The 57,304-nt window shown below is 70.0% G+C and carries 54 protein-coding genes and 2 riboswitches (2 of these 56 only partly in view); of the genes, 31 read left to right on the top strand and 23 right to left on the bottom strand.

What is annotated here, in order from left to right; genetic code table 11:
* Nucleotides 1-614, bottom strand: partial view of a thiamine phosphate synthase gene (gene thiE / locus SSMG_RS35080; RefSeq protein ID WP_009084042.1) — the 5' portion only. It extends 52 nt beyond the left edge of the window; only the first 614 of its 666 coding nucleotides appear in the window; the start codon lies at nt 612-614; its stop codon lies beyond the left edge, outside the window.
* Nucleotides 615-644: 30 nt separating this feature from the next.
* A riboswitch (TPP riboswitch) is annotated at nt 645-752 on the top strand.
* Here thiE and thiO point away from each other — a divergent pair.
* The 3 genes from thiO to SSMG_RS35065 all read left to right on the top strand — a co-directional run bounded on the left by thiO (nt 749) and on the right by SSMG_RS35065 (nt 2,789).
* Nucleotides 749-1,834 (top strand): glycine oxidase ThiO, encoded by a 1,086-nt coding sequence (gene thiO / locus SSMG_RS35075; RefSeq protein ID WP_009084040.1) that lies wholly within the window; start codon nt 749-751, stop codon nt 1,832-1,834. (Overlaps the previous riboswitch by 4 nt.)
* Nucleotides 1,834-2,034, top strand: coding sequence for a sulfur carrier protein ThiS (gene thiS / locus SSMG_RS35070; protein ID WP_009084038.1), 201 nt, complete (start codon nt 1,834-1,836; stop codon nt 2,032-2,034). The genes thiO and thiS overlap by 1 nt, the downstream gene beginning before the upstream one ends.
* Nucleotides 2,031-2,789, top strand: a complete 759-nt coding sequence (locus SSMG_RS35065; RefSeq protein WP_086024923.1) for a thiazole synthase — start codon at nt 2,031-2,033, stop codon at nt 2,787-2,789. The genes thiS and SSMG_RS35065 overlap by 4 nt, the downstream gene beginning before the upstream one ends.
* A 4-nt stretch (nt 2,790-2,793) precedes the next feature.
* Here SSMG_RS35065 and SSMG_RS35060 read toward each other — a convergent pair whose 3' ends face one another.
* On the bottom strand, nt 2,794-3,735 hold the full coding sequence (locus SSMG_RS35060) for an NAD(P)-dependent alcohol dehydrogenase (protein WP_009084034.1): 942 nt from the start codon (nt 3,733-3,735) through the stop codon (nt 2,794-2,796).
* A 57-nt stretch (nt 3,736-3,792) separates the two neighbouring features.
* Between SSMG_RS35060 and SSMG_RS35055 the strand changes: the two genes are divergently transcribed.
* A complete protein-coding gene (locus SSMG_RS35055; protein ID WP_009084032.1) occupies nt 3,793-4,416 on the top strand; it encodes a TetR/AcrR family transcriptional regulator in 624 nt (207 codons plus the stop codon).
* A 143-nt stretch (nt 4,417-4,559) separates the two neighbouring features.
* Nucleotides 4,560-4,991: a MarR family winged helix-turn-helix transcriptional regulator gene (locus SSMG_RS35050; protein WP_037718524.1), complete on the top strand. Its 432-nt coding sequence runs from the start codon at nt 4,560-4,562 to the stop codon at nt 4,989-4,991.
* Here the strand turns inward: SSMG_RS35050 and thiD (SSMG_RS35045) are convergent.
* Entirely contained in the window at nt 4,988-5,821 is an 834-nt protein-coding gene (thiD, locus tag SSMG_RS35045) for a bifunctional hydroxymethylpyrimidine kinase/phosphomethylpyrimidine kinase (RefSeq protein WP_037715873.1), read from the bottom strand. The two genes, SSMG_RS35050 and thiD (SSMG_RS35045), sit on opposite strands and share 4 nt — an antisense overlap.
* Nucleotides 5,822-5,932: 111 nt before the next feature.
* On the opposite strand from thiD (SSMG_RS35045), the gene SSMG_RS35040 reads away from it, so the two are divergent.
* Entirely contained in the window at nt 5,933-6,940 is a 1,008-nt protein-coding gene (locus SSMG_RS35040; RefSeq protein WP_037715870.1) for a phosphatidylinositol-specific phospholipase C domain-containing protein, read from the top strand.
* Here the strand turns inward: SSMG_RS35040 and SSMG_RS35035 are convergent.
* From SSMG_RS35035 to SSMG_RS35020, 4 genes are all read right to left on the bottom strand, one after another.
* A complete protein-coding gene (locus SSMG_RS35035) occupies nt 6,937-7,140 on the bottom strand; it encodes a hypothetical protein (protein ID WP_009084024.1) in 204 nt (67 codons plus the stop codon). The genes SSMG_RS35040 and SSMG_RS35035 overlap by 4 nt on opposite strands.
* A 16-nt stretch (nt 7,141-7,156) precedes the next feature.
* Nucleotides 7,157-7,981 carry a bifunctional hydroxymethylpyrimidine kinase/phosphomethylpyrimidine kinase gene (gene thiD, locus SSMG_RS35030; RefSeq protein ID WP_009084022.1) on the bottom strand — a complete coding sequence of 275 codons (825 nt, stop codon included), beginning with the start codon at nt 7,979-7,981 and terminating at the stop codon, nt 7,157-7,159.
* Complete coding sequence (thiC, locus tag SSMG_RS35025; protein ID WP_286157090.1) at nt 7,978-9,567, bottom strand: phosphomethylpyrimidine synthase ThiC; 1,590 nt, start codon at nt 9,565-9,567, stop codon at nt 7,978-7,980. The genes thiD (SSMG_RS35030) and thiC overlap by 4 nt, the downstream gene beginning before the upstream one ends.
* A gap of 47 nt (nt 9,568-9,614) precedes the next feature.
* A riboswitch (TPP riboswitch) is annotated at nt 9,615-9,747 on the bottom strand.
* Between the two features lie 127 nt (nt 9,748-9,874).
* Nucleotides 9,875-10,441 (bottom strand): peptide deformylase, encoded by a 567-nt coding sequence (locus SSMG_RS35020; protein ID WP_009084018.1) that lies wholly within the window; start codon nt 10,439-10,441, stop codon nt 9,875-9,877.
* 139 nt (nt 10,442-10,580) lie between these two features.
* On the opposite strand from SSMG_RS35020, the gene SSMG_RS35015 reads away from it, so the two are divergent.
* Nucleotides 10,581-10,889: a DUF3263 domain-containing protein gene (locus tag SSMG_RS35015; RefSeq protein ID WP_009084016.1), complete on the top strand. Its 309-nt coding sequence runs from the start codon at nt 10,581-10,583 to the stop codon at nt 10,887-10,889.
* Complete coding sequence (locus SSMG_RS35010; protein WP_009084014.1) at nt 10,886-11,548, top strand: LytR C-terminal domain-containing protein; 663 nt, start codon at nt 10,886-10,888, stop codon at nt 11,546-11,548. Before SSMG_RS35015 ends, SSMG_RS35010 begins: the two co-directional genes overlap by 4 nt.
* Before the next feature lie 235 nt (nt 11,549-11,783).
* Here SSMG_RS35010 and SSMG_RS35005 read toward each other — a convergent pair whose 3' ends face one another.
* Nucleotides 11,784-14,072 carry an AAA family ATPase gene (locus SSMG_RS35005; RefSeq protein WP_037718518.1) on the bottom strand — a complete coding sequence of 763 codons (2,289 nt, stop codon included), beginning with the start codon at nt 14,070-14,072 and terminating at the stop codon, nt 11,784-11,786.
* A gap of 13 nt (nt 14,073-14,085) precedes the next feature.
* Here SSMG_RS35005 and SSMG_RS35000 point away from each other — a divergent pair, with 13 nt between their 5' ends.
* Complete coding sequence (locus SSMG_RS35000; protein WP_078560999.1) at nt 14,086-14,517, top strand: TetR/AcrR family transcriptional regulator C-terminal domain-containing protein; 432 nt, start codon at nt 14,086-14,088, stop codon at nt 14,515-14,517.
* Here SSMG_RS35000 and pssA read toward each other — a convergent pair.
* Nucleotides 14,514-15,473: a CDP-diacylglycerol--serine O-phosphatidyltransferase gene (gene pssA / locus SSMG_RS34995; protein ID WP_286156996.1), complete on the bottom strand. Its 960-nt coding sequence runs from the start codon at nt 15,471-15,473 to the stop codon at nt 14,514-14,516. The two genes, SSMG_RS35000 and pssA, sit on opposite strands and share 4 nt — an antisense overlap.
* Nucleotides 15,474-15,484: 11 nt before the next feature.
* Entirely contained in the window at nt 15,485-16,198 is a 714-nt protein-coding gene (locus tag SSMG_RS34990; protein ID WP_009084007.1) for a phosphatidylserine decarboxylase, read from the bottom strand.
* A 225-nt stretch (nt 16,199-16,423) separates the two neighbouring features.
* Here SSMG_RS34990 and SSMG_RS46475 point away from each other — a divergent pair, with 225 nt between their 5' ends.
* Nucleotides 16,424-16,600, top strand: coding sequence for a hypothetical protein (locus SSMG_RS46475; protein ID WP_199786076.1), 177 nt, complete (start codon nt 16,424-16,426; stop codon nt 16,598-16,600).
* Nucleotides 16,601-16,639: 39 nt separating this feature from the next.
* Here SSMG_RS46475 and SSMG_RS34980 read toward each other — a convergent pair whose 3' ends face one another.
* Nucleotides 16,640-16,930, bottom strand: a complete 291-nt coding sequence (locus tag SSMG_RS34980; RefSeq protein WP_037718514.1) for a GlsB/YeaQ/YmgE family stress response membrane protein — start codon at nt 16,928-16,930, stop codon at nt 16,640-16,642.
* 60 nt (nt 16,931-16,990) lie between these two features.
* On the opposite strand from SSMG_RS34980, the gene SSMG_RS34975 reads away from it, so the two are divergent.
* Both SSMG_RS34975 and SSMG_RS34970 read left to right on the top strand, forming a co-directional pair.
* Nucleotides 16,991-17,536: a helix-turn-helix transcriptional regulator gene (locus SSMG_RS34975; RefSeq protein WP_037715868.1), complete on the top strand. Its 546-nt coding sequence runs from the start codon at nt 16,991-16,993 to the stop codon at nt 17,534-17,536.
* The gene (locus SSMG_RS34970) at nt 17,533-18,792 is read left to right on the top strand and encodes an MFS transporter (RefSeq protein WP_050788352.1); all 1,260 of its coding nucleotides are present in this window, start codon (nt 17,533-17,535) and stop codon (nt 18,790-18,792) included. The genes SSMG_RS34975 and SSMG_RS34970 overlap by 4 nt, the downstream gene beginning before the upstream one ends.
* Nucleotides 18,793-19,046: 254 nt before the next feature.
* On the opposite strand, the gene glp is transcribed toward SSMG_RS34970, so the two are convergent.
* The gene (glp, locus tag SSMG_RS34965) at nt 19,047-20,249 is read right to left on the bottom strand and encodes a gephyrin-like molybdotransferase Glp (RefSeq protein ID WP_009083997.1); all 1,203 of its coding nucleotides are present in this window, start codon (nt 20,247-20,249) and stop codon (nt 19,047-19,049) included.
* A 125-nt stretch (nt 20,250-20,374) separates the two neighbouring features.
* On the opposite strand from glp, the gene SSMG_RS34960 reads away from it, so the two are divergent.
* From SSMG_RS34960 to groL, 4 genes are all read left to right on the top strand, one after another.
* Nucleotides 20,375-20,986 carry an AIM24 family protein gene (locus tag SSMG_RS34960; RefSeq protein ID WP_009083995.1) on the top strand — a complete coding sequence of 204 codons (612 nt, stop codon included), beginning with the start codon at nt 20,375-20,377 and terminating at the stop codon, nt 20,984-20,986.
* A 105-nt stretch (nt 20,987-21,091) separates the two neighbouring features.
* A complete protein-coding gene (locus tag SSMG_RS34955; protein ID WP_009083993.1) occupies nt 21,092-21,295 on the top strand; it encodes a cold-shock protein in 204 nt (67 codons plus the stop codon).
* A gap of 71 nt (nt 21,296-21,366) precedes the next feature.
* Nucleotides 21,367-23,079 carry a serine/threonine-protein kinase gene (locus SSMG_RS34950; protein ID WP_063631987.1) on the top strand — a complete coding sequence of 571 codons (1,713 nt, stop codon included), beginning with the start codon at nt 21,367-21,369 and terminating at the stop codon, nt 23,077-23,079.
* Between the two features lie 266 nt (nt 23,080-23,345).
* Nucleotides 23,346-24,974: a chaperonin GroEL gene (groL, locus tag SSMG_RS34945; RefSeq protein WP_009083991.1), complete on the top strand. Its 1,629-nt coding sequence runs from the start codon at nt 23,346-23,348 to the stop codon at nt 24,972-24,974.
* An 82-nt stretch (nt 24,975-25,056) separates the two neighbouring features.
* Here the strand turns inward: groL and SSMG_RS34940 are convergent, their stop codons facing one another.
* Complete coding sequence (locus SSMG_RS34940) at nt 25,057-25,266, bottom strand: PspC domain-containing protein (RefSeq protein WP_037715865.1); 210 nt, start codon at nt 25,264-25,266, stop codon at nt 25,057-25,059.
* A gap of 72 nt (nt 25,267-25,338) precedes the next feature.
* Nucleotides 25,339-26,277: an o-succinylbenzoate synthase gene (locus tag SSMG_RS34935; RefSeq protein WP_009083989.1), complete on the bottom strand. Its 939-nt coding sequence runs from the start codon at nt 26,275-26,277 to the stop codon at nt 25,339-25,341.
* A 77-nt stretch (nt 26,278-26,354) separates the two neighbouring features.
* On the opposite strand from SSMG_RS34935, the gene SSMG_RS34930 reads away from it, so the two are divergent.
* Nucleotides 26,355-29,132 carry a BTAD domain-containing putative transcriptional regulator gene (locus tag SSMG_RS34930; RefSeq protein WP_199786074.1) on the top strand — a complete coding sequence of 926 codons (2,778 nt, stop codon included), beginning with the start codon at nt 26,355-26,357 and terminating at the stop codon, nt 29,130-29,132.
* A 928-nt stretch (nt 29,133-30,060) separates the two neighbouring features.
* Here the strand turns inward: SSMG_RS34930 and SSMG_RS34925 are convergent.
* Nucleotides 30,061-30,912 (bottom strand): DUF72 domain-containing protein, encoded by an 852-nt coding sequence (locus tag SSMG_RS34925; RefSeq protein ID WP_037715861.1) that lies wholly within the window; start codon nt 30,910-30,912, stop codon nt 30,061-30,063.
* Nucleotides 30,913-31,521: 609 nt separating this feature from the next.
* Nucleotides 31,522-32,283, bottom strand: coding sequence for a DUF4253 domain-containing protein (locus tag SSMG_RS34920; RefSeq protein ID WP_037715859.1), 762 nt, complete (start codon nt 32,281-32,283; stop codon nt 31,522-31,524).
* 508 nt (nt 32,284-32,791) lie between these two features.
* Between SSMG_RS34920 and SSMG_RS34915 the strand changes: the two genes are divergently transcribed.
* Complete coding sequence (locus SSMG_RS34915) at nt 32,792-33,016, top strand: hypothetical protein (RefSeq protein WP_050788351.1); 225 nt, start codon at nt 32,792-32,794, stop codon at nt 33,014-33,016.
* Between the two features lies 1 nt (nt 33,017).
* Here SSMG_RS34915 and SSMG_RS34910 read toward each other — a convergent pair whose 3' ends face one another.
* Nucleotides 33,018-34,664, bottom strand: a complete 1,647-nt coding sequence (locus SSMG_RS34910) for a DNA repair helicase XPB (RefSeq protein WP_009083984.1) — start codon at nt 34,662-34,664, stop codon at nt 33,018-33,020.
* A gap of 78 nt (nt 34,665-34,742) precedes the next feature.
* Here SSMG_RS34910 and SSMG_RS34905 point away from each other — a divergent pair, with 78 nt between their 5' ends.
* Nucleotides 34,743-35,369 carry a hypothetical protein gene (locus tag SSMG_RS34905; protein WP_009083983.1) on the top strand — a complete coding sequence of 209 codons (627 nt, stop codon included), beginning with the start codon at nt 34,743-34,745 and terminating at the stop codon, nt 35,367-35,369.
* 3 nt (nt 35,370-35,372) lie between these two features.
* On the opposite strand, the gene SSMG_RS34900 is transcribed toward SSMG_RS34905, so the two are convergent.
* The gene (locus SSMG_RS34900) at nt 35,373-36,302 is read right to left on the bottom strand and encodes an ABC transporter substrate-binding protein (protein ID WP_199786073.1); all 930 of its coding nucleotides are present in this window, start codon (nt 36,300-36,302) and stop codon (nt 35,373-35,375) included.
* 227 nt (nt 36,303-36,529) lie between these two features.
* Between SSMG_RS34900 and SSMG_RS34895 the strand changes: the two genes are divergently transcribed.
* The 5 genes from SSMG_RS34895 (at nt 36,530) to SSMG_RS34875 (ending at nt 43,715) form a co-directional block, all read left to right on the top strand.
* Nucleotides 36,530-39,214, top strand: coding sequence for a nitrate- and nitrite sensing domain-containing protein (locus SSMG_RS34895; protein WP_050788508.1), 2,685 nt, complete (start codon nt 36,530-36,532; stop codon nt 39,212-39,214).
* Between the two features lie 3 nt (nt 39,215-39,217).
* Complete coding sequence (locus tag SSMG_RS34890; protein ID WP_009083977.1) at nt 39,218-39,895, top strand: copper homeostasis protein CutC; 678 nt, start codon at nt 39,218-39,220, stop codon at nt 39,893-39,895.
* Between the two features lie 326 nt (nt 39,896-40,221).
* Nucleotides 40,222-41,862 carry a protease pro-enzyme activation domain-containing protein gene (locus SSMG_RS34885; protein ID WP_009083975.1) on the top strand — a complete coding sequence of 547 codons (1,641 nt, stop codon included), beginning with the start codon at nt 40,222-40,224 and terminating at the stop codon, nt 41,860-41,862.
* A 124-nt stretch (nt 41,863-41,986) separates the two neighbouring features.
* Nucleotides 41,987-43,204 (top strand): acyl-CoA dehydrogenase family protein, encoded by a 1,218-nt coding sequence (locus tag SSMG_RS34880; protein ID WP_037715853.1) that lies wholly within the window; start codon nt 41,987-41,989, stop codon nt 43,202-43,204.
* Nucleotides 43,205-43,217: 13 nt separating this feature from the next.
* Nucleotides 43,218-43,715 carry a hypothetical protein gene (locus tag SSMG_RS34875; RefSeq protein ID WP_009083971.1) on the top strand — a complete coding sequence of 166 codons (498 nt, stop codon included), beginning with the start codon at nt 43,218-43,220 and terminating at the stop codon, nt 43,713-43,715.
* Nucleotides 43,716-43,770: 55 nt separating this feature from the next.
* Here SSMG_RS34875 and SSMG_RS34870 read toward each other — a convergent pair whose 3' ends face one another.
* From SSMG_RS34870 to SSMG_RS34855, 4 genes are read right to left on the bottom strand one after another with little or no spacing between them, the layout of a single operon-like run.
* Nucleotides 43,771-44,619, bottom strand: a complete 849-nt coding sequence (locus SSMG_RS34870; RefSeq protein WP_009083969.1) for an ABC transporter ATP-binding protein — start codon at nt 44,617-44,619, stop codon at nt 43,771-43,773.
* Between the two features lie 23 nt (nt 44,620-44,642).
* Nucleotides 44,643-45,467: an ABC transporter permease gene (locus SSMG_RS34865; protein WP_037715849.1), complete on the bottom strand. Its 825-nt coding sequence runs from the start codon at nt 45,465-45,467 to the stop codon at nt 44,643-44,645.
* A complete protein-coding gene (locus SSMG_RS34860) occupies nt 45,464-46,231 on the bottom strand; it encodes an ABC transporter permease (protein WP_037715847.1) in 768 nt (255 codons plus the stop codon). Before SSMG_RS34860 ends, SSMG_RS34865 begins: the two co-directional genes overlap by 4 nt.
* A 1-nt stretch (nt 46,232) precedes the next feature.
* Nucleotides 46,233-47,243 (bottom strand): ABC transporter substrate-binding protein, encoded by a 1,011-nt coding sequence (locus tag SSMG_RS34855; protein ID WP_199786072.1) that lies wholly within the window; start codon nt 47,241-47,243, stop codon nt 46,233-46,235.
* A 652-nt stretch (nt 47,244-47,895) separates the two neighbouring features.
* Here SSMG_RS34855 and SSMG_RS34850 point away from each other — a divergent pair.
* From SSMG_RS34850 to SSMG_RS34825, 6 genes are all read left to right on the top strand, one after another.
* Nucleotides 47,896-50,955 (top strand): nitrate- and nitrite sensing domain-containing protein, encoded by a 3,060-nt coding sequence (locus SSMG_RS34850; protein WP_037715844.1) that lies wholly within the window; start codon nt 47,896-47,898, stop codon nt 50,953-50,955.
* 32 nt (nt 50,956-50,987) lie between these two features.
* Nucleotides 50,988-51,428 (top strand): roadblock/LC7 domain-containing protein, encoded by a 441-nt coding sequence (locus tag SSMG_RS34845; RefSeq protein WP_009083960.1) that lies wholly within the window; start codon nt 50,988-50,990, stop codon nt 51,426-51,428.
* Between the two features lie 27 nt (nt 51,429-51,455).
* Nucleotides 51,456-52,232 (top strand): DUF742 domain-containing protein, encoded by a 777-nt coding sequence (locus SSMG_RS34840; protein WP_009083959.1) that lies wholly within the window; start codon nt 51,456-51,458, stop codon nt 52,230-52,232.
* Nucleotides 52,213-52,818 (top strand): ATP/GTP-binding protein, encoded by a 606-nt coding sequence (locus SSMG_RS34835; protein WP_009083957.1) that lies wholly within the window; start codon nt 52,213-52,215, stop codon nt 52,816-52,818. Before SSMG_RS34840 ends, SSMG_RS34835 begins: the two co-directional genes overlap by 20 nt.
* A gap of 441 nt (nt 52,819-53,259) precedes the next feature.
* Nucleotides 53,260-53,691, top strand: coding sequence for a roadblock/LC7 domain-containing protein (locus SSMG_RS34830; protein ID WP_009083953.1), 432 nt, complete (start codon nt 53,260-53,262; stop codon nt 53,689-53,691).
* A gap of 3 nt (nt 53,692-53,694) precedes the next feature.
* Entirely contained in the window at nt 53,695-54,693 is a 999-nt protein-coding gene (locus tag SSMG_RS34825; protein ID WP_009083951.1) for a DUF742 domain-containing protein, read from the top strand.
* A gap of 162 nt (nt 54,694-54,855) precedes the next feature.
* On the opposite strand, the gene SSMG_RS34820 is transcribed toward SSMG_RS34825, so the two are convergent.
* Nucleotides 54,856-57,096: a helicase-associated domain-containing protein gene (locus SSMG_RS34820; protein ID WP_009083949.1), complete on the bottom strand. Its 2,241-nt coding sequence runs from the start codon at nt 57,094-57,096 to the stop codon at nt 54,856-54,858.
* Between the two features lie 92 nt (nt 57,097-57,188).
* Here SSMG_RS34820 and SSMG_RS44500 point away from each other — a divergent pair, with 92 nt between their 5' ends.
* Nucleotides 57,189-57,304: the 5' portion of a hypothetical protein gene (locus tag SSMG_RS44500; protein ID WP_086024922.1), read on the top strand. 61 nt of this gene lie beyond the right edge of the window; the window shows 116 of its 177 coding nt (coding positions 1-116); its start codon is at nt 57,189-57,191; the stop codon falls past the right edge of the window.

Here is a 57,304-nt window from a genome sequence, read left to right as displayed (position 1 = left end):
TCGGTGATTGCCCGGACTACGACGATGCGGGTGGCGCCTGCGGCCAGTACTTCGGGCAGGCGGGTTTCGTCGATGCCGCCGATGGCGAACCAGGGGCGGTCGGTTCCGCTTGCGGCGGTGGCGCGGACCAGGTCCAGGCCGGGGGCGTAGCGGCCCGGTTTGGTGGGGGTGGGCCAGCACGGGCCGGTGCAGAAGTAGTTCACTCCCGTCTCGGTGGCGGCTGCGGTGGCTTGCTGCTCCGAATGGGTGGATCGGCCGATCACTACGTCGTCGCCAAGGACTCGGCGGGCCAGGGAGACCGGGATGTCGTCTTGGCCCAGGTGCAGGACGTCGGCGCCGACAGCCAGGGCTACGTCTGCTCGGTCGTTTACCGAGAGCAGCGCTCCGTGACGGGCGCAGGCCTCTGCCAGGACCTCTAGTGCCGCGATTTCCTGCTTGGCCTCCAGCGGGGCGCCGCCGGTCTTGTCCCGCAGCTGCACGATGTCGACGCCGCCCGCCAAGGCCGCGTCGGCGAACTCGGCTAGGTCGCCTCGCGAGGTGCGGGCGTCGGTGCACAGGTACAGGCGCGCGTCGGCTAGCCGGGTGCGAATTTGGTCTCCGGTCAAGGCAGGCATGGCGGTGACGTTACCCGCGCGCTACGGTGTGGGAGTCCGCACGGGAGCCCGAGGCAAACGGGCTGAGAGGGAGCTGCCGCTCCGACCGTGGAACCTGATCCGGGTCATGCCGGCGCAGGGAGCGTGATTCCACTGTGAACACCAGCACCACAACCGTCACTGTCGTCGGCGGCGGCGTCATCGGGCTGTCCGCGGCCTGGCGCGCGGCCGCCCGCGGATGGCGCGTCACGGTCGTCGACCCTGAACCCGTGCGCGGCGGGGCCTCCTGGCTCGCCGGCGGGATGCTCGCGCCGGTCACCGAGGCGTGGCCGGGCGAGGAAGCCGTGCTCAGCCTGGGGGAAGCGTCGCTGCGACGCTGGCCGGGCTTCGCGCGCGACCTCGCCGACGAGGGCACCGATCCCGGGCTCGCCGAGCACGGCACGATCGTCGTCGGGTTCGACAGCGCCGACGCCGGGCACCTCGACATCCTCGCCGGGTACCTGCGTTCGCTCGGCCGTGACGTCGAGACCCTCACCGGGCGCGAGGTGAAGCGGCTCGCGCCGGGCGTCGGCTCGGTGCGCAGCGGCCTGCACGTGCCGGGTGATTTAGCCGTGGACAACCGGAAACTGCTTACTGCGCTGAGCGAAGCGGCTACGAAGCGTGGGGTCGAGTTCCGGCGCGAGCGGCTGCGGAGTCTCTCCGAAGTGTCCGGTCCGGTGATCCTCGCTGCGGGCGCGTGGACCGGTCAGTTGCATCCGTTGCTGGAGCACGCCGTACGCCCGCTGAAGGGCGAGATTCTGCGACTGCGTCCGCGTCGTGGCTGCCTGCCGCCTCCGCCGTACACGGTGCGCGCGATGGTCGAAGGGCGGCCGATCTATCTGGTACCGCGAGAAGACGGCGAACTGGTCCTTGGCGCGACGCAGTACGAAGCCGGTTTCGACCAGGCCGTCACCGCGCGCGGCGTACGCGAGTTGCTGGAAGGCGCGGAACGAATTCTGCCTGGCATCACGGAGTACGAGCTGGTGGAAGTCGCAGCCGGACTGCGTGCCGCGAGTCGGGACGCTTTGCCGTACATCGGCGAAGTGCGCGAAGGCGTGTACGCGGCGACAGGACATCACCGCAACGGTTTGCTGATGGCGCCCGCGACTGCGGACGCTGTGGTCGCGTGGCTGGCTGGCGAAGCCCCGCCGCCGGAGGTCGCCGCGGCGACGCCCGCCCGTCTCGAGAAGGAGCGAGTCTGATGGAGATCAAGGTCAACGGCGAATGGCGGGAATTTCCCGACGACAGCACCGTTTCCGCGGTCCTCGACGCGCTGGGAGCGGAACGCCGGGGCGTGGCCGTCGCGGTCAACGGCGTGGTGGTGCGGCGGGGCGAATGGGAAGAAGCGGTCGTGCCGAAGGGTGCCCAGCTCGAAGTGCTGACCGCGGTTCAAGGAGGTTGAGCATGGACGACCTGATCATCGGCGAACACAAGCTGTCGTCGCGATTGATCATCGGCACCGGTGGCGCGGCGAATCTCGAAGTGCTGGAACGAGCGCTGGTCGCGTCGGGCACCCAGCTCACCACCGTCGCGATGCGCCGCGCCGACGCCGAGGGCGGTTCCGGCGTGCTGGAGTTGTTGCGGCGCCTGGACATCGAGCTGCTGCCCAACACCGCGGGCTGCCGGACGGCGGCCGAGGCCGTGCTCACCGCCCAGCTGGCCCGCGAGGCGCTGGAAACGAACCTGGTCAAACTCGAGGTGCACGCCGACGACCGGACCCTGCTGCCCGATCCGCTGGAGACCCTCGAAGCCGCCGAACGCCTGGTGGCGGACGGATTCACGGTGTTCGTGTACACCAACGACGACCCGGTGCTCGCCCTCCGCCTGGAGGAGGCGGGGTGCGCCGCGGTGATGCCGCTCGGCGCCCCGATCGGCACCGGGCTGGGCATCCGGAACCCGCACAACATCGAGCTGATCGTCTCGCGCGCGTCGGTGCCGATCGTGCTGGACGCGGGGATCGGCACGGCGTCGGACGCCACGCTGGCGATGGAACTCGGCTGCTCGGCGGTGCTGCTGTCGACCGCGGTGACCCGCGCGGCGGATCCGGAACGAATGGCGCTGGCGATGCGGAGCGCGGTGGAGGCCGGGTACCTGGCGCGGGGTGCGGGAAGGGTTCCGCAGCGGTTTTGGGCGCAGGCGTCCAGCCCGCCTCGCTGAGCTGTTACCCCTCGACGACGATTTTGCCGCGCACGCCGCCGTTTTCGAGCGCGCGGTGTGCGTCGGCGATGTCGGCCAACGGAAACACCCGGTCCACCAACGGGCGCACCAACCCGGCGTCGACCCACCGGCTCAGGTCGGCGAGCAGGTCTGCCTTGGGGTTTCCGCTGAAGGCCCGCACCCAGCGGGTAGGGCGCAGGGAATTCGCTGCCAGATAACCGAGCGTGCGGACCGGATGGTCGAGGTCGAACGCGATCGCCACCATCCGTCCGCGCGGGGTCAGCAGGCGCCGGAAGGTGTCTAGGTCGCGGCCAACGGTGTCGAGGATGACGTCGAACTTCCCGAGGTCGCCTGGAACGCGGTAGTCGAGGGCGACCTCCGCGCCGAGTTCCCTTGCCAGTTCGAGGTTCTTGGCGCTGGTCAGCCCGGTCACGTGGGCGCCCATGGCTTTGCCGAGCTGCGTGGCCACAAATCCGACGCCACCCGTCGCGCCGCGGATCAGCAGGCGTTCGCCTGGCTTGAGGTGGGCTTTGTCGCGCAGCGCGGTGATCGCGGTGGTGCCCGCCAGCAACGATGCCGCCTCCGTGGGTTTCAGTCCGGCTGGCACGTGCGCCAGCCGACCGGCGGCCAGCACGGCGTACTCGGCGGCGGTGCCCACCCGTCGCCCGACGCCCCAGACGAGGTCGCCGACGGCGAATCTGCTCGTGCCGGGTTCCACGACCTCGCCGACCAGGTCCAGGCCGATCCGCTTGGGAAACCGCTTGCCGCTGAACGGAAGCAGCTTCCCGGACCGCAGCGCGAGTTCGCCGCCGTTGACCGTCAGCGCGCGCACTCGGACGAGGACTTCGCCGGGGCCGGGCACCGGGACCGGAACAGTGGTCTCGCGCAGGACTTCCGGTGGTCCGTAGCGGTCGTAGGCGATGGCTCGCATCGAAGTGGAAAGCATGTTCCACTTCTAGCACGGAAAGTGGAAAGGGTCTTCCGGTTCACGTAAAGTGAGAGGGTGCCGGAAAAATCGACTCGGTTGCGCACCGACGCCGCTCACAATCGCGCGCATATCCTCGAGGTCGCCGGGCGCACGTTCGAGACCGAGGGGCTGGACGTGTCGATGAGCGAGCTGGCACGGCGTGCCGGGCTCGGCGTCGCCACGGTGTACCGCCATTTCCCGACCAAGGCCGACCTGGTCGCCGCGGCCTTCGCGGAGCCGATGGCCGAATGCGCGGGCATGCTCGACGAGGCGCTCGCCGACCCCGATCCGTGGCGCGGCTTCAGCCGGGTGATCGAGGAGGTGTGCTCGATGCAGGCGCGCAACCACGGTTTCTCCGCCGCCATCGTGGCCGCGCTGCCGGAGCAGGCCGCCTTCGGGCAGTTGCGCGACCGGGCGATGCGGGCGTTCACCGAGTTGATCCGCCGGGCGCAGGAAGCCGGTGCGCTGCGGGCCGACTTCGCGGTTTCCGACCTGTCGTTGATCTTGCTGGCGAACGGCGGCTTGCGGTCGGGCGCGGGAGCCGCGGCACCGGCGGCGTCGCGGCGGCTCGCGGCCTACCTGCTGCAGTCGTTCCGGGCGGAGACGGCCGCGCCGCTGCCGCCGCCTGCGGAGCTTCCGCTCGACGGGTCGGTGCTCTGAATGGGCGGCCAAGCTGCACAAATTGGCGGGTAATGGTGATTTCGCCCGCGCTTGACACGGATTGAGCACGGGTACGCCGTATGGTTGACGGCACCCTTTCCGGCGCACCCAGCGGCGGGCACCAGCGTCAGAAGGAGCCGATCGTGACTCTTTCCTCGGTCCAGGACGTAACGGGCCGGTTGTATCTAGCGGTGGGGCGGCTTTCCCGCTCGCTGCGCCAGGCGGGCGCGCCCGGACCGGGGCACGGCTCGATCTCCGCGCTGGCCACGCTCGTCCACTTCGGCGAGCTGCGCCTCGGCGACCTCGCCGCGAAGGAGGGCGTCGCGGCGGCCACGATGTCGCGAATCGTGGCCACGCTGGTGGAGGCCGGTTACGTCACCCGCGAATCCGACCCGGTCGACCGGCGCGCCTGGCTGGCCCGCGCCACCGAGGAAGGCGAACGCCTGGTCTCCGGCGTGCGGTCCACTCGCGTGCAGGAACTCAACCGCCGCCTCGACCGGCTCACCCCCGAGGCCCGCGAGTCGATCATCGCCGCGCTCCCCGCGCTGGAAGCCCTGATCTCCGACGAGGGCTAGCGCTCTTCCGGGGCCAGCCGCCAGAACGCCGACACCGGGCCGACTTTCGCGCCCATCGGGTACGAGTGTTCGACGGCCTGCGAGACAAACCATTTGCCGTAGCGGGCCGCTTCGACGACCGACATGCCCTTGGCCAGCCCTGCGGTGAGCGCCGAGGCCATCGTGTCGCCGGCCCCGTGTGTGTGCGGGGTCTGCCAGCGCGGACCGGGCAGCTCCACGAACGTCGAACCGTCGAAGAGCAGGTCGACGCACTCCGGGTCGGACTGCAGGTGGCCGCTCTTCACCAGCACATACTTCGGGCCGAGCTGGTGCAGCACGACGGCCGCGGTGTGCATGCCCTCGCGATCGGTCACCGTCATGCCGGTCAGCAGCCGCACCTCGTCCAGGTTCGGCGTGAGCACGGTGGCGCGCGGCAGGAGTTCGTCGCGCAGCGCGGCGAGGCCGTTGTCGTCGAACAGCGACTGACCGGTCATCGCCGCGGCCACCGGATCGACCACGAACGGGATCGCGCCGTCGCGCCCGATCCCGGCCTTGTCGCAGGCCGCCGCGACCGCGTGGATGATCTCCGCGGACGCGAGCATGCCGGTCTTCGCCGCGCCGACGCCCATGTCCGCCGCGACCGCCTCGATCTGGCCGGCCACGATGTGCGGCGGCAGATCGGCGCGGTCGTGCACGCCGAGCGTGTTCTGGACGGTGACCGCGGTGACCGCGACCAGGCCGTGCACCCCGCAGGTGAGGAAGGTCCGCAGGTCCGCCTGCAGTCCGGCGGCCCCGCCGGAATCCGATCCGGCGATGGTGAGCGCGGAGGGCGGGCTCGGGTTCTCAGTCATGTGCGCGTTCCGACTTCTGGTCTGGTCCATTGAGGCAACAGTGCTTCATGCACAGTCCACCACGATGGCACAGTAAACGTCGCTGCTGGTCCAGTGACGAAGGAGACACCTGTGAAGCTCGCCGCGGCCGGTCTTCTGCTCCTGTCCGCGCTGGCCGTGCCCGGGGTGGCGCACGCGGACAGCCCGAAGCTCTCGCACGTGACCACGGTCGGCGTGCACAACACCTACGACCCCGCCGCGTACCCGTACCTCGCGCAGGCGCTGGACAACGGCTCGTCCCTGCTCGAACTGGACGTCTGGCCGGACTTCTTCACCCACGAGTGGAAGGTCAGCCATTCCACTCCGCTGGGCAACGGCAACAACTGCGTCGACGCGCATTCGGCGGCCGACCTTTACTCCGGCGGGACCAACAAGGATCTCGAATCGTGTCTGGACGACATCCGGATCTGGCTCGGCGCGCATCCCGGCCGGGGGCCGCTCACGCTGAAGATCGAAATGAAGACCGGCTTTTCGGCGAATACCGGCCTCGGCCCGGCCCAGTTGGACGCGGCGTTCCGCGACCACCTCGGGGACGCCGTGTTCAAGCCCGCCGATCTGCTCGGCAGTCACGCCACGCTGGATGAAGCGTCCAAAGCGGACAACTGGCCGACGCTGGACGCGTTGCGGGGCAAGGTGCTCACGGAGATCATCCCCGGCACCGTCGAGGAAGGGAACCCGACGGACACCCTCCACACCGACGTCGAGTACGCCGGGTATTTGCTGGCTCAGAAGGCCGCCGGGAAGCTGAATTCGGTACAGATCTTCCCCACCGTGCACGGTGCCGCGGGCGGCGACCCGCGCGACAAATACTCCGCGGAGCAGAAACCGTGGTTTGTCGTATTCGACGGAGACGCGAGCGAATGGCTCGCCAAGGCCGGAATGTCCTGGTACGACGACAACCACTACTACGTCGTGATGACCGACGCCCAGAACGTCGCGCCGGCCATCGACGACCACAACCCGACCGTCGACCAGGCGACTCAGCGCGTGGCCGAACTGGCCAAGCAGCACGCGTCCGTGGTGACGTCCGACTGGACCGGCCTCACGACCGTGCTGCCGACGGTGGACGCGCGCGGCTAGAACCGCGGCGGCGGCTTCAGCACCGACATCCGGTATTGGTACACGGCTTGCGCTTCGGCGATCCCCGGCCGGGGCGTGACGCCCGACTTGCGGATCGCTTTGACCGCCGAAGCGGTGCGGTGCTCGGTGACCAGGCCGTCGACCTCGTGCTGCGCCTCAAGCGGCAGCCTCGCCCACAACGCTTCCGGTGTCTCGCTCATCCGGCCAGTGTCGCATTCACTGCGGGTTCGCGAGCCGCCAGAACGGGGAAACCGGGCCGACGCCGGCCCCGAGCGGATACGCCTCCAGGACGCAGCGCTCGATGAACCGCTTCGCCTCCGCGACCGCGGTGGGCACGTCCGCGCCCTTCGCGAGCGACGAGGTGATCGCCGACGCCATCGTGTCGCCGCCGCCGTGGGTGTTTTCCGTGTCGATGCGCGGACCGCTCAGCTCGATCACCGCCGAACCGTCGGTGAGCAGGTCGACGCAATCCGCGGCGTCGTAGAGGTGCCCGCCCTTCACCAGCACCCACTGGGAACCGAACTCCAGCAACGCTTCCGCGGCCGTGCGCTGGCTCGCCGCGTCGGTGACCGTGACGCCGGTCAGCAGCCGGACCTCGTCGAGGTTCGGCGTGATGAGCGTGGCGCGCGGGAACAGTTCGGTCCGGATCGCTTCCAGCGCTTCTTCGCGCAGCAACGCGTGGCCGGTCATCGACGCGGCTACCGGGTCGACCACGAACGGCGTGTCCGTCGTGCGTCCAATGTGGACTTCATCCAGCGTTTTCGCCACTGCCTGAATGATTTCCGCAGTGGCGAGCATGCCGGTCTTCGCCGCGTTGACGCCCATGTCCTCGGCGACCGCTTTGATCTGCGCGGTGACGACGTCGGCCGGGATTTCGGAGAAGCCTTGCACGCCCAGCGAATTCTGCACGGTGACCGCGGTGAGCGCGACCAGTCCGTGCACGCCGTTGGCGAAGAACGTGCGCAGGTCGGCCTGCACGCCCGCACCACCGCCGGAATCGGATCCGGCGATGGTGAGGGCGGTGCGAGGGGTGAGGCTCACTGGTTGACCACGGGCAGGTAGACCTTGTTGCCCTGCTCGGAAAACTCCGCGGACTTCTCGGCCATGCCCGCCTCGATCGCCTCCACGGACGACAGACCGTGCTCCTCGGCGTACTTGCGCACGTCCTGGGTGATCCGCATCGAGCAGAACTTCGGCCCGCACATCGAGCAGAAGTGCGCGGTCTTCGCCGGTTCCGCGGGAAGCGTCTCGTCGTGGAAGGACCGCGCGGTGTCCGGGTCGAGCGACAGGTTGAACTGGTCGTTCCACCGGAATTCGAAGCGGGCCTTGGACAATTCGTCGTCCCAGTCCTGCGCGTACTGGTGGCCCTTGGCGAGGTCGGCGGCGTGCGCGGCGATCTTGTAGGTGATCACGCCGGTCTTCACGTCGTCGCGGTTGGGCAGGCCCAGGTGCTCCTTCGGCGTGACGTAGCACAGCATCGCCGTGCCGTACCAGCCGATCTGCGCCGCGCCGATCGCCGAGGTGATGTGGTCGTACGCCGGGGCGATGTCCGTGGCGAGCGGGCCGAGCGTGTAGAACGGGGCCTCGCCGGTGAGCTTCTCTTCCAGCTCGACGTTTTCCTTGATCTTGTGCATCGGCACGTGGCCGGGGCCCTCAATCATCACCTGCACGTCGTGCTCGCGGGCGATGTGCGTCAGCTCGCCGAGGGTTTCCAATTCGGCGAACTGGGCACGGTCGTTGGCGTCCGCGATCGAGCCGGGGCGGAGGCCGTCGCCGAGCGAGAACGTCACGTCGTACTCGCGCAGGATCTCGCACAGCTCGGAGAAATGCGTGTACAGGAAGGATTCCTGGTGGTGCGCGAGACACCAGGCCGCCATGATCGACCCGCCGCGGCTGACGATGCCAGTGACCCGGCGCGCGGTGAGCGGGATGTAGCGCAGCAGCACGCCGGCGTGCACCGTCATATAGTCGACGCCCTGCTCGCACTGCTCGATCACGGTGTCGCGGTAGATCTCCCAGGTGAGCTTTTCCGGCTCCCCGTTGACCTTTTCCAGCGCCTGGTAGATCGGCACGGTGCCGACCGGGACCGGCGAATTGCGCACGATCCACTCGCGCGTCTCGTGGATCCGCTTGCCGGTGGAGAGGTCCATGATCGTGTCGGCGCCCCAGCGGGTGGCCCACACCATCTTGTCGACCTCTTCCTCCACAGAGGACCAGACGGCCGAGTTTCCCATGTTGGCGTTGATCTTCACCAGGAAGTTCTTGCCGATGATCATCGGCTCGGTCTCCGGATGCTTGCGGTTGACCGGGATCACCGCGCGCCCGCGGGCGACCTCGTCCCGCACGAACTCCGGAGTGCAGCGCTCGCGCGCGGCGATGAACTCCATTTCCCGGGTGATCACCCCGGCTTTCGCCCAGCCGAGCTGGGTGTTGTGCTCCCGCCCGTCGGCCCAGCCGGACCGAAGCGGGTGCAGTCCATTGTGGACATCGATGTTCGCGTCCGGATCGGTGTAGGGGCCGGACGTGTCGTACACGTCGAAATGCTCCCCGTTCGACAGGTCGATCCGCCGAGCCGGAACCCGCAGCCCGGATTCGGTGCGGTGGTAGACCTTCCGCGAGCCGGTGATCGGCCCGGTGGTGACGGACGGGGCGATGGCACCCTGGTTTTCCAGCGTCGTCAACGACGTTCACTCCCTACGCCGGCATTACCCGGTCAGGTTCATGCGGTCGGTGACGCCGGGTGTCCGCGAGATGGACACCAGTCACCCTCTCAGCCCGCCAAGGCGCGAGCTCCCGCGTTGCATTCGGTTGAGGTTGCTCGTCCGACGATGCCATGGCGCCTAGGCCGGACACAACCCTCCCGCCCGTCTGGCCGAAGGACGACGAAGGCCTCCTCGGCGATTCCGAGGAGGCCTTCGGGGAATTCGGCGCGGGTCAGGCGTCCGCGGGTTCCTTGGGCGGCAGCCAGGTCAGCCCGGGCACGCCCCACTTGTTCTTCTTGAGCATCTTCTTCGCCGCGCGCGCGTGGCGGCCGACGAGACGGTCCAGGTAAATGAACCCGTCGAGGTGATCGGTCTCATGCTGGAGGCAGCGCGCGAAGTAGCCGGTGCCCTCGACCTCGATCGGATTGCCCTCGACGTCGAAACCGGTCACCTTCGCCCATTTGGCGCGTCCGGTCGGGTACGACTCGCCGGGCGCGGACAGGCAGCCCTCCCAGTCGTCGTCCGGGTCCGGCATGGTCTCCGGGATCTCGGAGGTCTCCAGCTTCGGGTTGACCACCACGCCCTTGTGCTCGACGCCCTCGTCGTCCGGGCAGTCGTATACGAACACCCGCAGGTCGAGCCCGATCTGGTTGGCCGCGAGGCCCACGCCCTCGGCCGCGTACATGGTCTCGAACATGTCCTCGACGAGGGCGGCGAGCTTGTCGTCGAACTCGGTGATCTCGCGCGTGGGCTGGTGCAGCACGGGTTCGCCGGCGATGCAGATGGGGTGGACGGTCACGGACGCCGAGTTTAGTCGGACCCTTCTGGTACACCTGGATCGGACCGTGACGCGCCGTGTCGGATGCCCATGTCGAGCATGGGTTCCGTGGTTCAATGACGCCCGCGGAAGGACTGCCGACACCGATTGCGAGGACCGCATGGACGCCGCGGAGTCGATGGCTGGGAACCAGCCGTCGCCGCCGGAAAATGTCGGTGGCCTGACCGAACGCGAACTGGACATTCTCGCGTTCGAGCGGCAGTGGTGGCGCCACGCCGGGGCGAAGGAGAACGCCATCCGGGAGCGCTTCGGACTGTCCTCCACCCGTTACTACCAGTTGCTGAACACGCTGCTGGCCAAGCCGGAGGCCGTCGCGGCCGATCCGATGCTGGTCAAGCGGCTGCGCAAAACGCGCGCCGCCCGTCAGCGCAAACGCGGGGCCCGGCGGTTGGGGATCGAGCTGTCATGAGCGTCTTCTCGGGACTGTCCAGGCCGTTGAAGGCCGCGGGCGTCGCGCTGATCGGGGTCGCGGTGGTCGCCGCCGTCATCGGCGGGATCACCGTGCTCAACACGAGCGGGGACCAGAACGCCGGACCGACCACGTCCGGCGAGCCCACCGCGCCCGGCGGATCGTCGTCGGCCGCGCCGGGGCAGTCGTCCTCGGCGGCTCCCAGCTCCGCGCCGTCGTCGCCCGCGTCGTCGGCCCCGGCCTCGTCGTCCGCCGCGTCGTCGGCTCCGGCTTCGAACCCGGCCGGGCAGCCCGGCGCCCAGCCGGGCCAGCAGCCCGGGCAGCCGGGCCAGGCGGGTCCGGACCAGCAGGCCTCCAACAAGTGGGTCACCCTGCGGGTCTACAACAACTCGCTGATCAAGCACCTCGCCGAACAGGCCGCCGCCGACTTCCGCGGCTCGGGCTGGAACGTCGCCGAGGTCGGCAACTACAAAGACGGCGTCATCCCGACGACCACGGCCTACTTCCGGCCGGGCACCGACGAGGAAGCCGCGGCGAAACAGCTGGCCAAGGAGTTCGGCTTCCAGGCCCAGCCCCGGTTCGAGGGCATCCAGAACTCGAGCCCCGGGGTGATAGTGATCATCACGAAGGACTACCAGCCCCGGCACTCGGGCAGCTGACCTTCCTCGATACCGATGACGGCCCGCGCTACGGCGCGGGCTTTGTCATGTCCGCCGGGCCGCGCGCCGGGCTGCTGCCTCGGCTGGCCCGCGTTCGGAGCGGCGAGCCGCGTGGCTCTTCGCTCCTGCGGAGGTCCGTGAGGGGAACCCTGAGGGACTCTGATTCCCTCAGGGTGGCCCTCACGGATTTCGACCTCGCGCGTCGCGCCCCTTCGGTCGGTGCCGAGCGAGCAGCTCAACGCTCTTGCTGCGCCTGCGCGTACGCCTCCAGCGTCGCCAGCTGCGCGGCGTCCAGCGACGGCCGCACCGCCTCGCGCGCCTTCGCCAGGTGCGCCGCGGTCACCTCGCGGGCTTCCAGCGACTCGCGCATCGCGGTCAGTGCCGCCTCCCGGATCAGCGCGGCGCAGTCGGCGGCCGAGTAGCCCTCCAGCGCCTCCGCGGTGGCCGCGAGGTCCACATCGGACGCCAGCGGGGTGTGCTTGGCCGTCGCGGCGAGGATCGCGGCGCGGGATTCGGCGTCCGGCGGCGGGACGTAGATCCGCCGCTCCAGCCGTCCGGGGCGGAGCAGGGCCGGGTCGACCAGTTCGGGCCGGTTCGTCGCGCCCAGCACGACGACCTCGCGCATCGGCTCGACGCCGTCGAGTTCGGTGAGCAGCGCGGCGACCACGCGGTCGGCCACGCCGGAGTCGGACGACTGGCCGCGGCGCGGGGCGAGCGCGTCGATCTCGTCCAGGAAGATCAGCGACGGCGCGGCGTCGGCGGCCCGGCGGAAGAGGTCGCGGACCGCGCGTTCGGATTCGCCGACCCATTTGTCCAGCAGTTCCGCGCCCTTGATCGCGAACACGTTCAGCGCGCCGGTGCCGGCGAGCGCCCGGACGAGGAACGTCTTGCCGCCGCCGGGCGGGCCGTAGAGCAGCACGCCGCGCGGCGGTTCGATGCCGAGCCGGGCGAACGAATCCGGATAGCGCAGCGGCCACAGCACCGTTTCGGTGAGCGCCTCCTTGACCGACGTCATGTTGCCGACGTCGTCCAGGGTCAGCCCGCCGGTGGCCAGATTGTCCGAAGTGGACAGGGAGATCGGCCGGACGGTGGCCAGCGCGTCGAGCAGGTCCTGCTGGGAGATCTTGGGTTCGTCCACGTCTCGCTGCCGCAGCGCGGCCCGCAACGCGGCGTCCCGGCGCAGGGCGAGCAGGTCGGCGGCGACGAAGCCGGGGGTCCGTTCGGCGAGCACGCCCAGGTCGGCCCCGGCTTCGACCGGCACGTCGCGGAGCAGGATCCGCAGCAGCTCGACGCGGGTTTTCGCCTCCGGCAGCGGCAGTCCCAGCTCGCGGTCGAGCAGGTCCGCGCCGCTCAGCCGCGGATCCACCGACTCGGCCCGCGCGGTCGTGGCCACCACGGCCAGCCCGTCCCGGCGCAGCGCGGTGCGCAGTTCTTCCAGCACCACGGTGGCCACCGGCGGCGGCTGAGTGGCTGGGAGAAGCGCGTCGATGTCGTTGATCAACAGCACGCCGGGACTGTCGCCGTCCCCGGCCCGGTCGATCGCCTCGCGCAGCGAACGGTGCGCCGCATTCGGTTCCAGCACCGCGATATTCGGCGCGGTCACCGACACCACGCGCACCTTCTCCGCCGCGGCGACCGACCGCACGAGCGTCGCCTTGCCGACGCCTTCCGGCCCCGACAGCAGCACACCCAGATGTGCCGACGTGCCCAGCTTCGCCAAGAGTTCGGGCCGGTGGAACGCCAGATCGAACCACTCGGACAGCTTGCGCGCCGCGCTCTCGGCCCCGACCAGATCCGCGACCGGCACCGGCTCGTCCAGCTCTTCCTCGCGCGCCTCGGTGACGACCTCTTCGACGATCTCCGCTTCGAGGTAATCCTCGGCCGCGGTGACGGCAGTGGTGCGGACGAGCGCGGTCGCGGTGCGCGTCGGAGATTCGCTGGCCGGCGTCCCAGTACGGGCCCCGTCCCGCCAACTGACCACAGTGGACGGTCCAACCACGACCACGCCAGCCGGTTCCGTCGCCGTGACGGTCAGCAGTTCGTTGGTCCACGTCGCCCCGATCACGCGGGACAGCTGGCCGCGCACAGCGGCGACGTCCGAGCCCGGCGCGGGCGCGAGGTCTTGCGGCAACAGGGAAACCGCGTCCCCGCGGGTCAAAACCTTGCCAGTGAGCGCGAGCCGCAACGTCTGCGGCGAAACCGAAACCGACGCCAGCCGAGAGCCGGACACAGTGACCGTGCGGGCAGCGGTGACCTCCGCGGGCGAGACAACGACCTCGCCGCCCTCAGCGACGCCGAGGTTCGACATGGTGACGTCATCGGTCAGCACGACCCCTGGTGTCGCCTCCTCCGCGGCGGGCGCGGCCAACGCGGCAGTGCGCCGCGCGCCGGTGAGGTGCACGGCGTCCCAGGCCCGCAGGCCGAGCGCGTCGAGCACTTCCGGGTGCAGCCGGACAACGCCCCGCCGCGCGTCGAGCGCGGACGGCGTGTGCCGGACGGTCAAGGTGATCTGCGGATCGCTCACGCTTCTCACCCTAATGAACTCGCGGCCGGTTATGCGCGAACGAGCGGAGCGCCGTTCGCGTTCCCGGGGCCGGAAGCCGATTTGCGCGTTGCCCCACACGATCAGGGTGGGCAGGTCCGGGAGGCCGCCGGGGGCGTTGAAGGTGATCGACAGCATGCTGGGCGCGCTGCTGGACGCCGGACTGGGCGACGTGGAAACCGTGCGCGCGTACCGCTCCTTGACCGGCCTCGCGTTCGGTGCCGCGCTCACTGAGGAAACCGGACTGGCCGGGGCGCCGCTAGACCGTGCCGAGCCGGTCGACGACTGGTTCCGCCGGATGGCGACGCCCAGCGAGACACCGCATCTGCACCGCCTGCTGCCCGTGCTGACCGACGCGGACTGCAGGCAGGATTTCGAGACGCAGCTGGACCTGCTGGTGTCCGCGCTGGGGAAGGCCGGAAACTAGCGGCGCCGGATGCCGATCCGTCGCCAGCTGCGCCGCCGCTGGGTTGGTCCGGACGTGGCTGAGCTGTGGTCCCGCTCGCGCAGGTTCCGGCTCCGCACCAGGTCCGAGTTCGTCCGCCGCACCGCGCGCATCGCCGCACCGGCGACCCGGCCCGACGCGGGGCGCAACCGCAGCCGGCGGTGGCTGCGGGCCCGGCGGATCGCCCGGCGTTCGCGCGGCGGCACTTCCCAAGCCTCCGGGTGCGCGGCGAGCCAGCGGTGCCGGTAGACCGAGTACGGGATGTGCAGCAGGTACAGCACCAGCGCGACCGCCAGCGCGGCCAGCGGGAACACGATGATCGCGGCGGCCAGCAGACCGACGCCCACGAGCAGCGGCGCGATCGCCTTCGCCGGGGCCTTCACGGTCTTGAGCGACAGCGTCGGGATGCGGCTGATCAGCAGCGCGGCGACCGCGATGGTCCACACGAGCACCACGTACTGCTCGGACCACCAGCCCTCGCCCCACTGCAGCGTGGCGATCAGCGGCAGCATCGCGACCAGCCCGCCGGCCGGAGCGGGCACGCCGACGAAGAACTCGGCGGCGTACGGCGGCTGGTCGGTGTCGTCGAGCAGCGTGTTGAAGCGGGCGAGCCGCAGGATCATGCAGACCGCGAAGATCAGCGACGCGACCCAGCCGATCCGGTCGCCGTGCGCCTGCCAGACGTAGAGCACCAGCGCGGGCGCGACGCCGAACGAGATGCCGTCGGACAGCGAGTCGAGTTCGGCGCCCATTTTGGACGTCGCGTCGAGCAGCCGGGCGATGCGGCCGTCGAGGCTGTCGAGGACGGCGGCGATGCCGATCGAGCCGATCGCCATGGCGTAGTTGCCGGCGAGGGCGAACTGCACCGAGGAGAGTCCGGCGCAGAGCGCGAGCACGGTGATCGCGTTCGGCAGCAGCCGGACGCCCGGGGTGGTCACGCGGACCATGGTCAGCTTTCTCCCTGCGCAGGAAGTTCGGCGAGCACGGTTTCGCCGCCGACGGTGCGCTGGCCCTTGGCCACCACGACCTTGCTTCCCGGCGGCAGGTAAGTGTCGACGCGCGAGCCGAAGCGGATGATGCCGTAGGTCTCGCCGGCGGCCACCTTGTCGCCCTCGCGGACGTCGCACCGGATCCGGCGCGCGACCAGCCCGGCGATCTGCACGACGACGAGCTCGTGGCCGTCGACGGTGTGCAGCACCAGCGAATTGCGCTCGTTGACCTCGCTCGCCTTGTCGAGGTCCGCCGAAAGGAACTTGCCCGGCTTGTACGCGACCTTCGAGATCACGCCGGCCGCCGGCGTGCGCTGGACGTGCACGTCGTAGACCGACAGGAACACGCTCACCCGCATCCGCGGTTCGGCGGGAAGGCCGAGCTCGGCGGGCGGCACCGCTTCCTCGATGAGCGAGACGGTGCCGTCGGCGGCCGAGATCGCGACGTTGTCCCGGACCGGGGGCACGCGCTTCGGCTCGCGGAAGAACGCCGTTATGCCCGCGGTGGCGAGCGCGCCGGCCACGCCGAGGCGCTTGGAGAACCGGCGCAGCACGAAGGTCGCGGCGAGGCCGCCGAGGAGGAACGGCCGTCCTGCCGGGTGCATCGGCGGGAACGTCTCGCGGGCCAGCTGGACGGCGTGCGCGAGGGGGTTACCGGTGGGCTGGCCGCTCATGGGTCGAGTTCCCCGCTGTTCGTCTCGGTCGGTGTAAGGGTCCGATTTGGGCTTCCCCACGCTACCGCCCGCCTGCGGCGGACCCGGCAGGCCCTGGTCGTAAGGGTTGTCCCGGCGCGGGTGGGCGCGACCACAAACCGGTAACGACGCGTCGAACAATCCGATAACACCGAGTAGTTGACGCCGCTCGGGACCGGTGCCCGGGCCGACCTGGCGAGGGAGACGATGTCGGTACCCGATCTGCTCGCGCAGCTGTTGCGCGCCTGGCGCCGGGATGTCCTCTCGACGCCCATTCCCCAGCTCGTCGACCCCGCGCAGGCGGCCCGGCTCGTGCGCGACGCGGCCCGGGTGCATGCGTCCCCCGACGAAGCACGCACCCGGGCGCGGAACGGATCAGTTTAGCCCGCTGCCCAGGTGTTCTGACAGATCGTCGGGAAACTGTTACCAACGGTCACGATCGCGCCGGCGCGAGGTCGCGGCGCTGACCAGCCGCAACACGAGCAGCAGCACGATCGCGCCGAGGATGGCGACGCCGAAGCTCGGGAAATCGAATTCGAAGTGCTGCTGCTCGCCGGTCGCGAGCCGGTAGATGAAGCCGCCGAGGGCCGCCCCGACCACGCCGACCAGCACGCTGACGAGACAGCCCTGCCGCTGTCGTTCCCGGCCGCCGACCACGAGGTTCGCGATCCAGCCGACCAGCGCGCCGAAGACGATCCACAGGATGATGCCCATGTCCGCGAGGATACCTTCGGCCATTGCACAAGAGCTGTTGTACAACTACTCTTGTGCATCATGGAGGTACGCGATTCCCAGGTGCTGGCCGCGATGTCGCATCCGCTGCGCCGCCGCTTGCTGGACGTGCTGAAACTCGACGGTCCGGCCACCGCGTCGGTACTCGCGGAGAAAACCGGGCAGGCGGTGGGCAACGTGAGCCACCATCTGAAGGTGCTCTCCGGGGCCGGTTTGGTGGTCGAGGCGCCGGAGCTGGCGCGCGACCGGCGGGAGCGGTGGTGGCGGCGTCCCTCGGGTTCGTTGTCGTGGGCCACCTCGGACTTCGCCGGAGATCCGGTGGCGGACGTCGCGGAGGCGGTGAGCCTGGACCGGCAGATGACGTTGGCGCGGACCTGGCTTTCGGAAATGGAGACGGCTCCGGCGGAATGGCGGGACGCGTGGTTCTCGTCTGATGCGTGGATGCGGTTGACGCCGTTGGAATTGGCGGAGCTGAACGAGCGGATCTTGGCGCTGTTCGAGGAATTCGGCGCTAAGGCGGCTGCGGACCCTTCTGGTGAACGACAGCCGGTTTTCGTCTTTGGGCGCGGTTTCCGAGCGCAGCCGTGAAGGGGGCCGCGTTCCGTCTCTTGTGGACTGGGCAGACAGTCAGCACGGTCGGCAGCGCGGTGGCCAGTGCGTCGGTGCCGTTGGTGGCGTTGCTCGTGCTGCATGCCTCGACGTTCGAAGTCGCTTCTCTGACCGCGGCGGCTTGGCTTCCCTGGCTCGCGGTGGGTTTGCCCGCCGGGGCTTGGGTCGACCGATGGCCCAAACGGCGGGTGATGCTGGTCTGTGACGTCATCCAGATGGCAGCTTTCCTCGCGGTTCCTGTTTCGTGGTCCGTTGGCCTTCTTTCTTTTGCGGTGCTCTTGTCCGCCGCTTTGGTCGGCGGCTTCGCCAAAGTTTTCTTCACCCTCGCTTATCGGGCCTTCCTTCCGTCCGTTGTGGACGATGCCGCCCTGTTGGGAGTCAACGTCCGGCTGCAAGGCGCGGAATCTGCGGCACAAGTAGGCGGCCCTGGTCTGGCGGGATTGCTGGCTTCCGCGTTCGGTCCGGTCAGCGGTGTGCTCGTGGATGCGGTGAGCTTCGGGTTTTCCGCTCTGTGTCTAGGTTTCCTTCGTGCGGATGAGCCGCCTCCGCGCCCTCGAACGCGCTTGCTTTCCGAAATCGCCGAAGGCACGCGAATCGTGGCACGAGACGCTTACCTGCGGGTTTTGGTCTTGTCCGGCGGGGTCGCGAACCTGGCGCTGAACGGCTTCTATGCGGTGGCCGTGGTCTTCTTGGTCGAGGATTTGGGCCAAGGCCCGTTTTCTGTCGGACTCGTGCTCGCCCTGGGCGAGGTAGGCGGTGTCCTAGGCGCGACACTGGTGAGCCGAGTCGCCCGCCGAACCGGTACTGCGTGGGGTTTCCTGTGGTGCGAGGCCTTGGTGGTCCCCGCCATGCTGCTCGGCCCGCTCGCCCAGCCCGGGTGGGGTTTGACGCTGTTCGTCCTCGCCGGAGCCGGCATCGCGGCGGGGGTGGTGGGGTCGAATGTGCTCGGCGCGACGTTCCGGCAGCGGTATTGCCCGCGCCATCTCTATGGGCGGATCAGCGCGAGTTCGTCGATGATCAACTATGGCACGATCCCGCTGGGCGCCCTGGTCGGCGGAGCGCTCGGCCAGGCGGCCGGGGTGCGGGTGGCGATGTTCGCGATGGTGGGGGTTCAGCTGGTGTCGCTGGGGGTGCTGCTGGTGGGTCCGCTGCGGCGGGAGCGGGACTTTCCCCAAGTCGCGCTTGCTGTGGACAACCCGGTCGAAGGGGCTGGGGTTGTCGGTGGGGGTGGATAGACTGGAGCAGGGCCGTCCCCCAGAGGAGGGCGGGGGTCGCGTCTCCCGGGGTTTGGGGCGGAAAGAGGCTCCGGCGCACGGAATCCAGCTAAGCGGGGAAGCTCGGTGCCGGGCCTCGAGCGTGACGTGATGAACGATCCGCTCGCCGGAACGCCAAGGGGCCCCGGCCTAGGCCAGCCCAGCCGCCTCAACCCAAACCCGCTGCCGCAGACCTCGCTCGCCCAAAGCTAAAGCCGCACAGACGCCACCCAAAACTAAAGCAGCAGCACCTCAACCTCATCCCCCTCCGAGGCAGCCGAAACCTCCTCCGGCAGCACGATCAAGCAATTCGCCTGCGTAAACGCCGCCAGCAAATGCGACCCCGGTCCACCCTTCGGCCCGACCACCCCGGTCACCTCGCCAAGCACCGGCGTGAAGAACCCCCGCCGATACTGCCGTCGCCCGGCCGGTGAAGTCATGTCCTCAGTCAGCCGAGCCCGCACCCGGCGCCGGTCCACGTCCGAATGGCCCATTGCCGACAGCACCGCCGGGCGCAGGAACGCCTCGAACGACACCAGCACACTCACCGGATTCCCCGGCAGCGTCACCACCGGCACGCCGTTCCACCGGCCGCATCCCTGGGGGCCGCCCGGTTGCATCGCGATTTTCTGGAATTCCACGCCTTGTCCGGTCAGCGCGTCCTTCACCACTTCGTACGCGCCCGCCGACACCCCGCCCGACGTGATCAGCAGGTCCGCCGACTCCAGCCTTGGCTCGATGATCTTGCGGAATTCCTCCACGTCGTCGACCACGCTGCGGACGACCTCGACCTGGCACCCGAGTTCCCGCAGCGCCGCCGCCAGCATCACGCTGTTCGATTCGTAGATCTGCCCGTGCTGCAACGGGTTCGGGGCTTCCACCAGCTCGGTTCCGGTCGACACCACCAGCACCGACAGCGGCCGGTACACCTCCAGTTCCGCCAAGCCGACCGCCGCGGCCAGGCCGAGGTGGGCGTGGCTCAGCACGGTGCCCGCGTGCAACGCGACGGTCCCCTTCGTCACGTCCTCGCCGGTCCGGCGGATGTGGTTGCCGACAGACGCCGCGCGGGAGATCCGGACTTCCGCGGTCCCGCGGTCGGTGTCCTCGACCATCACGATCGCGTCCGCGCCCGGCGGCAGCGGCGCACCGGTCATGATCCGCTGAGCGGTACCCGGTTCGAGCGGTTTGACGTCGACCCTCCCGGCCGGGATGTCGTCCGCCACGGGGAGCGTCACCGGCACGTCGGCGACGTCCGCGGCGCGCACCGCGTACCCGTCCATCGCCGAGTTGTCGAACGGCGGCAGCGCCACCCCGGCGAGCACGTCGCGGGCCAGGACGAGCCCGGCCGCCTCGGCGACGGGAACGGTGCGGACGGGCGCGCGGCCGAGCAGTTCGGTCACGGTCTCGCGGTATTCGTCGACGGAGATCACGCGGACCATCCTCCCTCTTGCTGCCCGTCGTGCAACACTCTCCCGGCACAAGCCGGGGAGTACGGGGAGAGTTCTGATGCAGTTTCTGGTCCGCAACCAGCCCGGGCGCGCCGCGCTCGCGACCCCCCGCTGACATGCGCGTCCACACCAGGCACACGCCCGGATTCGGCGTCGCCCGCGTGCTGCTCGCCCCCGGCGAAGCCGTGCAGGCCGCCGCGGAATCGTTGCTGGCCAGCAGCTTCAACGTGGCCGAGACGAACCAGAACCGCGGCCGCAAGGGCGGTCCGTCGGTGTTCACCGCGCCGGCCGAAGGCGGCTGGGTCGACCTGGCCCCGCTCGGCCCCGGCGACGTCTACCCGCTCGAATTGACCGGGTCGACCGGCTGGTCGGTGCACCGCGACGGCGTGTTCGCCCGGCCGGGCACGGTCCGGGTCGACCAGAACTGGGCGCCGCTGCAGCAGTTGTTCGGCGCCGATTCCGGGTTCCTCGAGCACTACAGCGGCCGCGGCCCGCTCCTGCTCACCGCGCCCGGCCCGGTGGACTCGTTCGACCTCGGCCGCGGCGAGATCGTCACCGTGCGCCCGGACTATCTCCTCGCCTATCCCGACACCGTGCAATGCCGGTTGCGCGCACTCGACCCGAGCGGACCGCAATCGCTGCGAACGGGCGAAGGACTCGTCCTCGATTTCGCCGGACCGGGAACCGTGCTCGTCCAATCGCGCAACCGGCGAGTGTCGCGGGCGTAAGGGGAATCTGCCGATTACCCCATTGCCGGGAGCGCTGATTCCGGTAGCGTGAACTCCACTTCGCACGCTGATGGACAGCGGATTCTTGTCCCGAGGGAGGGCGCCGTGGCAGTCGGCACCGTCAAGTGGTTCAACTCGGAAAAGGGCTACGGGTTCATCGAATCCCCCGAAGGTCCGGACGTCTTCGTTCACTATTCGGCCATCCAGGCCGACGGATTCCGCACTCTCGACGAGGGTGATCGAGTGGAGTTCGAAGTCCAGTCCGGCCGCGACGGCCGAAGCCAGGCCGCGGACGTCCGCAAGGTCTAGCGAGGCAGGTCCGCTGACCGGTTGGGCGAACCGGCAGTGGCAGCGGATACCGGCGCGTTAAGCTGCGCTGCGTGACAGGCGACGTGTCGGGGGACCTCACCGGTCGCCAGCTGGGCCACTACCGCATCGACTCGGTGCTCGGCAAGGGCGGCATGAGCGTGACCTACCAGGCCACGGACACGCGGCTCGGCCGCAAAGTGGCACTGAAGGTCATCGGCGACCATCTGGGAGCCGACGCCGAGTTCCGCGAACGGTTCGTCGACGAGGCGCGCAACACCTCCGCGATCGACCACGCCAACGTCGTCCCGCTGTACGACTTCGGCGAACTCGAAGGCATGCTCTACATCGCCATGCGCATGGTCGACGGTGGCGACCTCGCCGGCCTCATGTCCGCGGGCCCGATCAGCCCGGCACGCGCGCTCAGCCTGCTCGACCAGGTCGCCGACGCCCTCGACACGCTGCACAACCACGGCCTCGTGCACCTCGACGTCAAACCGGCCAACGTCCTCGTCACCAGCCGCGAGACCTCCCGCGAGCACGTCTACGTCGCCGACTTCGGCCTCACCCGCCGCGGCGCCACCGGCCACCGCACCCGCGGCGGCGACTTCCTCGGCTCGCCCACCTATGCCGCCCCGGAACACCTGCGCGGCGAACCGCTCGACGGCCGCACCGACCAGTACGCCCTCACCTGCGTCCTGTTCGCGTGCCTGACCGGCAACCCGCCGTTCCGCGGCGACGTCCCCACCGTCATCAAGGGCCACCTCGGCGGGGAACCGCCGTCGGTGGCGAGCGTGGTCGCGCTCCCGGCCGCCGTCGACGACGTCATCCGCAAGGGCATGGCGAAAAACCCGAACGACCGGTACCCGAACTGCGTCGCGATGATCGCCGCGGCCCGGGTCGCGCTCGGCTCCCTCGCGACGTCGGACACCCCGCCGGGCCCCGCCCGGCCGAACGGACTTCCGGAGGCGGCCATGCAGCAAGGACCGGACAGCAACGGAGGACCTGGCTCCGGCGGACCCGGCGCTCCTGGCGCGGGCGGTCCCGGCGGACCCGGCGCGGCCGGGCCGGGCTCGCAGCCGGGCGGTCCCGGCGCCGCGGGGCAGGGCGCTCCCGGCGTCGGTGCGCCAGGCGCACCCGGAGGCCAGGGCGTTCCCGGCGGCTGGGGCGCTCCGCAACCCGGCCAGCCCGGCCAGGGCGGATACCCGGCCCAGGGCGGCTACGGCGGCCCCGCCGGTTACGGCAACCAGCCCCCGCCCGGTTATCCAGCACAGCCCGGCCAGCCCCAGCCGGGACAGCCTCAGCAGGGCTACCCCGGCCAAGCCCCGCAAGGCCCTCCGCCCGGCTACGGCTACCCAGGACAACCAGGCCAACCGGGCCAGCCCGGTCCCGGCCAAACGCAGCAAGGCCCGCCGCCCGGCTACGGCGGTTACCCGAACCAGCCTGGCTACCCCGGTCAGCCCAACCAGCAGGGCCACCCGACCCAGGCCTTCGGCGACCCGATGCGGTTGCGCCCGCCGTCCCCGGCAGGCGGCGCGGGCGCGTTCGAAAAGCAGCCCAAGAGCGGCGGCCTGAAGTGGCTGTGGATCGCGCTGGGGGTGCTCGTCGTGGCCGGCCTGGTCGTCGGCGCGATCTTCCTCTTCGGCGGCGACGACAACGGCAACGGCGGCACCGGTCCGGCGTCGTCCGCTCCCAACATCCCGGTCGGTCCGGGCGGCTCGAAGTCGGGCGGACCGTCGTCGCTGCGCCCGCCGCCGTCGTCGATCCACATCCAGCCGAGCCACTGACCGGGTCGACCTGGTCCACCGTGGCACCAACCCTGACCTGCGCTCCTTGCACTCGACCCCGGAGAGTGCTAAACACGGCATTGGCACTCGACGCCGTCGAGTGCTAGGCGAGCGGTCACCGACCGCCTGCCTGAAGGTCGGGACGGTGAGGCTGACCCACCGGTCAGTCGTCCGTCGCGGGCACCGAGCCTGGCCGAGGACGTGTCCTGCTGCCGCCGCTGGAGACAGCGCGGCGGTGGCGCCCAATACCGGAGGACCACACCGCAATGGCCAAACTGATCGCGTTCGACGAGGACGCCCGCCGCGGTCTTGAGCGCGGCTTGAACACCCTCGCCGAAGCCGTCAAGGTGACCCTCGGCCCGCGGGGCCGGAACGTCGTGCTCGAAAAGAAGTGGGGCGCGCCGACGATCACCAACGACGGTGTCTCCATCGCCAAGGAGATCGAGCTCGAGGACCCGTGGGAGAAGATCGGGGCCGAGCTCGTCAAGGAAGTTGCCAAGAAGACCGACGACGTCGCGGGCGACGGCACCACCACCGCCACCGTGCTCGCCCAGGCGCTCGTGCGCGAGGGCCTGCGCAACGTCGCGGCCGGCGCCGACCCGATCTCGCTGAAGCGCGGCATCGAGGCGGCCGTCGAGGCCATCACCGAGCAGCTGCACAAGGCCGCCGTCCAGATCGAGACCAAGGAGCAGATCGCTGCTACCGCCTCGATCTCGGCCGCTGACCGCACCATCGGCGAGCTGATCGCCGAGGCGCTGGACAAGGTCGGCAAGGAAGGCGTCGTCACCGTCGAGGAGAGCAACACCTTCGGGCTCGAGCTGGAGCTCACCGAGGGCATGCGCTTCGACAAGGGTTACGTGTCCGGTTACTTCGTGACCGACCCGGAGCGCCAGGAAGCCGAGCTGGAGGACCCGTACGTCCTGCTCTTCGGTTCCAAGATCTCCAACGTCAAGGACGTCCTGCCGCTGCTGGAGAAGGTCATCCAGTCCGGCAAGCCGCTCCTGATCATCGCCGAGGACGTCGAGGGCGAAGCCCTGGCGACCCTGGTCGTCAACAAGATCCGCGGCACCTTCAAGTCCGTCGCCGTCAAGGCCCCGGGCTTCGGCGACCGCCGCAAGGCGATCCTGCAGGACATCGCGATCCTGACCGGCGGCCAGGTCATCTCCGAGGACGTCGGCCTCAAGCTGGAGAACGCGGACCTGTCGCTGCTGGGCCGCGCCCGCAAGGCCGTCATCACCCGCGACGAGACCACCATCGTCGAGGGCGCGGGCGACGCCGACCAGATCCAGGGTCGCGTCAACCAGATCCGCGCGGAGATCGAGAACTCCGACTCGGACTACGACCGCGAGAAGCTGCAGGAGCGGCTCGCGAAGCTGGCCGGCGGCGTGGCCGTCATCAAGGCCGGCGCCGCGACCGAGGTCGAGCTGAAGGAGCGCAAGCACCGCATCGAGGACGCGGTGCGCAACGCCAAGGCCGCCGTGGAAGAGGGCATCGTCGCCGGCGGTGGCGTGGCCCTGATCCAGGCCGCCGAGGCCGCTTTCGCGGGCCTGAAGCTGACCGGTGACGAGGCCACTGGCGCGAACATCGTCAAGGTCGCCGTCGAGGCTCCGCTCAAGCAGATCGCGATCAACGCCGGTCTCGAGGGCGGCGTCGTGGCGGAGAAGGTCAAGTCCCTCCCGCAGGGCCACGGCCTGAACGCCGCCACCGGCGAGTACGAGGACCTGCTCGCGGCCGGCGTGCCGGACCCGACGAAGGTCACCCGCTCCGCGCTGCAGAACGCCGCTTCCATCGCGGCGCTGTTCCTGACCACCGAGGCTGTCGTCGCGGACAAGCCGGAGAAGGCTGCTGCCGCTCCGGCCGACCCGTCCGGCGGCATGGGTGGCATGGACTTCTGAGTTCGGCTGCTTGTCCGGCGAAGCCCGGTTCACCTTCGAGGTGGGCCGGGCTTCGCCCGTTTCCGGGGCAGCACGCCCGGGCTCAGTCTTCGGGAGTCAGCACCGCGGCGGCGGCGTAGACCGGGAGGACCAGCCCGGCCGAGAGCACGGCCCCGGCGACCGCGGCGATGCGCACCATCGACGGGTCGACGTTGAGGTAGTCGGCCCATCCGCCGCACACGCCGGTGAGCATGCGGTCGGAGCGGCTGCGGAAGATCTTCTTGGCCGGTGCGGCCTGCATGTTGTTCGTCATGCCAGCAATACTCCGCGCCGGGAGCCCGCCGCACATCCGGGATCGCCCCGGGCCGCGACCCTGAAGTCTCCCTTATCCGCTGATCTTCCGGACCCGCTCGAACCGGTCCAGCCAAGCCGCGGTCACCTCGGGGGACGCGGCGAATTCGGCGTAGTCGTCGGGTTCCGGTGCTTGCCGAAGCACTGGCAGGTAACCGTCCACAGGGGACAGTGTGGCGGTGCAGACATCCCCGCGCAGCAACGACATCGTGCCGAGGCCGCACGCGAAATCCAGCTCCGGCAAGGCTCCGGCGAGGGCGAGTCCGGCAGCCAGCCCGACGCTCGTCTCGACCGCCGACGACACCACGCACGGGAGTCCGCACGCCTCCGCGACTTCCAGCGCCCGCCGCACCCCGCCGAGCGGGGCGACCTTGAGCACGGCGATGTCGGCAGCTCCGGCGACGGCGACCTTCAGCGGGTCTTCCGCGCGGCGGATCGACTCGTCGGCCGCGATCCGCACCGACACCCGGCGTCGGACAGCGGCCAGGTCGTCGATCGTGGGACACGGCTGTTCGGCGTACTCCAGTCCACCGGCCGCGCGGTCCAGTTCCGCCAGGGCGTGCACGGCGGTGTCGACGTCCCACGCCGTATTGGCGTCGACCCGGACCGCGCCGGACGGACCCAGCGCGTCGCGCACCGCTTCGATGCGCGCGCAGTCCTCGGCCAGCGTCGCGCGTTTGTCCGCCACTTTGACCTTCGCCGTGCGGCAACCGGACGCGCGGACCAGTTCGTGCGCGCGTTCGGGCGACACGATGGGGACCGTCGTGTTCACCTCGATGCGGTCGCGGACCGGCTCGGGCCAGCCTTCTTCGCTCGCTTCGAGCGCGGCGGCGAGCCAGGGGACGCTCTCGGTGTCCGAGTAGTCCGCGAACGGGCAGAACTCTCCCCAGCCGGCGGCACCGCGGAGCAACAGCCCTTCACGGATGGTGATGTCCCGGAACCGGGTGTGCAGCGGGAGCGCGTAAACCTGCATGACTGCCGATCATGCCACCGCCGCGGGGGCGGGAACCGAGGTGCCGCCGACGCCGTCTCAACGCCACAATGGAACGTGTGGACGGCCTCGACTTCCGGGTGCTCGGCCCGGCCGAGGTGCTGGCCGGGGACCAGGTGGTGCCGCTGGGCGGCAGCCGCCCGTTGATCGTGCTCGCCGGACTGCTGCTGCGAGCCAACCGGCTCGTGTCGGTCGACGTGCTCAGCCACTGGCTGTGGGGCGACGACCAGCGTCGATCCAAGGGTGCGCTGCAGACGTATGTGCTGCGGCTGCGCCGGGCGCTCGGCGACGGAGCGGCGATCCGCACCGAACGCGGCGGCTATCTGTTGGAAGTCGACGAGAACGCGGTGGATCTTGGTCGGTTCCGCCAGTTCGCGGCGCGGGGCCGCAGCGCGGCGGAACGAGGCGAACACCGCCGGGCGGCGGGCTATTTCGAGGACGCGCTAGGCCAGTGGCGGGGTTCGGCGCTGCAGAACGTGGAATCGGACGCACTGCACCGGGACGAGGTCGGGCAGCTCGCCGAGGAGCGCACGCGGGTGCGCGAGCAGTGGGCCGAGACGCTGCTGACGGTCGGCGAGTACGAGACTGTCGTGCCCGAACTGGAACGGCTGACGCGCGAACATCCGTTGCGGGAACGCCCGCACGAGCAGCTGATGTACGCGTTGCTTCGCTCCGGACGGCAAGCCGAGGCGCTGGACGTGTACCGGCGGATCAGCGGATTGCTCGCCGAGGAACTGGGCCTGGATCCCGGTGCCGGCCTGCAGCGCGCCCACCGGCTAGTGCTGGGCGGCGACGAGGCCACGCGGTTCCGGACTCCTCTGGAGCCCCATATCCCGCACCAGCTTCCGGCTGATCTGGGTGCTTTCGCCGGTCGAGCCGCGGACCTGAAAGCCCTGCGTGCACTACTGCCAGAAGCTCTCGACGACGGCACTTCCACCCCGATCGCGTCGGTGGAAGGCATGGGCGGACAAGGCAAAACGACCCTGTCCGTCCACTTCGCACACCAGATCGCCGACCGTTTCACCGGCGGTCAGGTATTTCTGGACCTGCGCGGCTACGGCCCAGGCGCACCGGTGTCGCCGATCGCCGCGCTGGAGACGATGCTCATCGCGCTGGGCGTGCCCGCCGACCGGATCCCGTCCGGTTTGGACGAACGCGCGGCGACCTGGCGCACCTACACCACCGGCCGACGGCTGTTGATCGTGCTGGACAACGCGAACAGCACCGAGCAAGTGCGCTATTTGCTGCCCGGCCCGGGATGCCTGGTCGTGGTGACGAGCCGCTGGCAACTACGCGGACTGGTCGCGACCCACGGCGCCCGGCGGATCGCTCTGTCCGAATTGGACAGCGAAGAGGCGGTGGAACTGCTCGCTTCGGCCATCGGCGTCGAACGAGTGCACGAGGATCCGCTCGCGGCTGGCCGTTTCGTGGAGTATTGCGGCGGACTCCCGCTGGCGATCCGAATCCTCGCCGTACGCGCCGCACAGTTCCCGCGGCTCCCGCTGGACGAGTTCGTGGCCGCCCTGCCCTCGGACGCCGGCCGATTGAGCACCTTCGACCTCGGCGACGGCGACGAAACCAACATCCGCACAGTCTTCTCCTATTCTTACCGAGTTTTGTGCCCCTCGGCGGCCCGTCTGCTGCGGTTGCTGGCGCTGTCGGTCGGCCCGGATTTGTCGCTGGGGATGGCAGTCGCGCTCAACGGATGGTCCGAAAAGGACACTCGCGGCGCTCTCGACACGCTCGTTTCCGCGCACCTGCTCACCCAGCCGAAGCCGGGCCGGTACCAGTTCCACGACCTGATTCGCGCCTATGCCACCGAATTGTCGGAGCAGGAGGACACCGCCGCCGATCGCGCGGCAGCCAGCGAACGCCTGCTCGACTGGTGCATCGCGTCGGCGCGGAACGCGGCTCTGGCCATGCGCCCGCGCCAGCTGATGGACGAAATCGGCCCGATCCCCGCCGAAAACGCGGCCGAGTTTTCCGACTTTCACCAGGCGCTGGCCTGGTTCGTCGAGGAACACGGAAACTTGCTCTCGGTCGTCCAGTGGGCGTTCCGGATCGGCAGGTACGCGCAATGCTGGCGCTTGGCGTGGTCGCTGTTCACCTACTTCGCCGGACGCGCCCGCGTCGACGAATGGCGACACGTCTTCGAGATCGGCCTGCGAGCCGCGCGGAAATCCGGTGAGCGGCACGGGGAAGCGGCGATCCTCAATGGACTGGGCGTGATCGAGGGAGTCGCCCGGAATTACGTGCTGGCGCGCGAATATCTGGAGCAAGCGCTGGCGGTGCAGCTGGAACTGGGCTCGCTTCCCGGGGAGGCTCGGGCGCGCTACAACCTAGCGATGACCGCGCAGGACATCGAAGATTTCCCGGAAGCTTACCGGCACGGCCTGCGGTCGCTGGAAATCACGAGGGAACTGGGATTCACCTCGGTGGAGGCGAACGTTTTGCGCGCGCTGGGCGATCTGTGCGCGATGATGGGGGACTACCCGCAGGCGCTGTCGCTCGCGGACGAGGCGCTGGCCCTGGTCCCGCCGGACGATCTGCCGCAGGGCCGCTTCTCGCTGGCCGCCCGAGCCCGCGCCTTGCTCGGTTTGGGTCGGCATGTGGAGGGAATCGAGTGCCTGTCCGAGGCGGTGGACATGTTCTTCGCGATGGATGAGGAGTATGAGGCCGCGGATGTGCTCTCGGAACTGGGCACCGCACACCTGCGATACGGCCGCACCGCCGCGGCGCGGGACTGCTGGTTGCGCGCGGTTCGGTTGTTGACGCGGTTGGATCACCCGGATGCGGACCGGGTGCGGGCACAGTTGGCTGGGTTGGTGCGGGGGTAGGTTCGGCTGCAGTGGTGCGGTGCTGCAGTGCGCCATACCGCCATACCGCCACGTGCTGCGACGCTGCACCGCCGTGGTGCCGCGCCGCTGCGCCGTAACGCGCCGCCGCACCGCGCCGCCGCGATGCCACATTGCAGCACTGCCGCACTGCACCGCCGCACTGCACTGCCGCACTGCACTGCTGCGCCGTGCCGCCGTGGTGCCGCACCCGTGCCGCCGTGCCGCCGTGATGCCGCGCCGCCGTGATGCCACATTGCAGCACTGCACCGCCGCACCGCACTGCTGCGCCGTGCCGCCGTGGTGCCGTGCCGCCGTGACTCCGCAGTGCAGCACTGCACTGCCGCACTGCCGCACCGCGCCACCATGCCGCCGTGATGCCGTGATGCCGTGATGCCGTGGTGCCGCGCCGTCGTGGTGTCGGGATATCCGTACGGCCGCACGGCTGCGGCGGGGTGACTGCTGGTGACGCGCTCAGTCTGGCTGCTGAAACGGCTGATCCGTCCTGGCGCTGGCCGGGTGCGGGGCGCAGTCGACAAGGTTGCTGTGGCAGGGGAGTCAGGGCTGGGAGGTTCGGCGGCCAGTTGGGCTAGACCACTCAGCTACGGCCCGGATACGCACAGTCGGCCCGCTTGCTGCGGGTCAGCTGCGGTCGAGCCGCATCGGCGGAAAATTGGTTGGGCCGATCGATTCTGTCGAGGGTGGTCGCGTTCGCTGTGGCCCAAGGTCGCCGGAACCGGAGGTAGGCGAGGTCGGGCCTTGACGCGGCCGAACCTGGCAAGCAGGGGACCTTCGGCCGTTTGGCGGAAGGGTTGCCGCCGGCCGTCGGAGGGCAGCGGGGCGCGGTGGTCCGCGTGCCGACCCCCAGCGGCAGCACGTAGACCACCGGCGGCCCGTAGCGCTACTCAATCGAAGAGCGCTCACTGTCCGCTCACTGTGGTCGGTCGGTTTCGACGGGGAGGTCGAGGAGGCGGGCGAGCGTGACGGCGTTGTGCGGGGCCGCGACTTTGCTGTCGTTGTCGAAGTAGACGTGCACGTCGCGGCGGCCGCCGTCGTGCCATTCGGTGATTTTCGCGGCCCAGTCGCGCAGGGCGGAGTCGGAGTAATTGCTGGTGTAGAGCTCGTCCGAACCGTGCAGCCGGACGTAGCTGAAGTCAGTGGTCTGGTCCTCTCGGTACGGCCACGGCGCGGCGGCGTCCGAGGTCACCAGGGCTACTCGGTGTTTCTTGAGCAAGTCCAGCGCTTCGGTGGTGGTGAAGCTTGGGTGGCGCACTTCGAGCGCGTGGCGCACTGGCCGGTCGGGTCCTGGTTCGAGGAACGGTGGGGACTTGAGTTTGTCGTCGTGCTTCGCGCCGAGAGCGGCTGCTTCGCCGGTGGTGCGGGGGAGTTGGCCGAGGAACGTCGAGACTCGATCGGGGTCGAAGGTGAGTCGCGGCGGGAGTTGCCAGAGGAACGGGCCCAGTTTGTCGGTGAGGGCTAGGACGCCGGACGCGTAGAAGTTCGCGAGCGCGGTTTCGACGTCGCGCAGTTGTTTGAGGTGCGTGATGAACCGGCCGCCCTTGACCGCGAACAGGAACCCGGCCGGCGTTTCGGCGTGCCAGCCGCGGTATCGCTCCGGGCGCTGGAGGGAATAGAAGGATCCGTTGAGCTCGACGGCGTTCATCTGGCGGGAGAGGTGCTCGAGCTCGCGCCGTTGCGGCAGGCCGGAGGGATAGAACGCGCCGCGCCACGGCGGGTATCGCCAGCCGGACGTGCCTATTCGGATCTGGCCGATCTTGCTCACCGCCTTTCGCCGCCGAGGATTCCCACCTGGACGGTTGCGGTAAACCCGTCCGCGCGGCTGTTTTTGGGACAGCCGAGCTAAGAATCGGGACACGTGTCCTGGACGAAGGGACGTGGGTCTCATAGCGCGGACTCCGTTGCCTGGTCGTCGGGACGGGGCTTGGAGGGGACGGGGAGAGGAATGGGCGACGCGAGAACCTGAAATGGAAAGCGGCGGATGTCGGCCCCGGGGCGGCGCTGATGTCGGTGCGGAGGCGGACGGCGGCGCCGAAGCCGGCGGTGGCGCGCCGACTCAGCCTGCAATCCCGTCCCAGTCCGGTTTGCTTCAGTCTGCAGTCGTGCTCGGGTCAAGTTTGCGGCACCGGTCTGCAGTCGTACGCCGGTCGGGTTTGCTGAACCGGGCAGCAGTCCTGCCCCGGCCGGGTTCGCTGCACCGGGCCGCAGCCGCGCTCCGGCAGGGTCCGCCGAACCAGGCCGCAGCCTCGCTCCGGTCGCGTTTGCCTCGCGTGCCTGCAGCCCTGCTTGGGTGAGACCCGCCGGGTCTGTCCCGATCCCCCGCGGAGCGAGCCGGGGCGACGGGACTGCCCGGTCCAGCCATCCCCTTACTCCCTCATGCCCACGAGAACCTCCATCGGCGTGACTGCACCAGGGACGTCGCGTACTCGCGCAGGTTTCCCGGCTGCGTGAGGTACGTCGGGAGGCTGAAGGCTCGGTGTTCGGCCGCCACCGTCAGTGCCCTGGCGTGGGTGCGGGGTGGGGCGGAAACAGACAGTTCGAGGGAGTCGAAGCCCAGCGTCACGAGGGTCGCGCCGAAGCGGTCTTCCCAGCTGCGCAGGACTGCCGACAGCTCCGCGACCTGGTCTGTCGACTTGATCATTCCCGTCCAGCCGATGAGGGCGGGGACGTCGGCGGGGCGGTCGGCTTGGACGAGGCCCAGGCGGTGCGGGGTGCGGGCGGCAAGGATCGAGCCGGTGTTGCCTGCTTCGGCCAGGGGGTCCGAGCGGCGGTGCGAGCGTTTCGCCAGACCGGGGAAGCGGGTGTCGAACGGGCGCAGGCAGGCTCCGTCGCAGCAGGAGCCGTCCCACCAGCGGGCCAGGACCTCGGCGGGGTCGGCGTTCGCGACGCGGTGGCCGGCCGGTGCGAGGCGGCCGCGGTCGTCCAGCCAGTCTTCGCCTCGGGCGGCGAAGCGCTGGTCGGGCGGGATCAGCACGGGCCACAGCCCGGACCGCTCGAACTCCGCGACGCAGCTCAAGTACCGCTGCGGCCGCGTGAGCGGCTCTTCCGACACCCAGATCCGCCCGTGCCAGCGCCCGGGCGGCAAGGTCTGGACCGGCGGTGCCCCGACGCCGGGGCGGAACGGTGCGATCGTCATGAGCTTCCCCTCGAACTGGTGTTCGGTGCCTGCATATCGAACAGTAGTTCGAACCACCGACAATTTCCAGGGCGGCACTCGCTCATCCGTTCGAGTGAACCTCAAGAAAGTCCAGGTCGAGGGGCAGAAAGAGGCAGCGCGGGGAGACGCGGCGCATCCGGATCACAACGAACAGACCGACGGCGATCGCCACCGCAGCGAGTACGAGGGACGTGTGGCGGTCCACTGGTGACCAGCTCGCCGAGCAGGTAGCTGGCCGCGACGAACGCCCAGGCTGCCCGCCGTCGTCAGCAGCAGGAAACCGGCCTCGTCGACCGCGGCGGGGGCAACGAGTCGGCGCGAGTGGTGGGTTATCCGGGTTGGCGAGGCGAGTGGCGGCGATGGATCGTGGGTTCTCCGTACAGAGTCCCGAAACGGACCAACCACAGTGCGGGTGAAGCCGCCGTGCGAGGGATCCTGGCTGGGGACGCGACCTTGCTCCGGGAAGGCCTCGTCAGGCTCATCGGCGGTGACGGCGGCCGCGTCGGGTATCTGGCTCAAGGATCGGGTCGCGCAGGTCGGCGACTTTCTCGATTCGGAGGTGGTGCGCAGGCTGGTCGCCCACACGTCGCACGCGGACCGCAAAAGCGCCGTGGAGAAACACGCGAACGCGATCTTCGACAAGCTCGACCTGCCGCTAGCAAAGGGCTACAGCCGACGCGTGCTGGCCGTTCTCCGTTGCCTCGGTTCGTAATTCACAGCGGTCGACGCAGGTCTTCCGCGTCGACGATGTGGTACGCGTAGCCCTGCTCGGCAAGGAAACGCTGCCGGTGCGCGGCGTACTCCGTGTCCACTGTGTCCCGCGAGACGATCGAGTAGAAGTGCGCCTGCCGTCCGTCGCCCTTCGGACGCAAGAGCCGGCCCAGGCGTTGCGCTTCCTCCTGGCGCGAACCGAATGTGCCCGAAACCTGGATCGCCACCGACGCTTCCGGCAGGTCGATCGAGAAGTTGGCCACCTTCGACACCACCAGCGTGCGCAATTCGCCGCGGCGGAACTTGTCGAACAGTTCCTCGCGCTCCTTGTTCTTCGTCGCCCCCTGGATGACCGGGGCCTCCAGTTCCGCGCCCAGCATCTCGAGCTGGTCGAGGTACGCGCCGATCACCAGGGTCGGTTCGCCGGGATGCTTGTCCACAATGGACCGGATCACCGGGATTTTCGTCATCGCCGTGGCCGCGAGCTTGTACCGCTCGTCGGAGTCCGCGGTGGCGTACTGCAGGCGTTCGTTCTCGGTCAGCGTCACCCGCACCTCGGTGCATTCCGCGGGCGCGATCCAGCCCTGCGCCTCGATGTCGCGCCACGGCACGTCGTACCGCTTCGGGCCGATCAGCGAGAATACGTCGCCCTCGCGGCCGTCCTCGCGCACCAGCGTGGCGGTCAAGCCGAGCCGCCGCCGCGACTGCAGGTCCGCGGTCATCCGGAACACCGGTGCGGGCAGCAGGTGCACCTCGTCGTAGACGACCAGGCCCCAGTCGCGCGAATCGAACAGCTCCAGGTGCCGGTACTCGCCCTTGGTCTTGCGCGTGACGACCTGGTACGTCGCGATGGTGACCGGCCGGATCTCCTTCTTCTCCCCGGAGTACTCGCCGATCTCGTCCTCGGTGAGCGACGTGCGCGCGACCAGCTCGCGCTTCCACTGCCGCCCGGCGACGGTGTTGGTGACCAGGATCAGCGTGGTCGCCTTGGCGTGCGCCATCGCGGCCGCGCCGACCAGCGTTTTGCCCGCGCCGCACGGCAGCACGACGACGCCGGACCCGCCCGCCCAGAACGCTTCCGCCGCTTTCCGCTGGTAGTCGCGCAGGTGCCAGTCGTCCTCGGCGAGGTCGATCGGGTGTGCTTCGCCGTCCACGTACCCGGCGAGGTCCTCGGCGGGCCAGCCGACCTTCAGCAGCGCCTGCTTGAGCCGCCCGCGTTCGGACGGGTGCACGATCACCGTGTCGTCGTCGATCCGCGCGCCCAGCATCGGGCTGATCTTCTTGTTGCGCGAGACCTCTTCGAGGACCGCGCGGTCGGTGGTGGTCATGACCAGGCCGTGCGCCGGGTGGTTGGCGATCTGCAGCCGCCCGAACCGGCCCATCACGTCCACGACGTCGATCAGGAGCGGCTGCGGCACCGGGAAGCGCGAGTACGTGGTGAGCGCGTCCACCACCTGTTCCGCGTCGTGTCCGGCCGCGCGCGCGTTCCACAGCGCGAGCGGCGTGATCCGGTAGGTGTGCACGTGTTCGGGCGCGCGTTCCAGTTCGGCGAACGGCGCGATCGCGATCCGCGCGTCGTCGGCACGCGGATTGTCGACCTCGAGCAGCACGGTTTTGTCGGACTGGACGATCAGGGGGCCATCAGTCACCTCTCCTTTATACGTTCCCTCCCGGACCGCGGCCCGGGGATGCCAAGATGACGGGACGAAGCCGCGGGAGGGGACCCAGTGACCACACCACCGTTCGGCGTGCCGCCGGCCGCGAACCCGTATCAGCCGCCCCCGCGGCAGCCGGTGCAGGGCGGTCCGAAACGGGTGTCGGGCAAGCAGAAGGCGCTCTTCGCCGTGCTCGTCGTCGTGGCGCTCGGGCTCGGGACGCTCAGCGCGTTCGGGTTCGCCGCGGTCGTGCGCTCGACCGGGCCGCCCGTCGCGGGCAGCTGCCTCTACCTCTCGTCGCTGGGCTCGGAGACGCAGACCTACACCGGGGCGGACTGCTCCGAGCGGGCCGCCACCTACCGCGTCGACACCGTCGTCAAGGGCCGCTCCTCCTGCCGCGGCGAAGACTACGTGCGCTTCGAGCTGTACCTGTCGGCCCGCACTGCCACCACCAGCAGCAGGCCGACCCAGACGCTGTGCCTCGCGCTGAACGTCGTGTCCGGCGAGTGCGTGCGCGACGTGTCGGACGAGTCGAAGGTCGGCAAGGTCGCCTGCGACGATCCCAAGGCGGAAGCGCGCGCGGTCGTGCACGACGGCACGAAGTCGGCGTCGAGCTGCGGCGACAAGGACCTGTCGCTCGTCTACGTCGGGCCGCCGGTGCGCACGATCTGCCTGCAGCCCACCGGGGCGAGCATCTGAGCGCTACAAGGCGTTCGGCAGCATCGCCGCCACGTCCAGCCGGTTGGCGAGCTGCCCGGAGCTGTGCATGAGATCGGCCACGCGCTGCAGCCGGGTCGCCGACAGCGTGGTCGGGTAGCTGCCGAGCGAGATCAGCGCGGCGGTGGTCTGGTCGATGTCGGAGAACGTCGGCAGCGCGTCGCGCACCTTCGCCGAATCGGACGCGGCGAGCTGGGCCTGGGTGAGGACGTTCCGGAACGCCGTCAGCGTGCGCGGGTTCGCGGCGGCGAACTGGCCGGTCGCGGCGTAGCCCGAGGCCGGGAAGTCGAGGGTCGCGCCGGTCGAGCCGTCGGCGAGGATCTGCGCGCCCAGTTCCTTCTCCGCGCGGGTGATGTACGGCTCGACCATCAGCGCCGCGTCCGCGTCGCCGGACTGCAGCGCGGCGGGCATCTGCCCGAACGGGCGGGTCACGAAGCGAATCTTCGCTTTGTCGACGCCCGCCGTGCCGAGGACCGCCCGCGCGGTGAGCGCGCCGATGTCGTCGGGGGAGTCCACGGCGACGGTCGGCGATTTCTTCGCGGTCGGTTCGGAGTAGTCGGAGCCGGGCAGCGTGACGAGCGCGATGGTCGTGCGGCCGAAGGTGTACGCCTCGCCTTGCAATTGCAGCGCAGTGCCGGACCCGGCGGCGCGGAACAGCGACACGTCGCTGCCGAACGTCACATCGACCTGACCGGACTTCAGTTTTTCCACGCCGTCGCCGTCGCCGAGTTCCACCAGTTGGACGTTCAGCCCGGCCTGGCGGAACTTTCCCGCCGCGACCGCGATCCGCAGCGGGGCGGTGTCGATCGGGTTCGCGACGCCGACCCGCAGCGTCGCGCGTTCCGGCGGTTGCGCTTGTCCGGCGTCACTGGATCCGAACACGGAGCAGCCGCTGAGTGCGAACAACGTCGCCACCAGCGCAAACCTCAGACCGGTCGCTTTCACTCGCCATCCCCTGCCGGGAGAATCTCTGCCTCGTGCTGGATCGTATGGGCCGCTGCCCATACGATCGCCCGCAGGGCGGTGCCCCCGCCAGGGTGGCTTCCCGATCTTTTTCGCCGGGAACTACCGAGCGGTAGTTTCCGGCCGGAGCCCGAGGACGTCCGTGGGCAGAGGTTCCCGCGGTGGAAAAGGAAGCACAGGTGACCCGTCGCGACGACCGTCCCCGTTCGGGTGACGCGGCGGATCCGGCTGCCTCGCGTCCGGTCGGCGGCCGGTGGCGGCTGCGGAACTGGCGGCTGCGCACCAAGCTGTTCGTCGTCCTGCTGATCCCCGCGCTCGCCGTGGTCGTGCTGGTCGGCCTGCGGGTCAACAGCGACCTGCGCGACGCCCGCCAGCTCGCCGAGTTCGCCGCGCGCTGCCGGGTCGACTCGACGGTCGCCGAGGTCGTGCACCAGCTGCAGCGGGAGCGCGACGTCACGGTCCGGTTCGTCGCGGGCGACCGCAAGGGCCCGACCGACGTGCTCGTCGGCCAGCGCACCCGCGTCGACCTGGCGATCGGCGCGTTCGAGCGGTCGCTCGCCGACAGCAAGCCGCGGCTGGACGACTCCGCGGCGGGCGATCTGCAGCAGAGCGACGACCGGTTGCGGGTCCTCGGTGGCCTCCGGTACTCGGCCGAACACTCGGCGTATCCGGCCGACGCGGTGCTTCGTTCGTACAGCGAGCTGATCTCCGGCCTGCTCGACATCAGCGACACCGCTGCGGCGGACGTCACCGAACCCGACCTGGCCCGGCTGCGGCTGGCCGGCAACGCGCTCGCGCGGATCAAGGACCAGATGTCGGTCAAGCGCGCGGTCATGTCCGAGGCGATCGCGCAGGGCACGCTCAACCGGGACCGGACGCGCGCGCTGCTCGGCGCGGAGGCCGAACTGGCCGCCGCGCGCAGCGACTACCGCACCTTCGCCACGCCGGACGAGCAGCGGATGTACTCGGACACGGTGATCGGCATCGTCGTCGACATCGGCAACGACATGGTCGAGTCGGCGCTCACGCGCACCGAGAACAACCAGCCGCTGTCCGGTCTGGACGCGGACCAGTGGGACACCGCGTCGACGTACACGGTCAATCTCGCCCACCAGGTCCAGCAGGCGCTGCTCGTCCAGCTCCAGGAGAAAACTGACGCGCGGGCCGCCAGCGCCCGTGCGTCGACGATCTGGGACGGCGGAATCGTCATCGGTGTCCTGTTGGTCGCCGGTGTCCTGTCGGTGGTGATCGCGCGCTCGCTGCTGCGGCCGTTGCGGATCCTGCGCCGCACCGCGCTGGAGGTCGCCGACCATCGGCTGCCCGAGGCCGTGCAGCGGCTGCTCACCGAGCCCGATCCGGCACCCGAGAATCTGCGGCACCGGGCCGCGGTCGCGCCGGTGCCGATCTTCACGCGCGAGGAGGTCGGGCAGGTCGCGCGGGCCTTCGACGCGGTGCACGGCGAGGCGGTCCGGCTGGCCGCCGAGCAGGCGATGCTGCGCGAGAACGTGAACGCGATGTTCGTCAACCTGTCGCAGCGCAGCCAGGACCTGGTAGAGCGGCAGCTGTCCGTGCTCGACCGGATGGAGGCGGGCGAACAGGACCCGGAGACCCTCGGCGGCCTGTTCGAACTCGACCACCTCGCCACCCGGATGCGGCGCAACAGCGAGAACCTGCTGGTGCTGTCCGGCACCGACCTGGTGCGCGAGGACACCGGACCGGTGGTGGCCGACGAGATCATCGGGGCCGCACTGTCCGAAGTGGAGGATTACCAGCGGATCGAGATCGGCCCGGCGCCGGCGCTCGCGGTGCGCGGCGACGCGGTCAACGACCTGGTGCACGTGGTGTCCGAGCTGCTGGAGAACGCCACCCGGTATTCCGGGCCGCAGGCGCCGGTCACCGTGGAGAGCGCGCGGACGCCGGACGGGGCGTGGCGGATCGAGATCACCGACCGCGGCGCGGGCATGCCGCAGGCGGAGATCGACCGCACCAACGCGCGGCTGGCGCATCCGCCGGAGGTCGACGTCGAGGTGTCGCGGCGGATGGGCCTGTTCGTGGTCGCGACACTGGCCGAACGGCACGCCATCGCGGTGAAGCTGAGCCCGGCCGAGGGACGCGGTCTCACCGCGACGGTCGTCGTTCCGGCGGCGCTGATCACCGAGGCCCCGCCGCTGCCGCAGCCGCCCGCGCCGGTCGAACCGGAACCCGCGCCGGAGCCGGAGCTGCTGGCCCCGCTCGCGCCGCTGGCCCCGGCCGAGGAGCCGGAGGAACCCGTCGAGCTGGTCGCGCCGACGCTCGAGGACGCGGGTCCGCTGCGGCGGGCGCCGGTGGTCGAGGAGGCGGCGTCGTGGCCGGTCGAGTCTTCGCGGTCGCATCTGGAGATCGACGCGCCGACGGACCGGATGCCCGCGTACCGCGACGTGCTGTCGCGCTGGTTCGATCTCTCGGCTCCTGCGGAGGAGCCGGTGGCGCCGGAGCCGCGGGTGGTCGCGCCGATGCCGGAGGTGCCCGCCTTCGAGCCCGAACCAGAGCCGGAGCCGGAGCAGGAGAGCGAGCCGGAGATCGTCGAACCGCGGCACGCCTACGAAGCGCCGCCGGAGTTTCCGACCGAAGACCCGGACGCGGCGGCCGCCCCCGAATGGCCGACTCCGGAGCACCTGGAACAAGAGGACGGGGCCGAGGACACCTGGCCGTTCCTGCGGGTCGCCGACGTGGCGGACGGCCCCGCCGCGGAGGCGGAGCCGCGGCCGATACTCTCGCTTTCCCCCGACGCGGTGCGCGCCCGGATGACGAGCCTGCAAGGCGGCTTCCGGCGCGGCAGGCACGCCAGGGGGGAAGACACCCCGCCACTGGATCGAAACGGATGAGGCATGAGTTCGAACACCGCCCTGCTGGAAGTGATCGCGCTGGGCGCGCGGGACGCGGAGCGGGCGCAAGAGGGCGGAGCGGACCGGCTCGAACTGGTCTCCGACATGGCCAGCGACGGGCTCACCCCGAGCGAGGCGACGGTGCGCGAGGTGCTCGCGGCCACTGATTTGCCGGTGCGCGTGATGCTGCGCGCGGAGAACACTTTCGACGCCCGCGCGATCGACGAGCTGTGCGCTTCGGCGGCCCGGCTGGTGTCCGCGGGCGCGCGGGAGTTCGTGTTCGGCTTCCTGACCGAGGACGGCGAGGTCGACGCCGAAGCGTGCCGCGCGCTGCTGAAGGAGATCGACGGACGGCCGTGGACGTTCCACCGCGCCATCGACCGTTCGCGCGACCCGATCGCCGCGTACGACGTGCTGGCCGAGCTTGGCTGCGACACTGTGCTCGCGGCGGGGCACGCGAACGGTGTCGCGAGTGGACTGTCGGTGCTGCAGCAGCTGGCGCGGCGGACCGACGGCCCCACGCTGCTGGTCGGCGGCGGCCTGCGGGCGCAGCAGGTGCATTTGCTGCGGGCCGGCGGCGTGCGCGGCTTCCACGTCGGCGGCGCGGTGCGTCCGTCCGGGTGGGACGCTCCGGTGGACGCGGCGGCCGTGCGCGAATGGGCCGAACTCGTCAAAGGCTGACCCGCTAGTCCATTCGAGAAGGGAACCTCGCCGGGAATTCCGATTCCGGCAAGGTTCCCTTTTTTGCTTGACGAGCACAGTGCGGGTGTGCGCGCAAGCGGTCCGGAATGTCCGGGGCTTCCGTCTTCCGACGTCCGATGGTTTCCGGATTCGGCGGGACATCGCGGCGGTAATCAGTCATAAATCGTGCAAGTGGAAAACAAACCAACCCGCGATAAGGACAGCCAAAAGTAGGTTTCTTTGTTTCGAACGGTTTTTTAGGGTCGGGATACGGGTCGGTACCGCGATTTAGCCGGCCCGGTCCCCGCCTCTCGAGAGGAATTCTCATGCGCTTGCGCAAGCTCGTCGCCGCCGCGGTTCCGCTGCCGGCGTTGCTGTGCCTGTCCGTGGCCGGCGTCGCGAACGCCGATCCGCTGGTCGCCCTTTCCGGCAACGCCGCCCCGCTCGCCGCCAGCGCGCGGTCCGGCGATGTCGCCGCTGAGCAGCAGATTCCCGCCGCCCTGTCCCTCAAGCTGCACAACCAGCAGGCGCTGGCCCGGTTCCTCGCCGACGTGCAGGACCCGGCGTCGCCGCAGTACCGCCATTTCCTCTCTCCGGAGCAATTCACTGCGGCATTCGGCCCAACGCAGGCCGAAGCGGAGCAGGCGGTGAATTTCCTCAAGCGCAGCGGTGCGCAGGGCATTGAGGTTTCCGGAAACCGCCAGGCGATCACCTTCTCGGCGACTGCCGGCCAGCTGGAATCCGCCTTCCATACGCGGCTCGGCAATTACACCGACACCGTCACCGGCCGGAAGTTCTACGCGAACGACTCCGCGCCGGAACTGCCCGCGTCGGTGTCCGCGGTGGTCGATTCGGTCGTCGGCCTCGACAACCACGCGGTGAAGCACCACGCGAAACCGGCGGCGGCGCCGCGCACGGTCAAGCCGGTGACTCCGGCCGTCCTCAAAACCGCGTACGGCACCAGCGGCATGTCCGCCACCGGCGCGGGAGTGAACGTCGGCTTCGTGGAGTTCGACGGCTACAAGAAGTCCGACATCACCGCGTACGACACCAAGTACGGCCTCAAGGCGGGCACGGTCAACACGGTTTCGGTCAACGGAGCCAACTACGACGCCAGCCCCGGCGACGGCCAGACCGAGGTCGACCTGGACATCGAGGTCGTGCACGCGCTCGCCGCCCCGGCCAACGACTACGTGTACGAGGCACCGAACTCCAACGCGGGCGAGCTGGCGATGTACCAGAAGATCGCGTCGGACAAGCAGGTCAGCGTCGTCTCGATCTCGTGGGGCTCCTGCGAGGCGGCGGAGGGCTCGGCCGCGGCCAACAGCGTCGACAAGGCGATCGCGACCGGCACCGCCGAGGGCATCAGCTACTTCGCCGCCGCGGGCGACGACGGCACCACCGACTGCGCCCGCCAGACCGGCAGCAAGGCGCAGGCCGTGGACTTCCCGGCGTCGAGCCCGAACGTCTCCGGCGTCGGCGGCACGCAGCTGTCGGTGACCTCGACGAACGGCTACAGCAGCGAGACGACGTGGAACGACGGTGCCACGGGCGGGGCCGGCGGCGGTGGCATCTCGACGCTCTTCGCCGCGCCGTCGTGGCAGTCCAAGCAGAGCACGACCAAGCGCAAGGTCCCGGACGTCGCGGGTGACGCGGCGCAGGGTTCGGCCTACACGATCATCTCCGGCGGACAGACCGGGAACGTGTGGGGCACCTCGGGCGCGGCTCCGCTGTGGGCGGGCTTCGCCGCGCTGCAGAACCAGGTCCACAAGGGCGGCCTCGGCAACCTGAACCCGAAGTTCTACAGCATCGGCAACGGTTCCTCGTACGGTTCCGGTTTCCACGACGTGACCACCGGCAACAACACCTTCAACGGCACCACCGGCTTCTCCGCGGGCAAGGGCTACGACCAGACGACTGGCTGGGGCTCGTTCAACGGCTCCGGACTGTCCACCTTGATCGGCTGAGCACCGCTTTCGCGAGCGCCTGTCCCGGTTGCCGGGGCAGGCGCTCGCGCGTGTCTTGTGGACCGGGGGCGACTGCGGACAATGGCTGATTGACCAAGATCCGGGACGCTGTTTTGATGGCCGGGTGCAGCCTCTCCTGACGCCTGAGCAGCAGGTCCTCGTCGACCGAGCCGCCAAGCTCGCGGACATTTTCGCCGAGCGCGCGGCCGAGCACGACCGGGACAACACCTTCCCGCACCAGAACTACGACGACCTGCGGGAGGCGGGCTTCCTCCGGCTGTCGGTCCCGGAAGAACTCGGCGGCTTCGGCGCCGGGCTGCCGGAAATCCTGCCGGTGCTGGAACGGCTCGCGATAGGCGACGGCGCGACCGCGCTGGCGTTCACGATGCACCTGTCGCCGCTGGGACAGTGGGCGAGCGTGTGGCGGCGCACGAAGGCTCCCCGGCTGGAGCAACTGCTGCGCAAAGCGGTCGACGGCGAACTGGTCTGGGCGTCGATCACCAGCGAAACGGGTCTGCGCAACGACCTGACGGACGCGAAAACCCGCGCGGTCCGCGTCGAAGGCGGCTTCGAACTGACCGGCCGCAAGAGCTTCGCGACCAACTCGGCGGTCGCCACGCACTGCTCGACCACCGCCCGCTACGAGGCAGCCGACGGCGGCCCGCGGCTGCTGCTGTGCCAGATCGCGCTGGACCAGCCGGGCGTGACGATCCACCAGACGTGGAACACCATGGGCATGCGCGGCACCCAGAGCAACGACGTCGAATTCGACAAGGTGTTCGTCGAGGACGCCGCGGTCGTGCATTCGCTGCCGGTGAAACACCTCGACTCGCGAGTGCTGGAAACCGTGTGGGCCTGGGCGATGCCCGCGTTCTCGGCGGTTTACACGGGAATCGCGGCGGGTGCGCTGGACTGGACCGTGCGAACGCTGATCCAGCGCGGCAAGGCCGAGGATCCGGTGCTGCAGGACGTGATCGGCGAATGCCAGATCCTGCTGGAAAGTTCGCGCGCGCTGATCTACCGCCAGGCCGACGAGGTGACGAGCCGCCGCCTGTTCACCGGAGACATCCAGGACGGCGTGGCCCGCAGCGCGATCGTGAAGTACACGGCGGCGAACAACGCGGTCCAGGTAATGCAGCGCCTGGTCGACGCGCTGGGCGGCATGGCTTACACGAAGGCGCTGCCGTTCGAGCGAATGTGGCGGGACGTGCAGGCGAGCACGTTCATGCCGATGGGAAACCTGGCGACCCGGAAGCTGGTGGGGGCCAACGTGCTGGGGGTGCGGACGTTGCCGGAGATCGGTCCGGACGAGACTGGGCCGGATTCGCGCGCCAAGGGCTGAACGGGGGAACCCGGTGGCGATCGTCGCCGCCGTCGGAGGCGGCACCGCAGCCGGGATCGGCGGTGCCGCGAGTGTGGGCTCCAGCGCGGCCGAGGGCAAGAAGTCCGCGAAACGCGGTCGCGAGGACGAGACCTTCAGCCGGTTCAAGCTCAAACAGCTCAAGCACACGGCCAAACACGAGATCGACTGCCTGCGGAACTCCACCGACGGCGTCCGCGACTGCCTCGCGGAGCACCGCTGCACCTCATTGGACCGAAATCTCTTCGCCGTCGGCGACGGGCACGGCAACGCCGCGGTGATTTCCGTTGCCCGCGTGTGGTTTCCGAAGAAGAGCGACGCCGAAGGCTGCGAGAAGGTCGAGGAGGTGCAGGGCAGCGGGGACATCAAACCCCCCAGGCCCTGCCCTGCTCGGCCTCGACGGCGTGAAGTTCTCCGGGCACCACTTCCAGTCCAGAGTGGACGGACGGCCGATGGTGGTCGCCGAGACGGAAACCGTTGCCGGACAAGTTGATTCCAGAACCCTCGACGCTCTCGCGGACGTCTCGGTGCGGTTCCCGAAGCTGTGACTACTTCTTCTCCGAAACGACAGTGTCCGTCGCTTCCGAAGCAGCCGCCTCCGCCGCCTCCTGCTCCGCCAGATCAGCCGCCGCCTGGACCGCCGGGCCGTGCAGCAGCCGAGCCACTTCGCCGCGCAGCGAGACGAATTCCGCTGATTCCCGCGTGGTGATCTGGTCCCGCTGGGCGGGCAGGTCCACCGGCAGATCCGCCACGATCCGCGCGGGCGACTTCGACAGGACCAGCACCCGGTCGCCCAGGTACACGCTCTCGTCGATGTCGTGCGTCACGAGCAGCACCGTCGTGCCCTGTTCGACCTGGACCCGGCGCAGCAGGTCTTCCAGTTCGAACCGCGTCTGGGCGTCCACCGACGCGAACGGCTCGTCCATCAGCAGCAGCGCCGGGCGGCTCGCCAGCGCGCGGGCGATCGACACCCGCTGCTGCATGCCGCCCGACAGCTGCCACGGGTACTTGTTCACCGCGGCGGACAGGCCGACCGCTTCGAGGGCCTCGGCGGCCCGGGCGCGCCGGGTCGCCTTGTCGAGTTTGCTCCAGCGCAGCGGGAATTCGACGTTCTTCGCGACCGACAGCCACGGGAACAGGGAACGGCTGTAGTCCTGGAACACCACGGCGAGATCGTCCGGCACCGAGGTGACGCGGTCGCCGTGCAGGCTCACCGTGCCCGCGGTCGGCGGGATCAGGCCGGCGATCGCGCGCAGCAGGGTGGACTTGCCGCAGCCGGACGGGCCGACGATGCACGCCAGCTGTCCGGACTCCACCGTGAACGACAGTTCGTTGACCGCGACGTGCGCGGACTCGCCGCTGCCGTAGCGGTGGCTGAGGCCGGAGACCTCGAGCATGGTCGACATAACGGGAAACCTTCCTAGTTCCGGCCGGGCTGCCAGCCGAGCACCCGGCGTTCGAGGCCGAGCAGCGCGGCGTTGAACCCGTACCCGAGGATGCCCAGCAGCACGATCCACGCCCACATCTGGTCGAAGTCGTACGAGCGCTGGGCGGCGAGCAGCGCGTAGCCGATGCCGTTGAGCGCCCCCACCAGTTCGGAGATCGCCATCAGGATCAGCGCGATCGAAAGCGACAGCCGGAGCCCGGCGAAGATCTTCGGCAGCGCCGAGGGCAGCACGACCAGCCCGATCCAGTACCGCTTCGGCGTGCGGAACGCGCGCGCCGTCTCCACCTTGACCTTGTCGACCGACCGGACTCCGTCCACGGTGTTCATCAGAACCGGCCACAGCGAACCGAAAATAATGGTCGCGGTCTGCATGCCCGGCCCGATGCCGAACAGGATGATGAACACCGGCACCAGCGCGGGCGGCGGGATGGCGCGGAAGAACGCGAACAGCGGCCCCACGTAATCCATTCCGGTGCGCGAGCGGCCCAGCGCGGTGCCGAGCGCCACGCCGATCACCACCGCCAGCAGCCAGCCGCCGAGCACCCGGCCGAGGCTCGGCAGGATGTGGTCGAACACCGGGTCGCCGAGGAACACCTGCGAGGCAGGCCCGGAGAACCACAGTTTCGCCGCCGCGGCGGCGATTTTCGACGGCGGCGGGAAGAACACGCTTTCGCTCAGCCGGGTCGCGATCTCCCACAGCACCACCACGATCGCGAACAGCAGCCACTTGCGGGCGAACCCGCCGAGGCCGCGGCTCATCCGGCGCGTCACGGTGGACGGCTTCTCGACCACGCTCACGCGGCGGCTCCTTCGACGGCGCTGCTCCAGCGGAACAGCCGATGCCCCAGTCGTTCCAGGCCCTCGTTGACGAGGAAGCCGAGGATCCCGGCGATGACCGTCCCGGCGAGCACCAGGTCCATCCGGCCCGGTCCGGAACTGGCCTCGAGGACGAACTGCCCGATGCCGAGTTTCGCCCCGGCCAGGAATTCCGTGCTGATCACGAGAATCAGCGAAATCGCCGCGGACAGCCGGATCCCGGTGAACACGAACGGCGCGGCGTGCGGCAGCGCGACCGAGGTCAGCACGCGAGCGCGCGGAGTTCCGTACGTGCGCGCGGTTTCCAGCAGCAGCGGGTCGATCTCGGCCAGCGCGTAAATGGTGTTGAAGAGGATCGGCCACACCGCCGCGTACACGGCGAGCGTGATCTTCGCTTCCGGGCCGCCGCCGACGACGATCAGCACCAGCGGAATCAAGGCCACCGAAGGGATCGGCCGCAGGAATTCGACGATCGCCTTGGTCGCGTCGCGCAGCCACGGGATGCTGCCGAGCAAAAGCCCCGCGGGAACCGCGATGGCGATCGAGATGAGCAGCGCGATCATCCACGCGAGCACCGAGGCGATCACGTCGCGGACGAATTCGACGTCGCCGAGCAGTTCGCCGATCCGGGCGAACACGACGCTCGGCGGGGGAAGGTCGTTCTGGTCGATCAGACCGGCCCGCACGACGGCCTCCCAGATCAGGAGGAAGCCGAGCAGGCCGGTCAGGTTCCGGACGAGGCGCACGTCAGGACGCGTTCGCCTGCGGGACGATCATCGACTGCACGTCGATCTTCGACTGGATGGAACCGAACTGCTGCAGCAGGTCCGGCACGCGCTGGATGCGTCGCGCGTCCAAAGTGGACTGGAAGGTCAGCAGGTTCGTGATCTTCGCGGTCGCCTCGTCCACCTTCGAGTACTGGATCATCAGCGGCTCGATCTTGGAGCGGTCGGACGCTTCCTTGGTGGCGCGCAGCATCGCGCGCTGGAACGCGGCGACGGTCTTCGGGTTGGCGTCGGTGAACTTGCCGAGCGAGCCGTAGCCCGCGGTCGGGAAGTCCTTGGTGCCGCCGGAAGCGGTGTCGATGACCTCGACCGTCCCGTTGACCTTCGCCGACTGCGTGATGAACGGCTCGGTCAGGAAGCCCGCGTCGATGTCGCCGCGCTTGACCGCGGGGCCGATGTCCGGGAACCGCAGCGAAACCCACTTCACGTCGGTGAAGTTCACGCCGTTGTCGCGCATGACCGACTTGGTCAGGGTGTCGCAGATCGTGTTGGTGGCGGTGATCCCGATCTTCTTGCCCGCCAGGTCGTGCACGCTCTTGATGTTGCTGTTCGGCATGGCCACGACCTCGGTGCTCTTCGGGCCGGCCGAGGAAGCGTCGGCGACGAGCTTGATGTCCGCGGCGCCCTTGCTCTTGGCGATGAAGAACGGCGTGTAGCTCGCGTAGGCGATGTCGACCTCGCCCGCCTGCAGCTTCTGCAGCGACGCGTCACCGCTGGCGGCGTCGACGGCCTCGACCTCGAGACCCTCGTTCTTGAAGTAGCCGTTCTGGACCGCGAGGTGGAACGGCGCCACGTCGATCGTCGGCATGATCGAGACCTTGATCTTGGCCTTCTCGACCCCGGAGCCGCCCTTCGAGCCGCCCGAATCGTCCGATCCGCCCAGCAGGCCGCACCCGCTGGCGGTCAAGGCCACGCCGCCCGCCATCGCGAGAGACAGGAACCCGCGCCTGCCGTAGCCGCGCCGGCTGCTCACCGCTTCATCAAACAAGGTCGCTCCTAGCAAATGGGCCCGCGTCTGGGATGGACGCGGGGGGAAGGTGGCTCATTGTCCGGAGTCACGCGGCTACTGTAGAGAAACAGGACGATCACTCACAATGGGTGTTCATATACGATTCAGAAGTGGCACTGGTCACTCGATCAGGTGATCGAATCCGCTGGTATGGCGGGGTATGTGAACGTGCCGTGGGTGCCCGATGGGCCTTGATCCGCTGCCTGGGTGCTCTCCGGGCAACTTCTGGAGGGTTACAAATGGGCCAAGCGTTCGCTACCCTCTGCTCCTGCAATGTGAGGTGTGGACCACCGATGTAGTGAGAGCCCGGACTTGGGAAAAGGCTCTCCGCGCACGCCGGCGACAAGCCGGCGGGGGGTGGCCTCGGCCGAACGGACTAAGAGATCGACCACGTGCGGGGACCGAACGTCATGCCAGACCTGAACCGATTCCGCGCCCGAGGCGACGGGCAGTCGCATCTCGAAGTCGATCTTTTCACTCGAAAGGGTGTAACGGTCCGGGGCGCGGTCCAGACCACTCAGGTGGCGGATGACCTGCCGGGAGCGTGCGCGTAGTGGCCACGAGCACGGCAGGTTCGGAATCAACGGGCCCCTCGGGCCCGGACGGTGGTGCGGCGGTGCCGAACGAAGACACCGCGGGGGCAGGGGAGGCCTCCGCTCAGGAGAACGCGGGGACCGCGCAGCAGCGGTCCTGGCTCGCGCTCGGCAACTGGCGGTTGCGGTCCAAGCTCGCGCTCATTCTCCTCATCCCCACGGTCACCGCGCTGGTGCTCGGCGTGCTGCGCGTGGTCGACGACGTCCGGTCGGCGGTCGACCTCAACCACACCGCCAACCAGGTCGCCTTCGCCGAGAAGGTCACCGCGGTGGTGCACGACCTGCAGCGCGAGCGCGCGCTGGCCGTGGTCCGGATCTCGTCCGGGGACCCGCTGCGCCAGACCGGCCTCGACGCGCAGATGGCCAAGGTCGACCGCGACGTCGACGACCTGCGCAACGCCGCGGTCAACCTCGACAACGAGGACCAGGCGGCGAGCGACCGGTACGCGCACGGCCTCCAGCGCCTCGACGCGCTGCGCCCGCTGCGCGCGGCGATGACCACGTCGGCCTACTCCGACCGCGCGGTCCTCGACACCTATTCTTCGGTGCTCGACTCGCTGATCCAGCTCGGCCGCGAGGTCTCCACCGCGACCACCAACCGCGACCTGCTCCGCCTCGGCACGAGCACGCAGTCGATCAGCGAGGCGAAGGAGTTCATCCTCCGCGGCGACTCCGCGCTGCAGATCGCCGCGTTCCGCGACGGCTTCCCGGGCAACCTGATCGACGAGACCCGGGCCGCCGAGGCCAGCGGCGACGCGTCGATCACCGCGTTCCTGGCCAACGCCACCGGCGACCAGGTCCAGCTTTACAACGACACCTACTCCGGCCCCGAGGTCGACGAGCGTCGGCGGTTGCAGACACAGGCGTTTTCCTTCGCGCAGGGCGGCCAGCCGCTCAACCTCGACGGCACCAAGCTCGGCCAGGACTCCACCGTCGCCGCCGACAAACTGCGCGCGGTCGAGGTCAACCTGCTGACCCAGCTGCGCGCGCAGGCCGACGAAATGGCCAGCAACGCGGTGCGGTCCGCGTGGGTCGGCGGCGTCATCGTCCTCGCCGCGCTGGTCGCCGCGCTGATGCTGATGCTCGTCATCGCCCGCCTGATGCTGCGCCCGCTGCGGGTGCTGCGGAAGACCGCGCTGGACGTCGCCTACACCCGGCTGCCGGAAACCGTGCAGGCCATCCTGGACGACCCGGACCCGGTCAACGCGTCGAAGAAGGCGGTCGACCCGGTCCCGGTCCTCACCCGCGACGAGATCGGCGAAGTGGCGCGCTCGTTCGACGTGGTGCACGAGCAGGCGGTCAAGATGGCCGCCGAACAGGCACTGCTGCGCGAGAACGTCAACGGCATCTTCGTGAACCTCTCCCGGCGGTCGCAGCGGCTGGTGGAACGCCAGCTCGGCGTGATCGACCGGCTCGAGGCCGACGAGCAGGACCCGGACCATCTCGCGAGCCTGTTCGAACTCGACCACCTGGCGACCCGGTTGCGCCGGAACGGCGAATCGCTGCTGGTGCTTTCGGGCGCGGGCCTCGCGAAGTCGGTGCCCAAGCCGGTGCCGGCGGCCGACGTCATCGGCGCGGCGGTGTCGGAGATCGAGCAGTACGCCCGCATCGAGATCGGCATCGTGCCCGAGGTGGCGGTGCAGGGCCTCGCGATCCACGACCTCGTGCACGTGCTCGCGGAACTGCTCGACAACGCGACCTATTTCTCCGAACCGGAAACCAAGATCACCGTCCGCGCGGTCATCACGCGCAAGAAGGCGCTGGCGATCCAGGTCACCGACCACGGCGTCGGGATGAGCGAGGAACGCCTCGCCGAGGTCAACGAGCGCCTCGCCGACCCGCCGGACCTGGACGTGTCGGTGACCCGGCGGATGGGTCTGTACGTGGTCGCGCGGCTGGCCCAGCGGCACGGCATCGAGGTGCGGCTGCGGGAGAACGAGGACATCGAGGGCGGCGTGATCGCCCGCGTCGTGGTCCCGGCCGAGCTGCTGACCCAGGTCCGGACCGTTTCGCCGACGATGCGGAACACTCCGCCGCCGCCGAACCGCAACGAGGTCTCGCACCCGAGCCTCCCGCCGGTCAACCGCGACCCGGAGCCCTCGAACCCGCTTCCGCTCGCGCCGCCGCCCTCGTCCGCCGAGCTGACCGAGGCGCTGGGCTCGACGGGTTCGGCCGGAGCGTCCGAGAACGGCGGCCTGGTCCCGCTCGACCAGCCGATCAGCCTCGACGACCTCGTCGCGGGCAACCGGGCGGCCGGTCCGTTCCTCAGCCCGGCGACGCCCGCTTCGGAAGCGCCGGCGTGGCCGACCGCGGAGGACCTCGCGCCGCTCACGCGCGAATCGTACGGCGAGGGCGCGAGCCTGGCGCAGACCGAATTCCCGCCGCTGGTGCTGCCGAAGCGGGAGCCGAAGTACGTCGCGCCGGAATCCCCGAAGGAACCGCCGCCCGCCGAGCCGGACGGTTCCGCAGCGCTCGAGGACGACGTGCCCACCCGGCGGCTGCCGATCTACCAGTCGGTGCTGTCGCGCTGGTTCAGCGAAGGCGAGGACAGCGAGCCCGCGACGGCGCAGTCCTCGTCGCCGGAGCCGGAAGCCGCCGAGGCCCCCGCCGCCGAGCAGGAAGAAGCCCCGGCGGAACCGCGGGAGCGGGTGCCCGAGAAGCTCGAATCGACGCCGCTCTACCCCGGTTCCGACGAACCGGAGGACGACAGCTGGCACAGCGTCTCCGACGAGGGCTGGCAGGCGGCGCAGTCGCTGCTCGAATCCAAGAACGAGGAGATCACGCCCGCCGGGCTGCCCAAGCGCGTGCCCAACGCGTACCTGGTCCCCGGCTCGATCGGCAACGCGCCGGAACCGGCGCAGCAGCAGAACTCCTTCACCGACGCGACCGCCGGAATGCCCGGAACGGGTGCGATCACCCGCTCGGCGACGGCTGCCCGCAGCCGGATGGCAAGCTTCCAGCGTGGGTACAAGTCCGGCAGGCACGCGCTGAAGGAGCGGCCGCCGGAAGCCCGGCTCGACGACGACGGGGTTCGCGTCACCGGGGCCGGGTATGTGAGCGACAGCAGTGAGGAGCGAGAGTGACACGGGCGGGAGTGCAGCCGGGAGGCGGCTCGGTGCAGCCGAACGGCAGGCAGGCCGGCGGCAGCGCGGCGAGCAGCTTCGCGTGGCTGATCACGGACTTCGTCCACCGGGTGCCCGGTGCGGCGCACGCGGTGGTCGTCTCGGCCGACGGTCTGCTGCTCGCGTCTTCGCGCGGGCTGCCGAAGGACCGGGCGGACCAATTGGCGGCCGTCGCCTCGGGGCTGACCAGCCTCGCGCGCGGGGCGGCGAAGGTGTTCGAGGGCGGCCCGGTCGCGCAGACCGTGGTCGAGATGGCGAACGGATTCCTCTTCCTGATGTCGGTGTCCGACGGCTCGTGCCTCGCGGTGCTGGGCTCGCCGGAAAGCGACATCGGCTTGGTGGTGTACGAGATGACTCTGCTGGTCGAACGGGTCGGCCAGCAGCTGACACCGGAGATGCGGGCACAACTGCAGGGCGCTGCGGTCCGTCGCTAGGCGGACCTAGGACTACAGGAGTAAACCGTGGACGACGGGCGCTTGCGCGGCGACGGCCGGCTCGGTGACGAGCACACCGGCGGCTGGGGCGATCGGGATCAGAGCCGGGAGGACTGGAAGTCCTTCCGGGACCGGGTCGACCGCGAATGGCGTTCGAGGGACGTCCACGCCGCGGATTCGGAGCCGGTGCGCGAACCGCCGAACTGGCTGACCGATTCCAACGCCGGGCAGCAGCCGGGCATCACCGCGGTGCCCGGGTACCGCGAGCGGTTGCTCGGCGGACCGGGTTCGGAGCTGTTCGGCGGCGCGAGCGGGCCGCTGTACGACTCGGCCGAGTTCGCCGCGTTCAGCGCCGAACGCGACCGGTCGCCCGGGCCCCCGAGTTCGCCGTCGAACGACCTGGCCGCGGCGCTGCCGCTGCAGGCGGCCGGGGAATACGCGGACGAGCCCGCCGAGGTGGAGACCTCCGGGCTGGTCCGGCCTTACTTCCGCACCCGGGGACGCACGAAACCGACCTACGACCTCGCGATCGAGGCGCTGGTGTCGACGAGCGAGCAGGGCAGGGTGCTCGACCGCGTCCGCGTGCCGGAGCACCGGTCGATCTGCGACCTGTGCCTCGACACCCGGTCGGTCGCCGAGGTGGCCGCGCTGCTGCGGCTGCCGCTCGGCGTGGTGCGGGTGCTGATTGGTGACGTGGCGGGCCTCGGCCTGGTGCTCGTGCACACGAGCAGCAGCACGAATTCGGGCGACCGCCCCAGTATCGAGTTCATGGAAAGGGTGCTCAGTGGGCTTCGGAGAATTTGACTCCGACGCGAACACACCGCATACGGGTCCGACCTCGTCGGCCAAGATCGTGGTCGCGGGTGGGTTCGGTTCGGGCAAGACGACTCTGGTCGGGGCGATCTCCGAGATCGACCCGCTGACCACCGAGGCCATGATGACCGAGGCCAGCGTGGGCCACGACGACGTGTCGGCCACGCCGAACAAGTCGACCACCACGGTGGCCATGGACTTCGGCCGGATCTCGCTCGACTCCGACCTGGTGCTGTACGTGTTCGGCACGCCGGGCCAGCACCGGTTCTGGTTCATGTGGGACGACCTCGCGGTGGGCGCGATCGGCGCGGTCGTGCTCGTGGACACGCGGCGGCTCGCGGACGCGTTCCCGTCCATCGACTTCTTCGAGAACCGGAAGCTGCCCTACGTCGTGGCGATCAACTGCTTCGACCGGCTGCTGCACCACCAGATCGAGGACGTGCGGCACGCGCTCACCATCTCGCCGTCGGTGCCGATCATGGCGTGCGACGCGCGGGAGCGGGAGTCGGCGAAGCAGGTGCTGATCTCCGTCGTGCAGCACGCGATCGCGCACGACACGGCTTTGCGGGCGGGCTAGTCCCGCTTCGGTCCCCGTCGCCGGCTGCGAAGGAGGCGTCCGATTCCCGTTACCCCCCGGCTCGGGTGCGGCCGTTGGAGTGAACTCCACGGGCTTCACCCGCTTCGGGGAGTGGTGTCTCCGAGAGGGGCGGCCTGAGTGGTCCCGCCCCCTCGCGGCCGAGGCCGGCCGCCCCTGATCGGGGCGTCGGACCGGCGGTGACCTGCACGGACATCCCGCTGCGCACGGTGGCCGCCGCCACCACCGAGTGACCCGCGAATGCGTGGTTGTGCATGCGTTCGCGCGACGTTACATCCGGCAGACACGTACCGTGCCCGGGCACACGCTCGACACGACCGGGTGCGTGAATACGCTGGAACGACGACTTCACCGCGGCCGGGCGAGGATGGCCCGAGGGCGGCGAACGGGCGTCCGGCAGCGTTCGAGGAGCTTGGAGGGGCAGTGACCGATTCCGACCGGCCAGCGGACCAGGGCACGTTCAGCTGGCTGATCTCGGATTTCGTGCGCCGGGTCCCGGGTGCGGCGCACGCGGTGCTGGTGTCGGCGGACGGACTGATGCTCGCGCCTTCGGAGGGGTTGCCGCAGGAACGCGCCGAGCAGCTCTCGGCGGTGGCGTCCGGCCTGATCAGCCTGACCCAGGGCGCGGCGCGGTGCTTCGAGGCGGGCGGCGTGAACCAGACCGTGGTCGAGATGGAACGCGGGTACCTGTTCCTGATGTCGGTCTCGGACGGGTCCTGTCTCGCCGTGCTCGCCGCGCCGACGTGCGACATCGGGACGGTCGCGTACGAGATGACCCTGCTGGTCGAGCGGGTCGGCGAGCAGATCACGCCGGAACTGCGCGCACAGCTGCAGGGCGGCGGGGTGCTGGGGTAGCCGATGAAGATCTCGGGTTTCGGAGACCAGGACACGGGCGCCTGGGACGCCCTCCACAAAGGCACGGAACGGGAGTCGTTCGACTCGCCGAGCCGGTACGAGCTGAGTTCGCTGACCCTCCGGTTGCCGCATCGACAGCCTCGGGCCACCCCGCCTCCGCCTTCTTCGCGGCATGCGCAGCGTCCGGAGCCCGCGCCACGTCCGGTGCCCGCACCCGCGCCCGCGCCGCGTCCGGTGCAGCAGGCGGTCGTCCCGCGCCCGGTGGCCCCGCCTCCCGTTCCTGCTCCGGCTCCGGCTCCGGCTCCGGCGGAGAGCTGGGACGACGGCTACGAATGGGTCGAGGACGGCGAATCCGGTTACTGGGAAGAGCCCCAGGCCAGCCACCGCTGGGAAGAGCCGCCCCCGCCTGCCCGCCCCGCGGCGCATGACCCGTACTCGTTCGACGAGTACGCCGGTTCGCCCGGCCCGGACGACCGCGTGGTGCCGGAAGGTTCGGCGTACCAGCGGGAGCACGTCGAACAAGCCGCCCGCAGCAGGCACGCGCTGCCCGAAGAACCTCCGGCGGACTCGTACGCCGATCCGGGTCCGGCCTCCGGAGTGTCCGAATTGGACCGGTTCTGGGCCAACGAGGAGCCCGCGCAGCCGGAACCGCCCGCCCAGCCGACGAAATCGCGCGTGCGCCCGTACGCGCGCACCCGCGGCCGCACGCACTCGGACCACAATCTCGCGCTCGAAGCACTGGTCTCCACCAGCGACGAGGGCCGCCGCTACCGCGGGGTGCGCTCGATCGAGCACCGGCGGATCTGCGACCTGTGCCTGGACACCCGGTCGGTCGCGGAGATCGCCGCGCACCTGCGCCTGCCGCTCGGAGTGGTGAAGGTCTTGGTGGGCGACATGGCGGACATCGGGCTCGTCATGCTGCACCAGACCGATCTGGTGCTGGGGGACCGCTCGTCGCGGGAGTTCATGGAGCGAGTGCTGCAGGGGCTGCGCAACCTCTGACCGCTGGTGCCGCGCTGCCTCCGGTCACGCGGCGCTGGCCCGCAGCCGCCCCAATGCCACTTTGGGTGCGCTCAACGCACCGAACGCCACTTTGGGTGCGCTGAACGCACCGAATGCCACTTTGGGTGCGTGGGATGCACCCAATGCCACATTGGGGAGGCCTCAGTCCTCGACCAACGCGGCGGAAGTGATGCGGTGCAACGGATACCGCTCGTGGTTCGCGCCCTCCAGCACCCCGCCGCCGACGCGCAGCGGGCGCACCACGCGCTGGCTCGCCGTGCCGCGCGAGTCGACGAAGCCGATCCACACCTCGCGTTGTTCGAGGGTCGCGCGGGACAGCAGGTCGAGCGTTGCCGTCGTGTCCGCGCCTCCGCCGCCTGGCGCGCGCACCGTTGAGCCCCGGCGGCGGGCCGAAGCTTGGTCTCCGGCGCGGAGATTCGAGACGATCCGCGTCGCCTGCTCGTCGGTCAACACTGCCTGTTCGCCCGGCCGGGCGCGGGCCGCGCGGGTGCGGGCAGGCAGCCGGCGGCCGGTGGGGCGCAGGTCGACCACCCGGCCGTCCGGTCCTTCCGCCGCGGGGGCGAAACCCGCGCCGCGCAAGGCTTCCAGTACTTCGGCCAACGGTGCGGAGCTGATCAGCACCGTCGGCGCGATCAGGCGCAGGTCGTATTCCGCGGCCACCGGATGCGCGAGTACTTCGGCGAGCAACGCCTCGTCGTCGCAGCGCAGGAACGAACCCGCGGTACCGCCGCGGAGACGGCCGTGGCGGCGGGCGACGTCGTCGATCAGGTACGTGAGGCCTTGCGGCACCGGGGTCGCGGACTTGTTGCGGAACATCGCGTGCAGCTCGTCCGCGGTCCGTCCGGTGTCGAGCGCGCGCCGCACCGAAGGCTCGGTGATCCGGTAAACCGTTGCGTGGCCAGCGGATTCGACGTCCGCGACCGCGGCCATGTCCGCCGCCAGCTCCGGCTCCAGCGGACCCGGCGCGACGACCGTCAGGTCCGCTTGCACCAGCACGTGGTCGACCGGCGCGGGCAGCGCGTCGTGCATTGCCTCGACCGCGCCGGAGCGATCGTCCTCCAGCAGGAGCCGCGTAGCAGTGGAGAGAGCGCCGAGGCCGACGAGACCCAGCGCGGTCGCTTCGGCCATCGTCCAGCGGACGGCTTCATCGCGCAGCCGACCGCCTCGCCGGGGCGCGCGCCAGGCCAGCATTGCCACCAGTTCGTCGACGCTTTTCACGCCAGCGCCCGGATTCAGCTCGGCCAGCGCGGAAAGCACGCGGTGCCGTGCGACCGGCGCGAGCGGACGTCGCAACTCCTCGGACAACGGCGCGATCGGCTTGTCCTTCGCGTCGCGGCCGCCGGCGAGACCGGGCAGCCGCGGAAGTTCCAGCCATGCCTGCGCGAGCGTCATCCACCGCTGCACCGAAGGCGACGCGAGCCAGCTGTCGGTGAGCATGGTGGGCACGTATTCCGGGGCGGTGTTTTCGCTGTCCGCAACGAGTCCCGCGCCGACGACCAGCTCCACGAGCAGCGTCGCGCGGGTCTCGTCGGCTTCGAGGTCCTTCGCGACCTTCTTCAGTTCGCGGACGCCGAGCCCGCCCGCCTTGAGTACCGGCGGCGGCGAATCCGACCACATCCGCAGCAGGGATTCCGTCTGCCGCAGCAGCTCCATCGCTTCGCCGGCCGCGGTTTTGTCCACTGTGTCCGTCCGATGTGGATGGACGGGCAGCTCGGGCTCGACGAGCGTGTCCGGTTCGAAGGCGAGTCCGCCGCGCAGCAGCAGGCCGAGTTCGCGGGGCAGCTCGACGGTCTGGTCGTCGCGGCGCAGCAGCAGGCCGCGCGCGAGCAGCTTCTGCACCGGCGTGGCCGCGTCGGACAGCCCGACGTCGAAGCTCGCGTCGCGGGTGCGGCCGATCGGCGGCCCGGCGGCCAACGCGGTGAGCACGGCCCGCTCGTCGTCGCCGACCTCCGCGAGCCGCGCGTCGAGGTCGGTGGCGGCCAGCGCGGGCGAAGGCGCGCCGAGCCCGGCGGGGAACGGCCCGAGTGCGTCGCGGGCCGCGGGCGGCACTCGCAGCTCCTCGTCGGTGCCCCAGACGAGCGCCCGGGCGCGCAGCCGGGCGAGCGGTTCGCTGATGTCCCGGCCGACCAGCGCGGTCACCGCGGACACCGGCGTCGGCTCGGCGTCGGCCCCGGCGACCAGGAGCGCGTCCATCACCGCGAGGGTGAACGTGTCGAGGTCCTCGCAGGCGCGGGCGACCGACCCCGGGGTGCCCGCGCGGGTGGCGAGCACGGTGGTGTCGGACGGAGGAGGGGTGGACAGATCGCGACGCGTGCGCAGCAGTTCGGCGAGTGCGTCGTCGGACTCCGCACGCAGCCAGTCCGCCAGAGAGGTCGCGGGCATAGAAACCCAGGATACCGGGCGGGTGCGCGCGGACGAGGAGTGTTCGGGCAGACTGTGTGCGAGTTTGCCGGACGAGGGCCTCGGAGGAAGCAGTGGCGAAGGGCGACAAGAGCAAGGGCATCGACCCGACGTGGCCGGGCGAGCCGGGCGAGCACCCGGTCACCGAGCTGTCCTCGGACCGGCAGGGAGCGCTTTCGCCGTTCGGCGA

The organism is Streptomyces sp. AA4 (genome assembly GCF_000158875.1).
Classification (GTDB): domain Bacteria; phylum Actinomycetota; class Actinomycetes; order Mycobacteriales; family Pseudonocardiaceae; genus Amycolatopsis.
The sequence above is the reverse complement of the archived record's forward strand: the minus strand, read 5'-3'. Positions and strand labels throughout refer to the sequence as shown.

Bases quoted from the DNA above. Each gene is read 5' to 3' on its own strand.
- SSMG_RS35000 (WP_078560999.1), top strand. From the start codon at position 14,086: ATGAACTCGCGGCCGGTTATGCGCGAACGAGCGGAGCGCCGTTCGCGT.
- SSMG_RS34920 (WP_037715859.1), bottom strand. From the start codon at position 32,283: ATGACGATCGCACCGTTCCGCCCCGGCGTCGGGGCACCGCCGGTCCAG.
- SSMG_RS35015 (WP_009084016.1), top strand. From the start codon at position 10,581: ATGGACGCCGCGGAGTCGATGGCTGGGAACCAGCCGTCGCCGCCGGAA.
- SSMG_RS35010 (WP_009084014.1), top strand. From the start codon at position 10,886: ATGAGCGTCTTCTCGGGACTGTCCAGGCCGTTGAAGGCCGCGGGCGTC.
- SSMG_RS34820 (WP_009083949.1), bottom strand. From the start codon at position 57,096: ATGCCCGCGACCTCTCTGGCGGACTGGCTGCGTGCGGAGTCCGACGAC.
- SSMG_RS34940 (WP_037715865.1), bottom strand. From the start codon at position 25,266: ATGACGAACAACATGCAGGCCGCACCGGCCAAGAAGATCTTCCGCAGC.
- groL (WP_009083991.1), top strand. From the start codon at position 23,346: ATGGCCAAACTGATCGCGTTCGACGAGGACGCCCGCCGCGGTCTTGAG.
- SSMG_RS34975 (WP_037715868.1), top strand. From the start codon at position 16,991: ATGGAGGTACGCGATTCCCAGGTGCTGGCCGCGATGTCGCATCCGCTG.
- SSMG_RS34870 (WP_009083969.1), bottom strand. From the start codon at position 44,619: ATGCTCGAGGTCTCCGGCCTCAGCCACCGCTACGGCAGCGGCGAGTCC.
- SSMG_RS34890 (WP_009083977.1), top strand. From the start codon at position 39,218: ATGAGTTCGAACACCGCCCTGCTGGAAGTGATCGCGCTGGGCGCGCGG.
- SSMG_RS35060 (WP_009084034.1), bottom strand. From the start codon at position 3,735: ATGCTTTCCACTTCGATGCGAGCCATCGCCTACGACCGCTACGGACCA.
- thiD (WP_037715873.1), bottom strand. From the start codon at position 5,821: ATGACTGAGAACCCGAGCCCGCCCTCCGCGCTCACCATCGCCGGATCG.
- glp (WP_009083997.1), bottom strand. From the start codon at position 20,249: ATGGTCCGCGTGATCTCCGTCGACGAATACCGCGAGACCGTGACCGAA.
- SSMG_RS35035 (WP_009084024.1), bottom strand. From the start codon at position 7,140: ATGAGCGAGACACCGGAAGCGTTGTGGGCGAGGCTGCCGCTTGAGGCG.
- SSMG_RS34825 (WP_009083951.1), top strand. From the start codon at position 53,695: ATGAAGATCTCGGGTTTCGGAGACCAGGACACGGGCGCCTGGGACGCC.
- SSMG_RS34990 (WP_009084007.1), bottom strand. From the start codon at position 16,198: ATGAGCGGCCAGCCCACCGGTAACCCCCTCGCGCACGCCGTCCAGCTG.
- SSMG_RS34935 (WP_009083989.1), bottom strand. From the start codon at position 26,277: ATGCAGGTTTACGCGCTCCCGCTGCACACCCGGTTCCGGGACATCACC.
- SSMG_RS34885 (WP_009083975.1), top strand. From the start codon at position 40,222: ATGCGCTTGCGCAAGCTCGTCGCCGCCGCGGTTCCGCTGCCGGCGTTG.
- SSMG_RS34980 (WP_037718514.1), bottom strand. From the start codon at position 16,930: ATGGGCATCATCCTGTGGATCGTCTTCGGCGCGCTGGTCGGCTGGATC.
- SSMG_RS46475 (WP_199786076.1), top strand. From the start codon at position 16,424: ATGTCGGTACCCGATCTGCTCGCGCAGCTGTTGCGCGCCTGGCGCCGG.
- thiS (WP_009084038.1), top strand. From the start codon at position 1,834: ATGGAGATCAAGGTCAACGGCGAATGGCGGGAATTTCCCGACGACAGC.
- SSMG_RS34960 (WP_009083995.1), top strand. From the start codon at position 20,375: ATGCGCGTCCACACCAGGCACACGCCCGGATTCGGCGTCGCCCGCGTG.